The 57,671-nt window shown below is 39.3% G+C and carries 49 protein-coding genes and 1 pseudogene (2 of these 50 cut by a window edge); 17 read left to right on the plus strand and 33 right to left on the minus strand.

What is annotated here, in order from left to right:
* The 5 genes from ABDZ97_RS16260 to ABDZ97_RS16280 form a co-directional block, all read left to right on the plus strand.
* A protein-coding gene (locus ABDZ97_RS16260; RefSeq protein WP_343790286.1) for an HYR domain-containing protein crosses the window boundary here: on the plus strand, nucleotides 1–1,114 show its 3' portion. Its footprint begins 6,062 nt before the window's first position; 1,114 of the gene's 7,176 nt are visible here — the last part of the coding sequence; its start codon lies beyond the left edge, outside the window; it ends in the stop codon at nucleotides 1,112–1,114.
* A 23-nt stretch (nucleotides 1,115–1,137) separates the two neighbouring features.
* The gene (locus tag ABDZ97_RS16265; RefSeq protein ID WP_343790289.1) at nucleotides 1,138–2,064 is read left to right on the plus strand and encodes a PorP/SprF family type IX secretion system membrane protein; all 927 of its coding nucleotides are present in this window, start codon (nucleotides 1,138–1,140) and stop codon (nucleotides 2,062–2,064) included.
* A gap of 11 nt (nucleotides 2,065–2,075) precedes the next feature.
* Entirely contained in the window at nucleotides 2,076–3,965 is a 1,890-nt protein-coding gene (locus tag ABDZ97_RS16270) for an OmpA family protein (protein WP_343790292.1), read from the plus strand.
* Between the two features lie 130 nt (nucleotides 3,966–4,095).
* On the plus strand, nucleotides 4,096–4,917 hold the full coding sequence (locus ABDZ97_RS16275; RefSeq protein WP_343790296.1) for a PorV/PorQ family protein: 822 nt from the start codon (nucleotides 4,096–4,098) through the stop codon (nucleotides 4,915–4,917).
* A complete protein-coding gene (locus ABDZ97_RS16280; RefSeq protein WP_343790299.1) occupies nucleotides 4,914–7,004 on the plus strand; it encodes a ComEA family DNA-binding protein in 2,091 nt (696 codons plus the stop codon). Before ABDZ97_RS16275 ends, ABDZ97_RS16280 begins: the two co-directional genes overlap by 4 nt.
* Before the next feature lie 51 nt (nucleotides 7,005–7,055).
* Here the strand turns inward: ABDZ97_RS16280 and ABDZ97_RS16285 are convergent, their stop codons facing one another.
* A complete protein-coding gene (locus ABDZ97_RS16285) occupies nucleotides 7,056–7,490 on the minus strand; it encodes a hypothetical protein (protein WP_343790302.1) in 435 nt (144 codons plus the stop codon).
* Nucleotides 7,491–7,588: 98 nt separating this feature from the next.
* Here ABDZ97_RS16285 and lpcA point away from each other — a divergent pair, with 98 nt between their 5' ends.
* The 3 genes from lpcA (at nucleotide 7,589) to ABDZ97_RS16300 (ending at nucleotide 10,381) form a co-directional block, all read left to right on the plus strand.
* Nucleotides 7,589–8,161: a D-sedoheptulose 7-phosphate isomerase gene (gene lpcA, locus ABDZ97_RS16290; RefSeq protein WP_343790305.1), complete on the plus strand. Its 573-nt coding sequence runs from the start codon at nucleotides 7,589–7,591 to the stop codon at nucleotides 8,159–8,161.
* Between the two features lie 407 nt (nucleotides 8,162–8,568).
* Nucleotides 8,569–9,852 carry an AAA family ATPase gene (locus ABDZ97_RS16295; protein ID WP_343790308.1) on the plus strand — a complete coding sequence of 428 codons (1,284 nt, stop codon included), beginning with the start codon at nucleotides 8,569–8,571 and terminating at the stop codon, nucleotides 9,850–9,852.
* A 7-nt stretch (nucleotides 9,853–9,859) separates the two neighbouring features.
* A complete protein-coding gene (locus tag ABDZ97_RS16300; protein WP_343790311.1) occupies nucleotides 9,860–10,381 on the plus strand; it encodes a hypothetical protein in 522 nt (173 codons plus the stop codon).
* Nucleotides 10,382–10,426: 45 nt separating this feature from the next.
* Here ABDZ97_RS16300 and ABDZ97_RS16305 read toward each other — a convergent pair.
* Nucleotides 10,427–10,597 (minus strand): annotated as a pseudogene (locus ABDZ97_RS16305) (IS110 family transposase); the annotation flags it as partial.
* 91 nt (nucleotides 10,598–10,688) lie between these two features.
* Here ABDZ97_RS16305 and ABDZ97_RS16310 point away from each other — a divergent pair.
* Nucleotides 10,689–12,227 carry a YifB family Mg chelatase-like AAA ATPase gene (locus ABDZ97_RS16310; protein WP_343790314.1) on the plus strand — a complete coding sequence of 513 codons (1,539 nt, stop codon included), beginning with the start codon at nucleotides 10,689–10,691 and terminating at the stop codon, nucleotides 12,225–12,227.
* Nucleotides 12,228–12,276: 49 nt separating this feature from the next.
* Here ABDZ97_RS16310 and ABDZ97_RS16315 read toward each other — a convergent pair whose 3' ends face one another.
* Both ABDZ97_RS16315 and ABDZ97_RS16320 read right to left on the minus strand, forming a co-directional pair.
* Nucleotides 12,277–13,545: a T9SS type A sorting domain-containing protein gene (locus ABDZ97_RS16315; protein ID WP_343790317.1), complete on the minus strand. Its 1,269-nt coding sequence runs from the start codon at nucleotides 13,543–13,545 to the stop codon at nucleotides 12,277–12,279.
* Between the two features lie 123 nt (nucleotides 13,546–13,668).
* Complete coding sequence (locus tag ABDZ97_RS16320; RefSeq protein WP_343790320.1) at nucleotides 13,669–15,501, minus strand: ABC transporter ATP-binding protein; 1,833 nt, start codon at nucleotides 15,499–15,501, stop codon at nucleotides 13,669–13,671.
* A 95-nt stretch (nucleotides 15,502–15,596) separates the two neighbouring features.
* Here ABDZ97_RS16320 and rbfA point away from each other — a divergent pair, with 95 nt between their 5' ends.
* Entirely contained in the window at nucleotides 15,597–15,932 is a 336-nt protein-coding gene (rbfA, locus tag ABDZ97_RS16325) for a 30S ribosome-binding factor RbfA (RefSeq protein ID WP_343790323.1), read from the plus strand.
* 1 nt (nucleotide 15,933) lies between these two features.
* Nucleotides 15,934–17,148, plus strand: a complete 1,215-nt coding sequence (locus ABDZ97_RS16330; RefSeq protein ID WP_343790326.1) for an FtsX-like permease family protein — start codon at nucleotides 15,934–15,936, stop codon at nucleotides 17,146–17,148.
* Here ABDZ97_RS16330 and dusB read toward each other — a convergent pair.
* The 4 genes from dusB to ABDZ97_RS16350 form a co-directional block, all read right to left on the minus strand.
* Nucleotides 17,137–18,126: a tRNA dihydrouridine synthase DusB gene (gene dusB / locus ABDZ97_RS16335; protein ID WP_343790329.1), complete on the minus strand. Its 990-nt coding sequence runs from the start codon at nucleotides 18,124–18,126 to the stop codon at nucleotides 17,137–17,139. The genes ABDZ97_RS16330 and dusB overlap by 12 nt on opposite strands.
* A 43-nt stretch (nucleotides 18,127–18,169) precedes the next feature.
* Nucleotides 18,170–20,269 carry a PKD domain-containing protein gene (locus ABDZ97_RS16340; RefSeq protein ID WP_343790332.1) on the minus strand — a complete coding sequence of 700 codons (2,100 nt, stop codon included), beginning with the start codon at nucleotides 20,267–20,269 and terminating at the stop codon, nucleotides 18,170–18,172.
* A gap of 92 nt (nucleotides 20,270–20,361) precedes the next feature.
* Complete coding sequence (locus tag ABDZ97_RS16345) at nucleotides 20,362–21,057, minus strand: inorganic pyrophosphatase (protein ID WP_425542674.1); 696 nt, start codon at nucleotides 21,055–21,057, stop codon at nucleotides 20,362–20,364.
* A 38-nt stretch (nucleotides 21,058–21,095) separates the two neighbouring features.
* A complete protein-coding gene (locus ABDZ97_RS16350; RefSeq protein ID WP_343790335.1) occupies nucleotides 21,096–21,953 on the minus strand; it encodes a M23 family metallopeptidase in 858 nt (285 codons plus the stop codon).
* 156 nt (nucleotides 21,954–22,109) lie between these two features.
* Between ABDZ97_RS16350 and ABDZ97_RS16355 the strand changes: the two genes are divergently transcribed.
* Entirely contained in the window at nucleotides 22,110–24,569 is a 2,460-nt protein-coding gene (locus ABDZ97_RS16355; protein WP_343790338.1) for a choice-of-anchor L domain-containing protein, read from the plus strand.
* Between the two features lie 31 nt (nucleotides 24,570–24,600).
* Nucleotides 24,601–25,440: a class I SAM-dependent methyltransferase gene (locus ABDZ97_RS16360; RefSeq protein WP_343790341.1), complete on the plus strand. Its 840-nt coding sequence runs from the start codon at nucleotides 24,601–24,603 to the stop codon at nucleotides 25,438–25,440.
* 1 nt (nucleotide 25,441) lies between these two features.
* Here ABDZ97_RS16360 and ABDZ97_RS16365 read toward each other — a convergent pair whose 3' ends face one another.
* The 12 genes from ABDZ97_RS16365 to ABDZ97_RS16420 form a co-directional block, all read right to left on the minus strand.
* A complete protein-coding gene (locus ABDZ97_RS16365; protein ID WP_343790345.1) occupies nucleotides 25,442–27,340 on the minus strand; it encodes a T9SS type B sorting domain-containing protein in 1,899 nt (632 codons plus the stop codon).
* An 84-nt stretch (nucleotides 27,341–27,424) separates the two neighbouring features.
* Nucleotides 27,425–27,961 (minus strand): DUF420 domain-containing protein, encoded by a 537-nt coding sequence (locus ABDZ97_RS16370; protein WP_343790348.1) that lies wholly within the window; start codon nucleotides 27,959–27,961, stop codon nucleotides 27,425–27,427.
* A complete protein-coding gene (locus tag ABDZ97_RS16375; protein WP_343790351.1) occupies nucleotides 27,945–28,607 on the minus strand; it encodes an SCO family protein in 663 nt (220 codons plus the stop codon). Before ABDZ97_RS16375 ends, ABDZ97_RS16370 begins: the two co-directional genes overlap by 17 nt.
* Nucleotides 28,608–28,609: 2 nt before the next feature.
* Nucleotides 28,610–29,290 carry a hypothetical protein gene (locus ABDZ97_RS16380; RefSeq protein ID WP_343790354.1) on the minus strand — a complete coding sequence of 227 codons (681 nt, stop codon included), beginning with the start codon at nucleotides 29,288–29,290 and terminating at the stop codon, nucleotides 28,610–28,612.
* Between the two features lie 23 nt (nucleotides 29,291–29,313).
* Complete coding sequence (locus ABDZ97_RS16385; RefSeq protein WP_343790357.1) at nucleotides 29,314–29,679, minus strand: cytochrome C oxidase subunit IV family protein; 366 nt, start codon at nucleotides 29,677–29,679, stop codon at nucleotides 29,314–29,316.
* 18 nt (nucleotides 29,680–29,697) lie between these two features.
* Nucleotides 29,698–30,729 (minus strand): cytochrome c oxidase subunit 3, encoded by a 1,032-nt coding sequence (locus tag ABDZ97_RS16390; RefSeq protein ID WP_343790360.1) that lies wholly within the window; start codon nucleotides 30,727–30,729, stop codon nucleotides 29,698–29,700.
* Between the two features lie 22 nt (nucleotides 30,730–30,751).
* A complete protein-coding gene (locus ABDZ97_RS16395; protein ID WP_343790363.1) occupies nucleotides 30,752–31,807 on the minus strand; it encodes a hypothetical protein in 1,056 nt (351 codons plus the stop codon).
* A gap of 26 nt (nucleotides 31,808–31,833) precedes the next feature.
* Nucleotides 31,834–32,715, minus strand: coding sequence for a heme o synthase (gene cyoE, locus ABDZ97_RS16400; RefSeq protein ID WP_343790366.1), 882 nt, complete (start codon nucleotides 32,713–32,715; stop codon nucleotides 31,834–31,836).
* Nucleotides 32,716–32,874: 159 nt separating this feature from the next.
* Nucleotides 32,875–33,288, minus strand: a complete 414-nt coding sequence (locus ABDZ97_RS16405) for a hypothetical protein (RefSeq protein ID WP_343790369.1) — start codon at nucleotides 33,286–33,288, stop codon at nucleotides 32,875–32,877.
* Between the two features lie 4 nt (nucleotides 33,289–33,292).
* Complete coding sequence (locus ABDZ97_RS16410) at nucleotides 33,293–34,636, minus strand: tetratricopeptide repeat protein (protein WP_343790372.1); 1,344 nt, start codon at nucleotides 34,634–34,636, stop codon at nucleotides 33,293–33,295.
* Nucleotides 34,637–34,707: 71 nt separating this feature from the next.
* On the minus strand, nucleotides 34,708–35,406 hold the full coding sequence (locus ABDZ97_RS16415; protein ID WP_343790375.1) for a hypothetical protein: 699 nt from the start codon (nucleotides 35,404–35,406) through the stop codon (nucleotides 34,708–34,710).
* Entirely contained in the window at nucleotides 35,403–35,567 is a 165-nt protein-coding gene (locus ABDZ97_RS16420) for a hypothetical protein (protein ID WP_343790378.1), read from the minus strand. Before ABDZ97_RS16420 ends, ABDZ97_RS16415 begins: the two co-directional genes overlap by 4 nt.
* Before the next feature lie 235 nt (nucleotides 35,568–35,802).
* Between ABDZ97_RS16420 and tyrS the strand changes: the two genes are divergently transcribed.
* Entirely contained in the window at nucleotides 35,803–37,098 is a 1,296-nt protein-coding gene (tyrS, locus tag ABDZ97_RS16425; protein WP_343790381.1) for a tyrosine--tRNA ligase, read from the plus strand.
* Nucleotides 37,099–37,114: 16 nt separating this feature from the next.
* On the opposite strand, the gene ABDZ97_RS16430 is transcribed toward tyrS, so the two are convergent.
* Complete coding sequence (locus ABDZ97_RS16430) at nucleotides 37,115–39,037, minus strand: YgiQ family radical SAM protein (protein WP_343790385.1); 1,923 nt, start codon at nucleotides 39,035–39,037, stop codon at nucleotides 37,115–37,117.
* A 449-nt stretch (nucleotides 39,038–39,486) separates the two neighbouring features.
* Between ABDZ97_RS16430 and ABDZ97_RS16435 the strand changes: the two genes are divergently transcribed.
* Both ABDZ97_RS16435 and ABDZ97_RS16440 read left to right on the plus strand, forming a co-directional pair.
* The gene (locus ABDZ97_RS16435) at nucleotides 39,487–40,962 is read left to right on the plus strand and encodes a T9SS type A sorting domain-containing protein (protein WP_343790388.1); all 1,476 of its coding nucleotides are present in this window, start codon (nucleotides 39,487–39,489) and stop codon (nucleotides 40,960–40,962) included.
* A 156-nt stretch (nucleotides 40,963–41,118) separates the two neighbouring features.
* Entirely contained in the window at nucleotides 41,119–41,424 is a 306-nt protein-coding gene (locus ABDZ97_RS16440; RefSeq protein WP_343790391.1) for a hypothetical protein, read from the plus strand.
* Between the two features lie 46 nt (nucleotides 41,425–41,470).
* Here the strand turns inward: ABDZ97_RS16440 and ahcY are convergent, their stop codons facing one another.
* Nucleotides 41,471–42,781, minus strand: coding sequence for an adenosylhomocysteinase (ahcY, locus tag ABDZ97_RS16445; RefSeq protein ID WP_343790394.1), 1,311 nt, complete (start codon nucleotides 42,779–42,781; stop codon nucleotides 41,471–41,473).
* A gap of 121 nt (nucleotides 42,782–42,902) precedes the next feature.
* Nucleotides 42,903–44,582 (minus strand): DUF6909 family protein, encoded by a 1,680-nt coding sequence (locus ABDZ97_RS16450; RefSeq protein ID WP_343790397.1) that lies wholly within the window; start codon nucleotides 44,580–44,582, stop codon nucleotides 42,903–42,905.
* Between the two features lie 116 nt (nucleotides 44,583–44,698).
* On the opposite strand from ABDZ97_RS16450, the gene ABDZ97_RS16455 reads away from it, so the two are divergent.
* Nucleotides 44,699–45,358, plus strand: coding sequence for a peroxiredoxin (locus ABDZ97_RS16455; protein ID WP_343790400.1), 660 nt, complete (start codon nucleotides 44,699–44,701; stop codon nucleotides 45,356–45,358).
* 100 nt (nucleotides 45,359–45,458) lie between these two features.
* Here the strand turns inward: ABDZ97_RS16455 and ABDZ97_RS16460 are convergent, their stop codons facing one another.
* The 10 genes from ABDZ97_RS16460 to ABDZ97_RS16505 all read right to left on the minus strand — a co-directional run.
* On the minus strand, nucleotides 45,459–46,295 hold the full coding sequence (locus ABDZ97_RS16460; protein WP_343790403.1) for a universal stress protein: 837 nt from the start codon (nucleotides 46,293–46,295) through the stop codon (nucleotides 45,459–45,461).
* Nucleotides 46,296–46,457: 162 nt separating this feature from the next.
* The gene (locus ABDZ97_RS16465) at nucleotides 46,458–46,940 is read right to left on the minus strand and encodes a hypothetical protein (protein WP_343790406.1); all 483 of its coding nucleotides are present in this window, start codon (nucleotides 46,938–46,940) and stop codon (nucleotides 46,458–46,460) included.
* A 75-nt stretch (nucleotides 46,941–47,015) separates the two neighbouring features.
* Nucleotides 47,016–47,402, minus strand: a complete 387-nt coding sequence (locus ABDZ97_RS16470; protein WP_343790408.1) for a hypothetical protein — start codon at nucleotides 47,400–47,402, stop codon at nucleotides 47,016–47,018.
* Nucleotides 47,389–48,531 carry a mechanosensitive ion channel family protein gene (locus ABDZ97_RS16475; RefSeq protein ID WP_343790411.1) on the minus strand — a complete coding sequence of 381 codons (1,143 nt, stop codon included), beginning with the start codon at nucleotides 48,529–48,531 and terminating at the stop codon, nucleotides 47,389–47,391. Before ABDZ97_RS16475 ends, ABDZ97_RS16470 begins: the two co-directional genes overlap by 14 nt.
* A gap of 4 nt (nucleotides 48,532–48,535) precedes the next feature.
* A complete protein-coding gene (gene dnaG / locus ABDZ97_RS16480) occupies nucleotides 48,536–50,503 on the minus strand; it encodes a DNA primase (protein WP_343790414.1) in 1,968 nt (655 codons plus the stop codon).
* Nucleotides 50,503–50,919: a toxin-antitoxin system YwqK family antitoxin gene (locus tag ABDZ97_RS16485; protein ID WP_343790417.1), complete on the minus strand. Its 417-nt coding sequence runs from the start codon at nucleotides 50,917–50,919 to the stop codon at nucleotides 50,503–50,505. Before ABDZ97_RS16485 ends, dnaG begins: the two co-directional genes overlap by 1 nt.
* An 8-nt stretch (nucleotides 50,920–50,927) precedes the next feature.
* Nucleotides 50,928–51,899, minus strand: coding sequence for a polyprenyl synthetase family protein (locus ABDZ97_RS16490; RefSeq protein WP_343790420.1), 972 nt, complete (start codon nucleotides 51,897–51,899; stop codon nucleotides 50,928–50,930).
* A 64-nt stretch (nucleotides 51,900–51,963) separates the two neighbouring features.
* Entirely contained in the window at nucleotides 51,964–53,493 is a 1,530-nt protein-coding gene (locus ABDZ97_RS16495; RefSeq protein WP_343790423.1) for a carbon-nitrogen hydrolase family protein, read from the minus strand.
* Between the two features lie 150 nt (nucleotides 53,494–53,643).
* The gene (locus ABDZ97_RS16500; protein ID WP_343790426.1) at nucleotides 53,644–54,675 is read right to left on the minus strand and encodes a PorP/SprF family type IX secretion system membrane protein; all 1,032 of its coding nucleotides are present in this window, start codon (nucleotides 54,673–54,675) and stop codon (nucleotides 53,644–53,646) included.
* Nucleotides 54,676–54,697: 22 nt separating this feature from the next.
* Nucleotides 54,698–57,671: the 3' portion of a DUF7948 domain-containing protein gene (locus ABDZ97_RS16505; RefSeq protein ID WP_343790429.1), read on the minus strand. It continues 1,370 nt past the right edge of the window; only the last 2,974 of its 4,344 coding nucleotides appear in the window; its start codon lies off the right edge, out of view; it ends in the stop codon at nucleotides 54,698–54,700.

The following is a 57,671-nucleotide window of genomic DNA, read 5'->3' on the forward strand; positions in this document are numbered from 1 at the left end:
ATCCGGAGGTACTCTTCCCTACGCATTCCAATGGAGTAACGGAGCTACTTCCCAAAATGTGAACGATCTGAATGCCGGCATCTATAGTCTTTCTGTTACGGATGCAAACGGTTGTAGCCTTGAATTCACTGGCGAAGTAATCGAACCGACAGAATTAATCATTCAGAATCAGGTAACGAGTGCGACCTGTGAAGCCTCCAATGGTTTTATAGCCACTCAGGTAAGCGGAGGAGTAACACCCTATTCCTATGCATGGAGCAACGGAAGCTCTGAGATGAACCTTACAGATGTCCCTTCCGGCGAATATTCACTTACAGTTACAGATGCAAATGGTTGTCAAAGAACGATTAATCTTTCTATCTCTTCTGAAAGCAACCTATTAGCAAGTGTACAGGGAGAGCATGTAAATTGTAGTGGAAGGAACAACGGTTCAGCTACTGTAACGGTCTTGAACGGAAACGCTCCTTATTCTTACCTATGGTCTAACGGAGAAACAGAATCTACAATAGGAGGTTTATCGCCTGGAATTTATACGGTCTCCGTATCCGACGCTTATGGCTGTTCTGTTGATTTAAGCATTGTTATCTCAGAACCCGAAGCCCTGGAGCTCGAACTGGATCCTTCGCTTTACAATTCAGCTTTCAATGTGTTCCCTTATGGCAATGATAATGGATTTATTGATGCCTCTGTTTCCGGAGGTACTGCTCCCTATTATTACTCCTGGAGCACAGGAGACAGTTCCTCTTCGATAACCGGATTACAAGCCGGAGAGTACTCTCTGACAGTAACCGACATGAATGGATGCTCCAGATTTGCGTCTGTACTACTTATTCAACCGGACATTCTCGAAATGCCGAACGGCTACTCACCAAATGGTGATGGTAAGAATGATTTCTTTGTTATCCGGGGACTTGATAGTTATCCATCCAATGAATTTACCATCTACAACCGATGGGGAAACATTGTTTACCAACGCAGCAATTACGACAACACCTGGAATGGTGATAATAACCGGGGAGAAGCACTTCCTGATGCCACCTATTTTGTCATTCTTCATGTCGAAGGAGCTGATGGAACAATTACCCTCAAGGGGTATGTGGATTTAAGAAGATAAAAATTGACCAAAAATGAAATGTCATGAAAACTTTACTCATTATTATATTATTTATTGTGGGAGGGGCGGGATGCTCCTATGCACAACAGGACCCAATGGTCAGCCAGTATATGTTTAATGGTTTGTACCTGAACCCTGCTTACGCCGGTTCACACAAATACTGGACCTCAACGTTTAGTTTCAGAAAACAGTGGGTCGGATTTGAAGGCTCACCCCAAACGGTAATCGGTGCGATTGACGGACCTCTGGCTGGTCAGAAAATGGGGTTGGGACTCATTTACTTCAATGACCAAATAGGAGTCACCAAACAAAACTCTATTCTGGCCAATTATGCCTACAGGATCAGGGTAAGTGAAAACGGACGTCTTGCCCTCGGAATAAGTGCCGGAATATCGCAATTTAGTGCCGAGTTGACCTCCCTTACAATTTGGGATACAGATGATCAGGTTTTTATGAATAATGTCAGTAGTAAAATACTTCCCCGCTTTGGTTTCGGGATTTATTACACAGATAAAAACTGGTATGCCGGATTTTCCATTCCCACGCTAATTGCGTATGAAAAAGGACGTGATTTCTCCTTGAATTTGAATAAATCGTCTTTTTTGAATCGGCACTATCTGTTGACGGGAGGGTACATCTTCAAAGTATCCGAAAATGTGAAACTGAAACCCTCTGTCCTGTTAAAATATCTCCCCCATGCTCCATTGCAGGCAGATATAAATTTAGGAGTCCTTATTAAGGATATGTTCTGGATCGGTGGTTCTTTCCGATCAGGAGATGCCGGAGTAATCCTTCTTGAATATCAATCCAATAATTATTTCCGAATCGGGTATGCATACGATCTCACTTTTTCCGAATTGCGGAGACACTCATCCGGTTCACATGAAATCATGATAGGAATTGATTTCGGAAAAGACATGATCAAGACTAAAACACCCCGATACTTTTAAAATTTTGCCTTATGAAAAAGTTTATATCCATATTATCCTCTTTATTCCTCATTGGAATTCTGATAGGATGTAGTGGTCACCATATGAGAAAAGGAGACCGATATTTCGACAATTACGCATACGCGAATGCAGTCAAACACTACTCAAAAGCGTATGACAAAATGAATAACGAAAAAGCTGAAAGAAGTCTGGCTATTTCCTATATGAAAATGAGTAGTCCGGAAATCTCCGGATCTTATTTCAGTAAAGTAGTCAACAGGTCTTCCCCTGCGGCTATAGATTACCTGAATTATGCAAAAGTACTCATGGAAACCGGTAAATACGAAGAAGCTATTCCATGGATAGAAAAATACCTAGCATTCAACGAAAATGATCTATTAGCTCAGTTACTCCTGGCTTCCTGCAAATCAGTTGATGAGCGTTATATTGACACAACCCTGTTTGAGTTAACCCCGGTTCCTACAGATGACTTTTCGAACTCATTTGGAACCGTAACGTATAAAAACGGAACTGTATTTACAGCAGATAAAGAAGTCTTTTCAGGAAACAGGAAAAGCCAATGGACAGGAAAATCCTACCTGAATCTTTACTATATGGAAAAAGGAGAAAACGGAAACTGGCTTCCTCCGTCTGCACTTAAAGGCGATATCAACGGATCATTTCATGATGGACCGGCAACCTTCTCAAAGGATGGTAAAACAGTGTATTTTACTCGAAGCAATTACTACAAAAACAAACGAATAACAAACGATGAAAATATCTGTAATCTGAAAATATTTAAAGCCAGTTTGGTAGATGGCAAATGGAAAAACCTTGAAGAATATCCCTTTAATAGTGATGATTATTCTGTAGGACATCCAACTTTATCTGAGGACGGAAAAACACTTTACTTCGTCTCAGATATGCCCGGAGGTATTGGAGGAACAGACCTCTATAAATCCGAACTGAAAAACGGAAAATGGTCTGCCCCGGAAAATCTCGGAGAAACAATCAATACAAGAGGAAATGAGATGTTCCCTTATATCCACTGTGACGGCTCTCTGTATTTCTCCTCTGATTCTCACAACTCAATGGGAGGACTGGATGTTTTTATTACGTATTTTACAGGAGAAGAGTGGGCTACTCCGGAAAACTTAAATTATCCGCTTAACTCTTCCAAAGACGACTTTTCCTTTTCACTAAATGAAGATAACATCACCGGTTTTGTCTCTTCATCCCGTACTCAAGCTGACAAAATCTATGCCTTCACCAAAAAACCTCCGACTTTTAACCTATATGGGTTTACCAGAAAAAAAGGAACTCAGATTCCGGTGAGTAATGTAACTATTAAGATTACAGAAGCTACCAGCGGCAATGTTATTGAGATGCAAAGTGATGAGGAGGGAAAATTCAGTTTACAACTTGAGCCTGAATCCGAATACCTGTTACTCTGTACAAAAGAAGGATGTTTTACGCGAACAGATAACATTTCAACACTGGGTAAAAAATACTCGGAAGATTTTTATGCTGATTTTGAAGTAGAAGAGATAATCATTGACAAACCCATTGTTCTGGAAAACATCTACTATGATTTTGACAAATGGGATATTCGTCCTGATGCGGCAAAAGAGCTGGATCATCTTGTAAAACTACTTCAGGATAATCCTCAGATCGAAATTGAGTTAAGCTCCCACACAGATTCAAGAGGAGCGGACAACTACAACCTCGTTCTTTCAGACCGAAGAGCCAACTCGGCAGTTTCCTATCTGATTAGTAAAGGTATCAGCAAAAAACGGGTAAGTAGTAAAGGATATGGAGAAACGCAACTGGTCAATCAATGTTCTAACAAAACCCCTTGCTCAGAAGAAGAACACCAGGCGAATAGAAGAACTGAGTTTAAGGTAACAAAAATCAATAAATAAACACCTGAATACGAAGAACCGGGAGAAGCACTGATATTTCTCCCGGTTTTTTGCTTCCAATCCGAACCTCGTCGGTTTCAATAAATTTTAGTAAATTGCCTGTTACATACTCTGTTTCAACACAACCGGCATGAAAAATTACTACTCAATTCTATTACTGGTTTTTGTATTTTTTATTACTGAAACAACTGCTCAGGAACTCTATAAATTAGGTGCTCGTTCCGCTGCACTTGGACATACTTCAGTAACAATAAATGACATTTGGGCTTACCATCACAACCCCGGTATGTTAGGTTATCTCGAACAAGGAGGCGTGGGAGTCTATTATGAAAATCGTTTTTTTCTTCGCGAATTAAATTATCAGGGACTAACATTTGCCCAACCATTAAAAAAGGGAACGATATCAGCCGGAGCTCAATTCAGCGGGTTTGAAAATTATCGTTCTGCAAGAGCAGGGGCAGGATACTCTCTTCGTCTCACTGATTATATAGCAATGGGTGTACAGGTCAACTACCTGAATGTAAGTATTCCCGGAGGATATGGAACAAAACATGGAATCAGCGGAGAATTTGGGTTAGCTACCCGAATCGGTAAAAAATGGATGATTGGAGCGAGTATTTATAATATCACCCGAACCCGGTTTGCAAGCTATCAAAACGAACGATTTGCTTCTGTCATCCGTTTGGGAGCAAGTTATCTCATCAGCCAAAAACTAACGGCATCTGCAGAATTCGAAAAAAGTATTATTTCTCCTTTACAAATAAAGGGGGCACTAGAGTATCAACCCATTGAGAAGTTATTCCTGCGTGCCGGTGTTCATTCCTCACCATTGGAAATTAGTTTTGGCTTAGGTTATAATCTGAAAGGGTTACGTATTGATCTGGCATCAAGCTACAAGCAGATTATCGGTTTTACAACCGGAGTCTCCATTCATTATTGCTGGGGTACATGATCATCTACTATCGACATATCATCTTTATCCTTTTATTCTCTTTTCTTTCGTTCTACGCAAACGCACAATTTGAACAAAAAAACGAGATTATTCAGCAACGTATAGAATATCTGGCAGAAAATCTTGAATCCGAAAATGTGGTACTGGAACAAATTACTGAGGAACTTCACTTTTACTTTGACAACCCGATAAATCTCAATAAGACAGAAGGAGAAGATCTGAGAGCACTTGGATTACTGACAGAGGTACAAATTGTATCCTTAATCAACCACCGTAAAAAATTCGGCAAGCTAATTAGCATCTACGAAGTACAGGCTGTCCCCTATTGGGATCTGTTAACAATAGAAATGATACTCCCTTTTATACGGGTTGATGATAAATTTGACCAGTTACACGTTTCCCTCAAAGAAATGCTAAAGTTTGGAAAAGGTGAAGTTTTACTCCGCTATCAACGAAATATTGAACAGAAGAAAGGATACGAGGATGTTCCTGATTCGGTCTTTGAAAATTCAAACTCCTATTACCACGGAAATCCGGATCGCTATTATATGCGAACCCGTTTTACCTACCGCAACAATTTCAGTATTGGGGTAACCATGGAAAAAGATCCGGGAGAATCCTTCTTTCGGGACTCCAACCCCTATGGTTTTGATTTTTACTCCGCTCATGCTTTTTATCAGGGAGGCAAATATCTTCGCACTATTGCTTTAGGAGATTACCAATTACAAATTGGGCAGGGAGTTAATTTTTGGTCGGGCTATGCTTTCAACAAAACAGCTGATGTGGTCAATATAAAAAAGAATGCCCGCGGATTACGTCCTTATGCTTCAGTTGATGAAACCCGTTTTCTTCGTGGCGCAGCTGTTGAAGCCGGAGTAGGTAAGTTTAGTGTAACCGCCTTTGCATCTGTAAAAAAAGTGGATGCTACCTTACAAGAAACATTAGATACACTCAATCAGGAAGAACAATTTGCTTCGGCAATCAACATGACCGGGCTACACAGAACACATTCCGAGATTGCAAGAAAGAACGCCTTACAGGAACGCATTTTTGGTGGTTATGTTCAGTACAAAAGTACAAGTTTTACTAGTGGAATTGCTGTCATCCATCATAGCTATAACTCTTCTTTTGAAAGACCTCTCCAGCCCTATAATCAATTTGATTTTCGGGGAAAAAACCTACTAAACATCAGCGCAGATTACTCGTATGTCATTAAAAACACTAATGTATTTGGTGAAATAGTCCGCTCCGGTTCCGGAGCCATTGGGTTTTTACAAGGTGCAATGATCGCATTAGACACAAGAGTCGCTTTAAGCGCTCTCTACCGCCACTACCCTAAAGATTTTCACACATTTTATTCGCAGGGATTTCGTGAAGGATCCAGAAGTCAGAATGAGAGCGGTATGTTTCTGGGGTTATCATGGCGACTGTCCGGCAAATGGTTACTGAATTCCTATATCGACTTTTTTAAATTTCCCTGGTTAAGGTTTCAGGTAGATGCACCATCAACAGGAAGCGAGTTTTTAACTCAGATCACGTTTAAGCCCTCAAGACATTTCGAAGTTTATGCTCGTTTTCGGGAACAAAACAGAATGCGAAACAGTCGTTTTGAAGATGGAACTATTACGGAAATTGAGAATGTCAAGCAACGTAATTACAGACTCAACCTCTCGTTCCGGGCAAGTGAGTTTATCACGTTGAAATCGCGAATCGAATATGTCACCGTCACACGCCCCAGCAGTCCCGGACAAAAAGGAGTACTGCTTTATCAGGATATTGTTTACAAACCAAAGAACTTTCCTGTTGATATCAGTTTGAGATATGCTCTCTTTGACACCGATGGCTATGATTCGCGAATCTACGCTTTTGAAAATAATATGTTGAACGTTTTCTATATACCCGCCCATTCCGGAACGGGGATGCGAGCTTACGCCTTACTAAGGTGGACATTTGCCAGAAGATTTGACTTGTGGATTAAGTATGGTATTTTCCTGTATGAGAATGTTAAGGCAATTGGATCTGCCGGAGAAACAATAACAGGAAACAGGAAATCAGATATTGGCGTTCAATTGCGCATAAAGTTCTAACAATAAAAAAAGAGTCCTCCCGGACTCTCTCTTATTTAAACTATCTTTTGATTACAAATCATCAGGAATAACCGCCTGCTGAAATTGTTTCTTTTTCGGACGAAGCTGCTCGATAAAAACAACTTTCAATTTTTGTCCGTCAGCCGTATAAATCATTTCAGAAATACCGTTGGATATACCCGGGTTTTGCTTATTCTGATTGTAGAACTTTACATCCATTAATTCATAAGTAGCATCACTGTACTGAAGAAAAACCGAACTGATTTTTCCGTTTTCAACGCGCACTTTTCCATTCACACACATCACATCGTTATCCCCTTCGAAGAAAGAAATAATAACATTTCGGTGCATCTCATCTGCTATCGTGTAAGCTCCTCTTTCTTTAAAAGCTGCTTCCATCTTCTGGAAACAATTCGCTGGTTTCTTTTGTGCCAACACACTCAGGGACAGCGTTAATAGCATTAAAGTTAGTAGACTTTTTCTCATGTTTTACAGTTTTCGCATTTAAAGCTGTGTTTCAAATATAGCTTAATTTATGAAATTGAGTATCGAAATTTACTACATTTGAACAAATTCATTTTCGTATGAGTACTAAACAAATTGCATACCATTTTTTTGAAGCAGCTGAAATACTGGAAAAATTCAATAGTGATCCAACTAATTTTGAACAAATCAAAAAAGCAGGTGATCTGATGGTAAATGCAATCAAAAACGGAGGTAAAATTATGTCTTGTGGTAATGGCGGATCTATGTGTGATGCCATGCACTTTGCCGAAGAAATGACAGGAAGATATCGCGAGAACAGAAAACCTCTTCCGGCTATGAGTCTATCCGACTCCTCTCACATGTCGTGTGTATCAAATGACTATGGCTATGCCTTCATTTTTTCTCGATTTGTTGAATCATTAGGACAAAAAGGTGATGTTCTTTTAGCGATTTCAACGAGTGGTAACTCAGAAAATGTTCTAAATGCCATCGCAGCAGCGCAGGAAAAAGGAATAACAGTTATTGGATTAACAGGAAAAGACGGCGGAAAAATGGCTGAGCTTGTTGATGTTGAAATCAGAGCACCTTATAGTCAATATGCGGATCGGGCTCAAGAAATCCATATCAAAGTTATTCATTCGCTGATCGATTATATTGAGCATAATATCTAACTAAGGAATAGTTATTTTTCACTAGTGTCCGATAAAACTTTTTTAGAAAACCGGGAGGTCTGCGAAGGGTCTCCCGCTTTCGTTTAATTTGGTTTTGCAGCACTCAACCACCTAAAAAAAGCAGTTACTTTTTGGACGCTGATTTCTCTGATTTATTGACTGCACACACTACTACACTGTTCCGTACCACCATTCTTGGAAAGTGAAACAGACTTTCGTTATATTCAAACCCTTTTGGGACCCAGCAGTAGTAAAACAATAGAACTATACATAACTATCATATTTTCAGACATTCAAAGCATTCAATATCCATTTGATTCATTATCTTAGTTGCACAGTGACTATATAAGATATAACAACTATACTGTATATATACACTAGTTGTAGCACATTAGAAAAAAACCTATATGGAAAAAATATATTTAAAGAATTACAAAGGATTCAAACAACAATTTGTTGAATTAAAAGATGTTAATTTTTTAGTTGGCGAGAATAGTACAGGCAAAACTTCATTTTTAAAAATTATTAATCTTCTCTCAAGTCCTGAATTTTGGTATAACTATGAGTTCAATAACAATGAGGTTGAATTAGGATATTTTGAAGAAATAATAAATAAAAAAACTCAAGATAATCATTTTCAAATCGGAATTGAAAAACCAAATTTTGATGATGATGATGATAAAAAGAAAAAACAACAAACATTTAGAGTTATTTTTGAATTTACCGAAGAAAACTCTGTCCCAATAATCTCTCAAATTAAATTTCAAATCGAGAAATTTGATGTGTTAGTTAAGTTTACTAAAAAACAAATTACATATCGGATAAAACAGACAGAAGTTACAGACTTTGAAAAATGGGCTGTTGATTTTGAATTTCCTAAGCAGTACAAAAGAATAAATATTCCTCATAAACAATTACCTCTTTCTATTTTAATCAGATTTATTGAAAGAGAAATTATGAAAAACAATGATGAATTTAAATTTAGAACTTCTTTTGGTCAGGAAATGCTTTATCCAAGCTACAAATGGTTAGCTCCAATTAGAGCAAAAGCTAAAAGAACATATGAATCTTACAAAATAAAATTCTCTCCAGAAGGAGACCATATCCCTTCTATTCTTCGTCAAATTCTAGGAAACAAATCTAATTTAGAAAAGAACAAGATAATTACAATCTTGGAGTCTTTTGGAAAGGATAGTAATTTATTTGATAAAATAGAAATACGTGAATTAGGAAAAAAGAATAGTTCTCCTTTTGAAATTATTGTAAAGTATAAAGACATTGAAATTAAACTACCTAATGTCGGTTATGGAGTTTCTCAATCATTACCTATTATAATTGAGGTTTTATCTACAAAGAAAACTTGTTTTTCTATTCAACAACCTGAAGTGCATCTGCATCCAAAAGCTCAAGCTGCTTTCGGTAGTTTTCTTTACAACGCTGTAAAAAATGACCAAAATAAATTTATAATAGAAACTCATAGTGATTTTACTATTAACAGACTTAGACACAAATTACATAGTTCTAAAAAAGAAGTGAACTTTGACACCAAAGTACTATTTTTTGAAAGGAATATTGATGGAAACTCAATAACGAACATAGAAATTAAAAAAGATGGAGCTTTTGCAAAGAAAGTCCCAACAAGTTATCGAGACTTTTTTATTGATGAGGAACTTAAATTATTAGAATTATAATTTAAGTATGGCAATAATTATAGATGCAAATTGTGTGGCTAATGTATTTTCAAAATCATCTGCTAAACACTCAGATTTCAAGCCAGTACTTGATTGGATATTATTAGGTAAAGGAATAATGATATTTGGGGGTAGTCAATATCGAAAGGAAATAGCTAAAACTTCAAAATATCTACCAATTATTAGACTACTTAAAGATGTAGGGAAAGCTATAGAAGGCTGTCAAAACGATATTGATGAATACCAAAAGAAAGTTGAAGATTTGCGAGACAATGAAGACTTTGATGACCCACATTTACCTGCAATAGTGGTAATTACAAAGTGTAGATTAATTTGCTCCGAAGACACTCGATCAATTCCTTTTGTAACAGACAGAAAATACTATCCTAATAATTTTACATTACCTGCTTATTACACATCAGCTAAAAATAAAAATTTACTAACTGATAAATATGTTGACAATTCATTAAAACCATTATGTAAATTAAATAAAATGACTAGTGAAAGAATATCTAAACTGCTTAAATAACGTGGTACAACAATGAACCGTGGTAAAATCCAAGAAAAAATTCAACTATTTTTTCAACAATACAGGATTTACACTTCGGTAATTTTCATCATAAACCAACTTTGATTTGGCAATAGCAAAGGCTTCTTTGATTAATTTATTGGCCACAGCTATTAATGCTAGCTTTTTCGATTTCCCTTTCGCAATGATTCTTTGGTACAATTCTAGACAATTTTTGCTGGTTTTACAAACAAAAATACGATTATTTTTTCGTCAAAACTGGATTTTATTTGTATGTTTGTGTCACTAACCTATTAAATGACCTAACATGCTTTGCAAAACATTTGGCAGCGCCGTTTTCGGAGTTGATGCCACTACCATAACTATCGAAGTTAATATTACACGGGGAATTAATTATTATCTGGTCGGACTTCCTGATAACGCTGTAAAAGAAAGTCAGCAAAGAATAAAATCTGCTTTCAGTACGAATGACCTTAAATGGCCGGGAAAAGAAATCACAATCAATATGGCTCCGGCAGATATCCGAAAAGAAGGCTCCGTATTTGATCTTCCTATTGCTTGCGGGATCCTTGCTGCCACCGGACAAATACTTTCTCAGAAACTGGAGCAATATATCCTACTTGGTGAGCTTTCCCTCGATGGATATTTGAAACCGGTTAAAGGAATTCTACCTATTGCCCTTCGTGCTGCTAAAGAAGGCTTTAAAGGACTTATTATTCCGCAGGAAAACGCTTCTGAAGCTGCAGTAGTTGAAAATATGGAAGTTTATGGAATGAACCATCTAAACGATGTGATAGCATTCTTTAATGAATCCCAACCATTCGAAAAAGTTCAGATCAACCTCGAACAGTTATTTTATGATAAGATACACATAAACGAGGTTGATTTTAGTGACGTAAAAGGGCAGACAACCATCAAACGAGCCTTTGAAATTGCAGCAGCAGGAGGACATAATGTACTGCTCATTGGACCTCCTGGAGCAGGAAAATCCATGCTGGCAAAGCGACTACCTACAATACTCCCCCCCATGTCCCTCGCAGAATCATTGGAAACGACCAAAATACACAGTGTAGCCGGAAAAACGAATGCTGACAAAGGATTAATCACCACTCGCCCCTTCAGAAAGCCACATCACACAATCAGCGATGTAGCTCTGGTTGGAGGAGGTGGTTTCCCACAACCCGGAGAGATTTCACTGGCGCATAATGGTGTTTTGTTTTTGGATGAACTCCCTGAATACAAAAGAACCGTTCTAGAGGTCATGCGCCAACCTCTCGAAGATCGACAGGTCACAATAGCCCGTGCCAAATTTACAGTAGAATATCCGGCAGGTTTTATGTTGGTTGCTGCTATGAATCCCTGCCCCTGTGGCTATTATAATCATCCTGAAAAAGATTGTGTTTGCGCTCCGGGAATTGTACAAAAATACCTAAACAGAATTTCAGGTCCCTTATTAGATCGTATTGACCTTCATGTTGAAGTCACACCTGTCGGATTTGACGAATTGTCCGGTAAACAAAAATCAGAAACCAGTAGTACGATAAGAGATCGGGTTATAGCCGCCCGATCTATTCAGGAGAAACGTTTCAAAACAAAAAACGGAATCCACGCCAACTCTCAAATGGAAAACACAGATCTGCAAACGTATTGTAAGATCGATTCAACAGCCTCCGATTTACTAAAAACAGCCATGGAAAAACTCGGATTATCTGCAAGAGCCTATGACCGGATTCTCAAGGTGTCTCGAACGATTGCCGATCTTGATGATAGCGCAACGATTCAGGTGCAACATCTGGCTGAAGCTATCAATTTTCGAAGTCTTGACCGGGATAATTGGGCAGGATAAAAAAAGCCCGATCCAAATGGATCGGGCTTAAAATATTACGTGTATTCAATTATTTTTTCACGAAAGATTTTCTAACAATGTTTCCCTTCTCAGTAGCAACTTCGTAAAAGTATACTCCAGAATTCAATGAAGAAACATTAATGGTAGCCTCAGTTCCATTCACATCCTGAGTAGCAACAACTTTTCCATCCATGCTAATTACAGAAACAGAAGAAGCGTTTTCAGACATAGAAACAGTTAGCATATCTGCCGCTGGGTTTGGATAAGCCGTAACAGAAATAACATTGTCATTAATTCCTCCTGTACCTGGACTTGTAAGTGTGATTTCATTAGAAGAAGCAAATACACCTACATGACCGTTAGCACCCTCAGTGTAAATGTAGACAGTAAACGAAACATCTTCTACGATAGGATTAGGAACGAAGCTGTTCCCTACAATAGTAAGGTAAATATCACTTGCTGTAAAGTTCACAGTTTGATTCGATCCGTTCGGTGTTATTTCCGTAGTAATATTAGCGTTAGTCATCAAAGCAGCTGGATCAGCAGCCATTCCAGGTGAAGCAACTCCAGTCTCAAAAACAACAGCATAATACGCAGTAATATTACTCTCATCAGCCGGAACATCAAAAGTCACTTGCAAATCTGTTCCATCTCCGTTGTTAGAAATATCTGAAGCAACAACATTAGAAACGTTTGGCGCTTCAAGAAGCACATTCCCAAGTTGAATATTATCTACTCCAATCCAAGACCCAGGTGCAGTAGTAGAAGGGAAATTACTAAACAATTCCTTTTCACTACTAGAAATTGCTATAAAATAGCTAGCAACATCACCTGTATAAGACATAGGAACTGTAACGGTTGTAAAGTTAGATTCCGAACCTCCAACGCGAATAAATCCTTGTCCAACAACATCATCATTTGCATCTACTGCCTCTACATATAGGATGGCAGTATCAGAAGTCTGAATATCATAAGTAACATCAAATGAAAAGTCTTCATACTTATCAGTAGAAGGAAAACTTTGAAATACGACTGATCCATAATCTCCATTTGGAGCCTGTTGTGTATTTGAAGAATTAGCCAAATTAAAAGATGTAGCCTTCAGAAAGCTTGAACCTTCAGTCGCTCCAGTAGTTTCCTCAGCAGCTGGAATAACCGGATTTGCTCCATCTGTAACATCACCGATTGTAGTAACAACATTTAAGGTTGTCCAACCATCTGGATTACCGTTCGTCCAACTCTCAAACCCAAAATTGGTCTGAGCAAACACCCCGGCACTCATCAATAAAGACGCTGCCAAAAAGTAAATTTTTTTCATAATTCTAAATTTTATTTTGCGATTACGCTGCCGAATATACAGCTATTTCAAAAACCGTCAAAAAAACTTGATACAAAATTGATGAACGGTTAATATTAAAACTTAATCGGAAAAATTCGTGATTTAACTCAATCCCTGTAAACTACAAAGGCGTTGATACAGCCCCTTTTTTGCAATTAATTCATCATGATTTCCTCTTTCGACAACCTCCCCTTTCTGCAGGACTATGATTTCATCCGCATGACGGACAGTACTTAATCTGTGTGCGATAACAATTGATGTTCTGTTACTCATTAATTTTTCTAGGGCATCCTGCACCAATTTCTCGGATTCAGTATCCAAAGCAGACGTCGCTTCATCCAAAATCAGGATCTGAGGATCCTTAAGAATTGCACGGGCAATACTGATACGCTGTTTTTGTCCGCCACTTAATTTATTTCCTCTGTCCCCAATAATCGTCTCATAACCTTGTTCCTGCTGTTCAATAAACTCATGTGCATTCGCAATACGGGCAGCAGCTTGAATTTGTTCCAGAGAAGCATCCGGGTTACCAAAAGCAATATTATTGCGAATAGTATCATTGAAAAGTATCGACTCCTGGGAAACAATACCTATTTCTTTTCGCAAATCTTCCACCCTAAATCGGCGAATATCCACACCATCAATACAAACACTTCCCGACGAAACATCATAAAAACGGGGTAACAAATCCGACAAAGTCGATTTTCCACTCCCTGATTCACCCACCAAAGCAACGGTCCTCCCACGAGGAACAGAGAAGCTAACATGGTTAATTACTTGCTGGTCTCCGTATGAGAAACAAATATCATTATACACGACAGCCTCTTTTATTCCATTAAAATCAAGCGGATCTATCGGATCATGTATTACCTCATCCGTATCAATTACCTGATTAATTCTGTCAAGACTTACTTTGGCTTTTTGTAAGTTCCCTATATTCTGAGCTATACTCTGAATGGGACGCAACAGCTGAGAGAAAACGATAATGAATCCCAAAAACTGAGAACCTGTTAATTGGTTTCCTTCTCCACTCAGAACAATTTTCCCTCCGAAATAAACAATAACAAGCATAACAAAAGCCCCTAAAAACTCATTTAAAGGGCTTGACAAATCTCTCTTTCTAAAAGTCGAAGTGATGAGTTTCTGATGTCGCAGGTTTGCCTTTGCAAACTTTCCGCGAACCATCTCTGAAGCATTGAATGCTTTTATGATACGGATTCCTCCCAGCGTCTCCTCTATAATAGAAAAGACCCTTCCCATCTGGTCCTGTCCTTCCCTTGCAGTCCGTTTGAGACTTTTTCCAATTCTCGAAATGACAAAAGCGGAAAGAGGCAATACAACAAAAGACACCAAGGTTAGTTCAGGACTCCAATAGAGCAAAAGAGAAACCGTTAACAAAACATCAATAGGATCCCGGAATATCAATTGCAAAACAGCAACCACAGCAATTTCTATTTCATTAACATCTGTACTCATCCGAGACATAAGGTCTCCCTTTTTCTCTTCCGAGTAAAACGACATTGGTAACCGAAGTGTTTTCGAAAAAATAGTATCTCTTATATCTCTCACAACAGCCATTCGCAATTGCGACTGGTGATAGATAGCCAGGTATCTGAAAAGATTCTTCAGAAAAAAAGCAGAAAGGACGCTTATACAAATAAACAACAGTGCTTTCTCCTGCCCGTTCACGAACAGGTAGTTCTCCATGTAGTAGGTATAATAGTCTGAACTGTAATCAAAAAAGTTTCCATCCCAGACAGGGGCAACAGGAGCTGTTTCCGGAAAATCATTGCTAAAGATCAATTCAAGAAAGGGAACAAATAATGCTAAAGAAACCAGATTGAAAATGACAAACAAAAAGTTGTAAAATATGGTCAGGATTGCCTGTACCTTATAGTGGAATGTGTAACGGTATATTTCTCGTATTGTTTTCATCAGCAAAACCTCACTTACTCTATTGTGTAACCGCACAAAGATACGTTTTTCAACTCGTTCTCTCACTTTGAACAAACAATTCGTAACTTTGTCGCATGGGTTCAGTTAGACAAAACAAAGTTGAAACAGCAATGCTACGCGAATTGTCTGTTTTTTTTCAGCGCAACGCACGGGAGTACACCTTAGGAAACATGGTGACGGTTACGAAAGTTAGTATTTCAGCAGATCTATCATTCGCAAGAGTTTATCTGAGTATTTTTGGTTCTGCCGAAACAGAAGATGTATTGAAACATATTAATGATAACAAGTCTAAAATCAGAGGCGTTATTGCCACGGCTCTAAAAAACCTACGTAAAGTCCCCGAGTTTGTATTCGTAATCGACGATTCCCTCGATTATGCGATGAAAATTGATGATTTATTAAAAAAGTAGAGTGAACTTTTCCTTTTTTGTTGCTAAACGGTATTATTTTTCAAAACAATCGAAAAGTATTATCAATATCATTACCCGAATTGCCATTCTGGGTCTAATGGTAAGTACGGCAGCAATGGTAATTGTTCTATCAGCATTTAACGGAATCGAATCTTTGGTTCATGATCTCTACTCTGATTTTGATCCACACATCACCATAACATCCAAGAAAGGAAAAACAGTAAACGCAGACTTTGTTCCTGTAGATGAAATTCAAAAAATTGATGGTGTTTCTCATATCTCTAAACAGATAGAAGAAGTTGTCATTATCAAACATGGAAACAAGTGGGTAAACGGAACATTATTAGGTGTAGAACCCGTGTTTTACGAGATGATCAGACTCAAAGAGCACTTAGTTCAAGGGCATACACTTAGTAAAGATTACAAAAAAAGCTCTTATATCGGGATTGGTCTACTCAACAAACTGGATGGCATTATTTTCGAAAGCAACCCGGAAAGAATTCTTGTCTACGCTCCTTCCCGGGACGCAAAAATTATGCGTTCATCAAACCCGTTTAAATCAGATGCTTTTCTTATTGATGCTTCAGTAAATTATAACAGGGAGGTTAACAGCTCTTTTCTTATCGTCCCTTTAGAAACTGCTTCCGATCTTCTTGGTTATGAAAAAGATATAACTCGACTGGCTGTAAATGTTAATGACTTAGGGAATCTGGAAAAAATCCGGGAAGAGATAGCTTTGTTACTGGGAAGTGATTTTGAGATTAAAACACACCTTGAAAAAAATGAATTGATCTATAAAACATCCAAAATTGAAAAGATTATTGTCTTCTGTATTCTCATTTTTATTTTTGCGCTAGCAACATTTAATATGGTTGCTTCTCTTACCATGTTATTTATAGAAAAGACTCCTAATCTGAAAACTTTAAAAGCAATTGGTCTGACTGAGAAAGGCGTCTTCTCTATCTTTTTCAAACAAGGATTATTAATCTCCGGATCAGGGATTTTATTAGGACTGTTATTCGGTTACGGAATTGTTTCTGTTCAGTTCTTTGGAGCCTTCTTAACACTCCCTAATTCAGGAGGAGAAGCTTTTCCGGTGGTGATGTCCGTTACGGATAGTCTGTTAATTCTTGGAGTCACTGGTATAATTGGAATACTGAGTAGCTGGCTACCTGTATCTTACCTTGTCAGAAAGTCAAGAAAATCATTCAACTAACTCTGTAAATTTCAACTCAATTTCATCCAGCGTATCACGAACTTCCTGTAAATCAAAAGAGGTAACCAGTTTAGTTCTGTATTCCTTGAAATGTGGAATCCCTTTAAAATAGTTTGTGTAATGTCTCTTCATCTCTATTACACCTAAAGTTTCCCCCTTCCATTTCACAGACATTTCTAAATGTCTTCGGGTAACATCCAGTCTTTCCTTAAACGTGGGTCCGTCCAAGTGTTCTTTTGTTTCAATATAATGTTTAATCTCTCTGAAAATCCACGGGTAACCAATACTTGCCCGTCCAATCATGACACCATCAACACCATACTTATTTTTATACTCCACTGCTTTTTCCGGAGTATCAATATCACCATTACCAAAGATAGGTATATGCATTCGGGGATTGTTCTTGACATCGCCTATCAACGTCCAGTCTGCCTCTCCCTTGTACATTTGTTTCCGCGTTCTTCCGTGAATAGACAGTGCCTCTATTCCAACATCCTGAAGTCGCTCTGCTACTTCATATATGTGCTTACTGTTGTCATCCCAACCCAATCGGGTTTTGACAGTAACAGGTAAAGAAGTAGACTTCACAATTTCTTCCGTTAGCCGGATCATCTTGGGAATATCCTGCAATATTCCGGCTCCGGCACCTTTACAAGCAACTTTTTTTACGGGACATCCGTAGTTGATGTCTATAATATCAGGATTGGTCTTCTCAATAATACGGGCAGCCTCTTTCATGGACTCAATCTCAGAACCGAAAATCTGAATCCCTATGGGGCGCTCATATTCATAAATATCCAGCTTCGCAACACTTTTGGCTGCATCCCGAATCAAGCCTTCGGAAGAAATAAATTCGGTATACATCAGATCAGCACCACTCTCCTTACATAAAGCACGAAAAGGAGGATCGCTTACATCCTCCATAGGAGCAAGTAACAAAGGGAATTCACCCAACTCTATATTGCGAATTTTCACCATAGACGGGTGCAAAGTTACGACCTAAAAGATCAATTGACAAGCGTTACTTTCTGAAGAGTGAAATATTTCCATGTTCCACACCCGTTTCATCAAAATAGTTCTCGTAATTTACTCTGAAGAAATAAACTCCTTCTGTTGCTTCCATTCCATCCACTGTCCCATCCCAAACCTGGATATACTGCGCATTAGGCTCCATATTTTGCTTACCTCTTGCCATCACCAATCCCCATCGGTCAAAAACAGTCCATTCGAGACTTTTTGTTCCTTCCACATAGACAGTAAATAGATCATTTGCTCCATCATTATTAGGAGTAAAGACATTTGGAATAGTAAGAACAAACTGGTTAAACATAAAAATACTCTGTGTCATTGTATCCGCACACCCCTGATCTGTATAGGCAACAAGAGAGACTGAATAATAACCACCCTCTGCTCCTTCAAAAGAATAATTGAGATCCGTGTCGGTTGATGTACCTCCATCTCCGAACGTCCACAAAAATCCATCTGCACCCACTGATAAGTTTTCCCCTGTCAAAATTGGAGAAGCAGCATCAAGCGAGTCCTGATCCATACTAAAATCAGCTATCGGAGTAGGATATGCACAAATGAAATTGGGTTCCTGCACCGATACCGAACAAAAACCATTATTAGTAACTGTCAGGTCAACCGTATAACATCCTTCCGCAGTAAAACTAACCACCGGATTTTCATCAGAAGCTACGGTACCGTTTCCAAATGCCCAGTCGAATATAAAACCATCATTTTCCTGCGTACCGGGATCAAATGTAATGACGTCCGGAAAACAAATATTCGTATCAGAAGATGAAATCTGAGGTTGCGGAGTTTCAAGAATTGTAATCGTATGATAACTCGTATCAGCTTCACACCCCCCAATAGCAGGTACTACGTAAATAAACTCATAAACTCCTTCTCCGATTCCGGACAGACCTAATTCAGATGTTGTTGCATTAAAGCTTCCGGAAGCATTTGCACTTACTTCCTCCCATGCTCCATTATTATCATGGACTCCCATATTATCAGAAAGAGTAAGAGTTGTTGTTGCAGATGGCAAACAAATCAAGTCTGCAAAATCATCACCCGCATCAGGAGCGTCATGAATCGTAATCGAAAAACTAATTTCTGCATTACAAACAGAAGAGTTCTGGTCTTCATCATAAACAAATAATGTTACATCGGAAGTAATAACATCTCCTGCCATATACTGGGTTCCTCCCCCCCCGGATTGCGTATAATATGCTTCATTCCCGGACAAATCAGTTCCCTGAATCACTTCCAGTTCATATCCTCCACAAATATCTACATTACTTACGGGGTCCAGTTGAGGTGTCACTCCCACTACAACCTGAAAAACAGAGGTTGTATCCGGACAAAGAGGAGCTCCCTGTGTCGTATAGGTATAATCCCCAGATAGATTAACAGCCGGATCAAAAGTCCCTTCAACTCCATTTGTCAGAACACTGGGACCATTCCATACTCCAGAAACACTGGGTTGTACAAAATAATCTGCTAAATCAACTGCAGCATCATCCGTACACAATGCAATTTCTGACCCGTTATCATCTATATAACTATAGGTTGGATTATTCTGATACAGTCTAAGATCATCAAAAACCAGATCATTCCCAAATGAAGCTCCGGGGATCTCAGTGTACAGTTTAAAAAATATACTCGATGTTGCAGGATTAAATACTGTCGTTTGATAGGTTTGCCAATTGGTGAGGTTTGCCCAATCATCCTGAAATAATATTGTACCCAGAGCATCTTCAACCACAACACGAACATGTGGCTTAATAAATGAACCATTATTATTCTCGGCCAGGTAACAATTTCCCATTTGCCAGGTGAAGTAATAATCTGAACCGGGACATATCTCTATCTCTTTATTTAGAGCTAACCCTGTGTAATCATTTCTGAAATTACATAACAATGCTCGTTGTCCTTCCGGAACACATTGATCATTCTGCGGATATTCATTCCAATCATTCAGTGACATCGGCACCACGTACGAAACCGGAACCTGGTATTCAAAATCATCATGATCAACTAAAACAAAGTTATCTGTCTGTGCAACAGACACCGTTAGAAACATCATTGAAAACAGAGATAGTAGTACTTTGTTCATTTTGAGTTTTTTGGGTTCTTAAATCAGGACGAAAAAAGTAGTGAAAAGGTTGTAAAAAAAGCCTGAACGATAGGTTCAGGCTTTTACTAATCTTATGCTTTAACTGTAAAAAAACGCTCCAGAGCCGCCTTTAGCTGCTCGTTTGCATCTCCAAACTTCGATACGTAATCTTCATTACTCCTCTTTATCACTTCCAGCGCTTCATCTTTACCATAAACATGTGTTATTTCAACATTTTTTGAGGTACCTTCCAAATCTTTATAAGTCAGGAAGAAATGTTTCACACGGTCAATTACCATTTTCGGCATTTGTGAGATATCCGACATCTCTCCGTAAGCCTGATCGCCTTTCAGTACAGCTATTATTTTATCATCAGCCTCGCCTCCGTCTATCATTCGGAAACCTCCAATAACTTTAGCTTCTGCAAGAATCCCTCCTCTGCTTACATTCCTTTCACTCAAAACACAAATATCCAAAGGATCATGATCTCCGACGATGTCTTCTCTTCCTGTCTTTTCCGCACAAAATTCTGCAACTTTTGTATCACAATAGGTTTGCGGAACAAACCCGTACATACATGGCATATGATTAGAAAACTTTTGCGGACGATCAACCATTATATATCCGGAATCCTTATCTACTTCGTACTTTATTGCATCTTCCGGTATGATCTCGATAAATGCATTCACGATTTCGGGAGATTTATCTCCAATAGAAATACCATGCCATGGGTGGGCTGTAAAACGATTGTTCAAAGCTCCTATAAGGGATTCAATTTCTTCTTTCATATTTGCGATTTTATATAAGCGGTGCAAAAATAGCCAAATTATTTGAAGCTTATGTAATTTAGCGGGTTAACATATTTCCCATTAAATATTAACTCAAAATGAAGGTGCGGACCTGTCGTATTTTCTCCTGAATTACCTACAATAGCAACCGGATCTCCTCCCCGGACACGATCTCCGGCTTTCTTTAACAACACACTGGCATGCATGTACACTGAGATGTATCCGTTACCATGCGTAACAATTACTGTCCTACCACCTCTATTTGTCCAATCTGAAAAAATGACGGTTCCGTCCAGTACAGACTTAATCGTTGCTTTTTCTTCGGTAACGACATCCACCCCCAGATGTCCGTTCTCCATCTTAGCCGACAAAACTCCATTTACAGGAGGAAAGAAATACAACCCTTCTAGTTTTTCATGACCTTCCTCAAACCCCTGATCCTCTTTTATCTCATCGCGAACTTTTTCAGCAAGGTTCCTTTCCGAAGCAGAAAAATCAGTTGATACATCTTCCAGATTCTGAGCCGTATTCTCCCCCAAAGTATCTTCCGGGATATCTTCACCCAACGGCTCACCCAGAATAATCTTCTTCACATCAGAGATATACTTTTCCTGCATCTCCAAACGCGACATAAGTGAATCAATTTTCAAATATTGCTGTTCAAGCGTCACCCTGTCTGTATTACGAACCGAATCCGGGAGAAGCCCCTTAGCAGGTGTGTAACTCACGATCAGAATACTCAAGCCAAAAAATAAAAGAAAAAATAAGAAAAGGACAGATAGCAGAACCAGGCGACTTACTTCAACCCCCCATAAGGGCTGATAAGAATCAGGATTTAACCCGTTAATTTTTATTCGTTTAAGGAAAAAAAGACGTAATTTTGAAATAAAATTCACGTTTACCGTTTTTAAAGTTTGGAACGAAATTTGCTATTTGTCAATTATGCTAATTTAGTTTAATTTCTTCGCTCAACTCTCTTAAAAAATGTGAATTTTTTGAAAATGAGACGATAACTAACAACGTTTTTCTATTTTAAACGTTATATATGAAATATGAAGTTACTGTTACACATAGTTTTCTTTTACCTTGCCTTTTTACCTTTTAGTGTAAAGTCGCAATTAGTAACTTCCGGTAATCAAAGTCCTCAGGCTCTTGTTCAAAATGTCTTGGTGGGTAGTGGGGTTACCGTCAGCAATGTAAATTACACCGGATCCGCTCAGGCAATAGGTCAGTTTAACAGCACCAATGCCAATGTTGGTATTCAGGAAGGGCTGATCATGACAACCGGAACAATTCACAATACACAAACTGCTGGAGAACGTCACGGACCTCATGGACCAAATGACAGAGTAAATGCAGGAATTGACAACAACAGACCCGGATACAGTTTGCTTAACAGCCTTTCAAACGGCGGAGGAACTTTTAATGCGGCTGTTTTAGAATTTGATTTTGTACCCTATTCGGACTATGTTGAATTCCGCTATGTTTTTGCCTCCGAGGAATATCCCGAATATGTCTGTACAGATTTCAATGACGTATTTGCTTTCTTTATTTCCGGTCCCGGTATTCCCGGCAGACAAAACATAGCTTTAATTCCCGGAACCAATGCACCCGTAGCAATTAATACTGTTAACTCGGGATCTGTCGGTTCCGCCTCAGGAGCCAATTCCTCTAACTGTGATGCTGCCTATGGTAACTGGCGAAATAATAACATCTATTATAGAAATAACGGAACAGGAAATTCTTCTCCTCAGAATAGCAACCCTCAGTTTATTCAGTACGACGGTATGACGACCGTTTTAACAGCCTCATCAAATGTTATTTGTGGAGAAACTTATCATATTATTATCGCTATTGCGGATGTCGGAGACGGAATCTATGATTCAGGAATATTCCTTGAGGCAAATTCCTTTTCCAGTCCGGTAACGGTTGATGTAAGCTACCAGCTCTCTTCATTATCGTTTGACAACGACTACACAATGGCTGAAGGATGTACGGATGCTACAGTAACTCTTACCCGTTATGGTGAAGACTTATCATCTCCTATGACTGTACCTATTTCCGTAACAGGTTCTGCTACTCCGGGAACAGATTATACTGATAACATACCGAGCTCCGTAACTTTTGCCAGCGGACAATCACAGGTTTCGTTTACTATATCAGCCTTAGCTGACGGAATAGCCGAAGGACTGGAAGATATTATTATAGAATTTGGAATTCCCGACCCCTGTGGAGGAAATGAAAATTATACTATAACCCTGGCAATAGATGATGTTGCTCCGGTTCTGGTCACGTTAGATGATGAAGAACTGGAATGTCCGGGTAATGAAATAACACTTACACCAACTGTCAGTGGTGGTGGATCAGGATATAATTATCAATGGAGTACGGGAGAAACAACAGAATCAATTTCTGTACAGCCATCTGTAACGACAAGTTATACTGTAACTGTAACTGATAACTGTCTGAATCAATCCGCTTCAGCATCCAATACTGTTATTGTACCTAATCCTCCTCCTATTCAGTTAAATGTTTCGGATGATGTTGTTGATCCATGTCCGTATATAGAGTATACATTTTCTGTAGAGGCAATTGGCGGATCAGGTGATTACACTTACCGTTGGTCTGATAATTTTGGAGAGGAGTATGGCACATCCAATACGCAGGTTGTTAAACCAGGAGTTTCTACCAAATATTACATTTTGGTAGAAGATAAATGCGGTGAACAGGCACTGGATAGTGTATCCGTGACCATCACAAGTCCTCCACTTGTTCCTTATGTATTAGGAGACACAACTATTTGTCTGGGTGATTCGGCTCTTCTTACCGCAGGAGCAACCGGAGGGTTCGGAGACTATTATTACTATTGGCCTCATAGTGGTGAAACAACTAATCAGGTGTGGGTATCTCCCAGACAAACCGGTCTGATTCAGGTCATAGTCAGTGATGATTGTCAAACATTCACAGTTAATGATTTTGCAGAAGTAGAAGTAGTTCAACCCGTTGCTAACTTTGTCATCAGTTCAGGAACGTTGTTTGAAGACCTCCCTATTCAGTTCCAGAACACAACAATTGGCGGATCGGTTTACTTCTGGGAATTTGGTGATGGTCAAACATCAACACAAGTACACGGAAGTAATACGTATGACGAACCCGGTAACTATCTCATCACATTGTATGCAGAAAATGATCTGGGCTGTCGTGACTCAATTACCAAACCGATAACAATCACTCCGGAATTCTATATTTATGTTCCAAATACAATAACTCCAAACGGTAGTGGAAGAAATGACTACTTTGCCGCTTCGACGATAAATGTAGTGAGTCTAAAAGTCCGTATTTTCAACCGTTGGGGAGAAGAGTTATTCTACAGTGATGACAAACGATTCCAATGGGATGGCACCTACAACGGCCAACCCGTTCCGGATGGTGTATACGTCTATAAACTGGAATACACTTCTATTAATGGTGATAATGAGATGATCTACGGTCATGTTAATGTACTTCGTTAAATTTTCCGGATAGTTTTTTCATCTTTGCAGTATGGAATTGAAAAAGTGGTTTACTTCTCCCTTCGAGGATTACGAGCTTATTGATGCAGGCGGAGGAAAGAAACTGGAAAGATGGGGAGCTATTTATACCATTCGTCCTGAAGTTCAGGCCTACTTCAAATCAGGAATGTCATTTGCTTCCTGGGAGAATTATAATCCTCTTCACTTTGAAGAGAAAGGTAAGCAATCCGGATTCTGGTCAAAAAACCAACCTGCCTGGAATATTTACTTCGGATCACTTCAGTTCCTACTGGAAACTACGAAATTCAAGCATCTGGGACTTTTTCCGGAACAGGAGATCAATTGGCAATACATTCAGAATCATTTGCAAGCCGGAGATAAATTTCTGAACATGTTTGCTTATACAGGAGCCGCCAGCATTGTTGCCAGAGAAAGAGAAGCTATCGTAACACATGTTGATAGCGTAAAACAGCTTATTTCCTGGGCAAAAAATAACATGGAAGTAAATCATCTGCAAGATATAAAATGGGTACATGAGGACGCTTTGAAATTTGCCGAACGCGAAGTTAAACGAGGCAATACTTACAAAGGTGTACTGATGGACCCTCCTGCATGGGGAATCGGAGCGAAAGGCGAAAAATGGAAAATTGAAAATAAACTGGAATCTCTACTTGAAACCGCATACAACCTGTTGGATGAAGGAGGGTTTCTTATTCTCAATACCTATTCACCCAGAGTTTCACTGGAAGATATGACACAATTTGCTTCCCGTTATTTTTCGCCTTCTGGTCTGGAAGCCGGTGAATTGTGGGCCAAGACAACGACAGGAAAAGAACTATTCTACGGGCACCTTTTAAGAGCGACAAAATAGCTTACTTAACCAGACCTGTGAGCTGGAAGTTTCCGTGAAATTCCTCTACATCTCCATTCATGGGAGTTATCGTTACTCTATAGAAATAAACACCTTCTCCCGCTGTAGAACCATTACTCATTGTACCATCCCAAATGGGTTCAAAAACATCTGGTACGGACTCGTACTCTCGTACTACAATTGAATTCCCCCATCGATTAAACAGACGAATATCTACTGTTACCGCTGCTGAAGTAGTAATACCAAAATAATCATTTAACCCATCCCCATTTGGGGTGAATACGTTTGGAATATGTGTTTCGTTGTTTTCATAGCCCATAATTGTCACCGTGTAGGAATCAGTACACCCATAAACGGTGTTAGTCGCCGTAAGAACTACTTCGTATACTCCCGGCATGTCAACAGGTAAAGTAATAACTTCTTCATTCTGATGGGCAACCGTGCCATCAACAGACCAGCTCAACATATCATAGTCCGTAGACTGATTTTCCAGTATCGCGTCAAAGGGAATTATCCCCTCATTGGGAGTAGCAGTAAAAAATGCTGTTGTTTCAACAACGCTTATTTCAATACTGTCTCTGCACACTCCGCAGTCTTCCGTAACTGTAAAATAGTACCAACCCGCTTCTGTTACAGCAATTGAAGAAGTCGTTTCACCAGTTGACCAACTGACATTTGAAGAAGCCGAATTACCAATCAAATTCACTGACTCTCCTGAGCATATAACATTTGACGGACCATTTGTTATACTACAACTCGGAACCGTCCCAAAATTAACTGTAATGGAAGCCTGATCTGCACCACAACTATTAGACCCGGTAACGGTATAGGTTCCTGAAGTTGTAGGTGTAATTGTTGTCGTTGTTTCTCCTGTACTCCAAAGGTACATATCTGCACCCGAAACAGTCAGTTGGATTTCTCCCGGTTCACATGCATCCGTAGCATTCGCATTTATCGTAACATCAGGCAGATCATCAAACGTGATCAATAAAGAATCTATTTCCGGCTCATTACAATTATTCTCAGCCGAGAAGTAGATGTAATGACTCGTTGTAACACCTCCATTTGGCGTATAGCTTGTCTGAAGGTTTGTCGGATTTGCAAAACTTCCCTGAGAGCTACTCCAACTCATCTGAGAGGCATTTCCATTCACAAGAGCTGATATATCAACGGATCCTCCCGGACAAATTGTCCCATCTCCATTTACAAAGTTGGCAGCAACAGATACAGGCACATACGGGATTGTACACCCGTCATTTGCATAGGTTGCTGTTCCCGCCGCATCAAAGTCAACACGCGCACCATCCCGCAAAGCAGAACTTCCTCCAACTTCTCCATTCTGGTTTACTAAAAGACACCTGTCGTAGGTTACACTTTCCATACACGTAGCTCCAAAAGTAATCGAAAGTGTACGTGTTGAACAGCTTGAATTATAATTTGCAAAATGCCCGGCTGTATTTCCGCTGCATTGGAAAATAACAATGATCGTATCCTGCATCCCCGAATAGTCGTGCGTAGAAGGGTCAAAATCCGTACTGGTAATAATCAACACTTCAGAGTTAGCAGGTAACACTCCTCCAACGGGCTCCACAAAGTAACCACAGGATAAAATGGTAGCATTCATCTGAGCAACCTTGTTAGCAGTTGCTGTATTCTGACAAATACCTCTGTAGGGATTATTAGGCCAGGTAATATTAATATCAGAGGTACTTAAATCGTTTGCTCCTATCCGGATGCGAACCATTTCATTGGTTCCTTCGTTCGAACCACAAGCATCCACAAGAACACTTTCTATTTGAAAACAGCTTGATTGAGAATAACTTGCTCCCACTACTCCCATCAAAACGACTAACGTCAGAATAATTCTCTTCAAATCTTTCAATACTTTTTTGCTATGCATTCACTGCAAATGTACGGCAGGAATGTTAAGAAATTCTCAACAGGTGGTTAATTCTGTTAACAACAACGTGAAAACTATCAACAATTATGCTCCGTAATACGGACTAATCATCAGAAAAACAATAACACCGGTAACAGCAACATACAGCCATATCGGAAAGGTAAAACGTGCTAGCTTTTTATGCTTATCAAACTGTCCCAGGTACGCATACAAATAAGTCACCAAAACAAGAGGGATTACGGTAACACTAAGAATAATATGCGAAACTAACAATAGAACATATACCAGATACATTGTGCTTTCTTTATCCCCATAAGGCGTTGGATCGCTTGTCATGTGATAAATTACATATCCGACAAGGAATAAAAGAGAGCACAAAATGGAAATTTTCATCAGACGTTCGTGTAGTTTCAATTTCCTGTTTTTAACGGCAATTAAAGCAGCGACCAATAACACAGCTGTTATTCCGTTTATCGTCGCATAAATAGGAGGAAGAAAACTTGTATCATATCCTTCGATTTTTACACCGAATAAGACTGCTACAACAACCGGAATAACAATTGACAATATCCAGATAAGAACTTTTAAGTTCTTAAGTTTCTTCTCAGAAATCTGCTCCATACTCTTCTCTTAATAATCTACGAATATCTTTATTCAAACGATCAACATCTTCCGTACTGGTACCGTCATAAATACCTCTGATCAAACCTTCTCTGTCTACCAAAACCAATGATGGCGAATGGGCAAAACCACCCGGGGCATCTTCATCTGAATCAGCATGCACCAAAAATCCTTTTACCCCAAGCTCATGTGTTGCTTCTTCATCACCAGTCAGGAAGTCCCAATTATCTTGCGAAACACCATATTCTTCAATATATCGCCGTAAAACTTCAGGCTGATCCTTCTCCGGGTCAATCGAAAATGATAGAAAATGAATTTCGGGAATGTCCTTTGTAAGCACCTGGAGTCGTTTCAATTGCGACGTCATCTTAGGACAAATAGTAGGGCATGTAGTAAAGAAAAAGTCGGCTACGTAAACCTTTCCTTTCACTTTATCCTGATCTATCCAAACGGAATCCTGATTCATATACCGAAAATCAGGAACCACATGGTATACCGTATCCATTACCATCTCTCCATCAACACTCTTTTGATCAAGCTCTCTTTCGCCGTATATCGGCAACGCTCTTTGCTTTTTATCTTCAGTACATGATCCAAGAATCAAAGACAATACTACAACTATCAAAAAAGCCGGATTACTTCTCATAACTACTTTTCCTTATTTCTACGCTTTTCCTCAAATTCCTTTTCCAACAAAGTGAAACCATCATGGAAATCACGCACCATACTCTCACTCTTTCCAAAACGTACGAATCTCAAATTCCCTTCATCATCAATTAAAAGTAATGTCTCCAGAAAAAGTCTGTCACCGAGGTATTTTTCTCCTCTTTCTTCGTATAGATTGATACCGTTGTGTTCGATGTCATAGATTTGTTTGGGATCACCTTCAGCTATTTTCCAAAATCTGGGATCATAATCCTTTACAACCTCTTTCAGATTAAACATTAACATGTCATCAACCGGAGCCGGATTACCGTCCGTATCAGTAACAATAGAGACAATGCGTACATGCTTCAGTTTCTTTGCATTCGTATAAATACGTTTAAACAAATGCTCTTTTACAAACCAGAAATCAATCCCGCACGAATCAGGGCAGGTATTCTGAACCGTAGTAAAAATGGTAATATGCCCTTCTAAATCGTTTTGAGTAAGAACCGTTCCATCACTTAACTTCAACTCAAAGTCTCCAATATTCCCGTAGTTATCCAGCGTTTTAAAATGGTTTGTACATCCTCTGGAAAAGACAATAATTATTAAAGCCGGCCCGAACAGTAGCATGAATAATATCCATACAGACGAACGACCGGCTTTTTTTTCTTTTTTAGCCACGCTATATTTTTTTGTGCTAATTACTAATTCATCCAGGTATCATGCACTGCATTACCTTCAGTAAGTGCAATAAAGATCAGGTAGGACATAAAGATAAGATAAGGCACAAGTATGATATTACGCAATACTTTTCTCTCATCTTTAAGGTGCATAAACACCATAACAATAAACCACGCTTTCAGGATGGTCATCAAAATAAATGCCCACTTTACTGTAAACCATACCCAAGATTCAGGGTCTTGTTTAATAAAGGCTCCCAAAACTACCTCTACAGCTGTAACTGCAGTTAACAGAATAGTTACAAAATAAATCTTCTTACGAATAAGCTTACCCTGCGCTTCGTCGTGGTGCGTATCTAACGAGTACTCATAAACATCATCTCTTTCCATAATTTCCTGTTTTTCTGATTAAATAAGGTAAAAGAATGTAAATACGAAAACCCAGACTAAATCGACAAAGTGCCAGTATAGACCTGCTTTTTCAACCATTTCGTAGTGTCCTCTTCTGTGGTAGGTTCCTCTTAATACCCCGAAGAAAATCAAAATATTAATAATAACACCCGAGAAGACGTGGAATCCGTGGAATCCTGTAATAAAGAAGAAGAACTGAGCATACTGCTTAGGTCCATACTCATTCTGCTGCATATTCGCTCCATAAACAACACGGTTTGCTTCCCCGGATGTAACAGCTTCCATATACAGACGTTCTGCCTCTTCTCCTGTTATCTTATCATTTAAAGCATATTCTGCTCCCGCTTCTCTGATTAAAAGCTCATCGATGTGAGCAGCCTCTTTCACATTTACTTTAGCAACCGACCCATCGTGTAACACAATAGAACCATCTGACATGACTTTACCAGTCGCTACCGCATGGCTGTATTCGTGAGCAAGATCATCTTTCACAACATCCCCAACGTGGTGGTGTGAACCTGCTTTAATCACTTCAAAACTTTCAAAAGTAGCAGCATGACCGTGTACATAAGCTAACGAACCGTCATTCAACTGAACACGACCTAACTGTGAACCATGAATAAAGTGAGACCACTCCCATGCCTGAGAACCCAAAAAGAAGAAACCACCGATAATAGTAGCTAACATCCATTTTGTAACTCCTTTTCTGTCCATTCGGTGACCAGCCTCAACTGCCAACACCATGGTTACAGATGAAATAATAAGCAGGAATGTCATTAACGCCACATAAACCAGAGGATATCCATGTCCCAGGAAAGGAAGCGAATTAAAAACCTCTTCTCCAATTGGCCATTTCCCGGTGTACGCATGACGGATAAAACCATATCCTACCAAAAGCCCACCAAAAGTAAGTGCATCGGAGATCAAGAAAAACCACATCATGAGTTTTCCGTAACTGGTTCTGAAAGGAGAAACCTTACCCTTCCAGGAAACAGTTGTATCGATTTCGTGCGTAGTATGTCCTGCCATTACAACTTTTTTTTTTGCAATTTTAATGAATAAAAAGTAAAAACAGCAACAAATATAACCATAAAGCACCTAAAAAATGCCAAAAAATTGCTGTCGCCCTCATTCCCAAGGTATTTTCTGCATTAAACTCTCCCCTGAAAGTCCTTCTGGTAAAGAGAATCATGTATAGAAGCATAATCAAGACGTGCGCCAAATGAAGGGCACTTATAATGAAGAGGTAAGAGGTAGCATTGTCACGTGAATCAATTAGTTTAATCTCAAGCGGAGCCGAAATTCTCTTTCCCTGATCATACAACTCACGATTCTGGTACTCGATTTCTCTTCCATGATAGTACAGTGAAAAATCTTCACCAATCTTACCTTTTAGAAAAAAATCTCCTCTACCATCCGCCACATGTGTCATCATCTCATTCAACCGGATCCAATCTATTCGCGACAATTCCTCTCCGTTGGAGCGAATCAGTTTTCCGTTCACAATAGCCAACGGCTCAGCCCGGTATAACAGGTTAAACTTTTTACCATATTCAGGAATAGAAAGCACCGCCGCAGAATCCGATTGAGTAAAATTAGCGGCGAATTTTTTAAGCTCACTCATTTCAATCCCATTCAAGACTTCGCCCTTCTTTTTGTAATCATTTCCATCAACTACAAGAAGTGCCCCATCCATTTTTATCTCATAATAATCTCCATATCGCCCATTAGACACCATGATGTTACTGACCACATGCGCTCCTTTACTGAACATTTGCTGATAACCTACAATCTGAGACACACTAAAAATCACACCAGAAAGCGTCGTTATCAGAACCAGAGATTTCGAAAGCTTCTCCTTCCCCTGTTTCATCGCGCGAATCGCCAGATAAAAAGTAAGACTTCCTGCTAAAATAACTACTGTACTTACCCAGAATGCCGGAGGAAGCGGAAACTTAATCCAAAACGAATCCCCCATTGAGACAATATAGGCTGAAGTGAGTCCGGCAAAGACCATGACAATACCAATCATACCAACATACACGAGGTTCTTGGTCATTTTCTCCCTTACCTCGGGTTCTAATTCGGCATTCATATCCTTTTTCATAATTACATCAAATTTTCTTCAACATCTTATACCTTATCGAGCACGTATAAAAACTGGATAAGTGGCAGATAGGCAAAAGAAGCAAACATTAAGTTACGTGCATCTTTCGTATCACATGTAAGATATAGTCTATACGCAAAAAGGAAGAATAACAAACCAAGGAAACTTCCTAAATAAAAAGTAAGCGGACCAACCATATCAAGCACCCACGGCAATAAACTAAAAGGAACCAGTAATAACGTGTAGACCAAAATCGGAAATGCAGATGTCTTCGTCTTTCCGTTTTTAGAAGGAAGAAGGTGAAAACCTCCATGCTTATAATCATCGTAGCTTACCCAGGCAATTGCCCAGAAGTGTGGAAACTGCCACATAAACTGAACCATGAACAAAATACCCGGAATCAGTGTGTATTCATCCAAATAGGCAATAGCCCCTAAAAATGGAGGAAAAGCCCCGGGAAAAGCCCCGATAAACACAGACCAGGAAGTTTTTGGTTTTAAAGGGGTATATACAAAAGCATATAACACAAAAGAAACGAATCCCCAAAGGGCCGTTTTAAAGTTAATCAGAGATAAAAGAGCAATACCCGTGATAATACAAACAACAACGATAACATACCCTTGTGAAACTGTCATTCGACCAGCTGGTATCGGGCGGTTCTTTGTTCTTGACATCAGCTTATCAAGATCCCGCTCAATAATCTGGTTCATACCGTTCGAAGCTCCGGTTACTAAAATCCCCCCGATCACTAACAGAAAAAGATCCTGATCCCATCCTCCTCCTGCAAACCAGTACCCCGCTATAGCAGAAAGAATAACAAGGCTAGCCAGTCTCATCTTTGTAAAAACCATCCAATCCTTGAAAACCGAAGGCTGCTTCGTATCGATATCACTGTTCTTCCGAGCCACTCAATGAATTTTGAAAGGCAAATTTAAGCATTAATTAACCAATAGCTACCTTAAAAAAAGAAAATCGTAAATTTCCATTTCTCCTCTACTGTTTTCATTACAGACTGCTTCTCTCAGCACACTATCAATCAATGTTTTCCTCCGGATTAAAAATAGTTGTTAGCGTATCGCATCTTTAATAGATTTTTTCAAGTCTTCTATTCCCTTTACCATTTCTACACGCAGTTTTATCACTCCTAAAATCCATATAACTATCGCAGCCCAAAACACAACCGGACTTTCTGTAATCCAGTAAATCCCTATTGTAAAAAACACCACACAAAGAATCCAGGCGATTAATTGTTTTACAGCAATCAGATCAATTTCCAGAATAAGAATTTTTGGTGTCTCAATGAATCGCATTCTATAATCAAATTTCACCACTGACGGATATACTGATTTAGAATAGCCTGGACGTGTTACAACTCCCATATAAACGAGTTGACCTTTTACATCCCTTTCCTCTGCTACTCTAGCCAGATAATTCTTAATCAGTTCCTTTTTCTCAGGATAGATTTTTACAGATTCAATCATCGTATTACCTTCTGTCGTGCTGAGATTCGTTTTTCGTTATCTCACTCATCTGTTTTATGGCTTCCTGCTCACCTTTTTTAACAGCTTCTTCCAGATACTCCATTCCTTTTTTTGTCTCTCCCTGATGAATAAGAAAATTGGCATAATGAAATTCAAGGAGATCGACCGGAATTGTTTTATAATCAAATGCTAATCGAAAATTATGTTCTGCTTTTTCCGGTTCATTTTTTGCGCTATAATACAATGCCAGATTCCGATAAGAATAGGCCGCATCATTATTACCGGTCTCCAATGCTCTGTCCAATTGTCGCTTTCCTTCTTCAACTTGTCCGGTCAATAAGAAAGCATAACCTAAATTATCATGTGCAAACCCAAAATCCGGGTCTAATTGAAGAGCCTTCTGAAAATTCGGAATACTCTTTTCGTACTCTCCAATTCGTAACTGATAGTACCCTATGTTGTTATACACATCTGCTTTCATCTGCTTGTCACCTGTTAAATACACTATCTTTTGCAATGTGCCAATAGCCGATTCAAAATCCCCGTTTTTGGATTCGTTGAATGATTGGTCAAATAAATCATTTGCCTCCAGCTCATTCCGATTATAAATAGTAGGCGGTGAATCATTCAAAAAGGCAATCGCGTGTTCAAATTCAGACCTGATCTCAGAAGGAAATTCTTTTTTCCATTCCGGGTTATTCTGATCTATCAACTTCGCATACATTGCCAAACCAAATGCCATCACCTCAACAGGCATCTCTGACACATTCTCCCACTTTGTTTGCCAAAAACCATCATTATCCCTTCCTATATCACGTATATTTTGTGAAAGCAGGATTCCAAAACCAAAATAGATTCCAGCCAGAAATAAAAACAGCCCCGTATCTCCTCCTGAATCAAATTGAAGTTTACTTTCTGCTAAACGAATCCTAATACATTCGTAAACAAGATTATACACAAGCCTACCAGGTCGTTTGAGTAGGCTTTGAGCAACACCTATGGTATACCCTTCTTCTTTCATTTCAGTTTCCACTTCAAAGGGCATATGCACTTCAAGGGGCATAGCATAAACATCCCGAAGATCACTATGCAATTCAACGTTGATTTTGGCTGAATCCAAACTCAATAGGTTACACAAATCTTCAATCAGGTTTCGAATATCCAGATCACTGGTTGAGAATGTTTTTGGGAAAAATTTTTCTGAAAGAACAATCTGCTCATTTCCCCTGACAGGATAACCATAATGTGTTATCAGCCATTTAAAATTATCCTCGACCCACTCCCTATCGGGTTTAGTTATCCTAGGTTTTATCTCTTTTGATTTCTTATTAAATCCAAATAATTTCATTCCTGCCGATTAATCAAAACAACTAAATTCAATACCTTTATCTTCTTCCAATATGCAAAAGCATACTAATACTACTTCAATTCAAATTGAATCTCCAATTGGAGTTGTTCAATTTTTTGCTTCACCTCCGTATAATATTGCAGAATAAAGTTTCTGTTGATCTGAATTTTCATCAAATAAATCAAAACTATATTCTCTTTGTCTGACTCTAACTTTAAAGGGGTAGTAATGCCAATCAGCATTTTATCCTGATTGAATTCAAAATTCTGAGCAATCAACGAGTTAATTTCTTTAAAGTAGTTCTCCTGGAATTGCAACTCATAATATTCCTCCTCCAATTTTCGTAGTGTATTGTAATCATATTCGTACAACGAAACAATTTTCGTTCTCAGGGAATCATTTCGAATCAACTCAAGTCCTTTTGACTTCAGTGTCTCATATCCTGAAATATTTTGCGCGGAAACAAAATCTCTGGTTAAATTAAAATAATGAAACATCATTGAATCCTTTGAAGCGGGTTTATCGGCCAGTATATTTCTGAAATAATTCACTGCGTCTATTCCCATCTTATGCCCCAATTCATTTAAGCGCATGTCTTCAATATCTTTAGCAAGCCCGTTCTTGATCTCCGTAAGAATTTTATTCTCTGCGTTTCGGTCATTTCTGTTATCGTTCCAGTTATTTAGGGCAAAAGCAGAAATGACTGCTACAAAAATTGACAGAAATTCAAACGTATATTTTTTCCAGTTTTTGATTTGTATTTTTCTCATTTATCCTTTTTCATTTTATCCTGTCGGAAACTAGTATTCAAAGCCCAACAATCAGTATCACTTTCTTCGTGTTGAAGAATGAACTCATAAACTTCAAGAATAGCAGAATTAGCAGACTCTGTCTTACATCTCTCTCCATATTTTACTTGTAGTTCTGACACTTTTTTTTCAATTCCCGGCTACATAACTATAGTCCCATTAAAGAAATCAAATGTAGGAAAATACTAAAAACAGATCGAAAACCCACCTCATTTAGAACATTCTCGTACCACAAGACGTGGTTCTCTCTTCCTGTTTTTCATTCAACATTTTACGAAGTTCTATCCCATCAACCACACTTGAATTTCAATCATTAACCAATTAAGTTTATTATTTTTGCCAAAAAACTTTTGAATTATGCCCACAAATTTTGTTGAAGAACTACGTTGGAGAGGAATGATCCATGATATTATGCCCGGAGCAGAAGAGCACCTTATGGAGAAAATGCGTGCGGCTTATGTAGGGATAGATCCGACAGCAGACTCTCTTCATATTGGTCACCTTGTGGGCGTCATGATGCTTCGTCATTTCCAGAAAGCCGGACATAAACCCTTCGCTCTTATTGGTGGAGCAACCGGAATGATCGGAGACCCTTCTGGAAAATCGCAGGAAAGAAATCTGCTGGACGAAGAAACACTCGCTCATAATCAAAAGTGTCTGAAAGAGCAGCTTTCACGTTTTCTGGATTTCGAAACAGAAGATGCCAATGCAGCTGTTCTTGTGAACAACTACGATTGGATGAAAGAATTTTCCTTTCTTGATTTCATCAGGGATGTAGGAAAGCACATTACTGTTAACTACATGATGGCAAAAGATTCGGTTAAGAAACGCATTGCCGGAGACGATAATGAAGGAATGTCATTCACTGAATTTTCCTACCAGTTGGTTCAGGGGTATGATTTTCTTCATTTATACAAACAACATGAATGTACCCTTCAGATGGGTGGATCTGATCAATGGGGTAATATTACAACAGGAACCGAACTAATCCGAAGAATCGGCGGAGGAAAAGCATTTGCTTTGACCTGTCCGCTTATTACAAAAGCTGACGGAACAAAGTTTGGTAAAACCGAAGGTGGTAACGTATGGTTAGATGCGGAAAAAACTTCTGCCTACAAATTTTATCAGTATTGGTTAAATACGTCTGATGAGGATGCAGAAAAATATATCAAGATTTTTACTTTTCTATCGAAAGAAGAGATAGAAGCATTAATCATCACCCACAAAGAAGCTCCACATTTACGGAGTCTTCAAAGAAAACTTGCCGAAGAACTTACGATAATGGTTCATTCACGGGAAGATCTTGAGAATGCCATTACCGCTTCCTCTATTCTTTTTGGCAAATCTACCGGAGACGATTTACGCAAGCTATCCGAAAAACAGTTCATGGAAATCTTTGAAGGAGTTCAGCAAGCCGTTGTTTCCCGGGAAGAATTTACGAATGGACTTACGATTATAGATGCATTGGTAGGAAAGACCAGTTTCCTTTCTTCTAATGGAGAGGCAAGACGTGAACTAAAAGCGAACGCAATTTCAGTAAACAAAACTAAAGTACAGGAAGACTTCACGTTCTCAGACAAAGATCTGATCAATGGACGCTATGCTCTTATTGGAAAGGGAAAGAAAACGAATTTCATTCTTATCGTAGAATAACACCTTCGTTTCGTTATTACCGTTTTCTTTTTTTGCTGCGCTCATTCTTTCTTCGTTCCTCTAACCATTTTGGCTTGGAACGCGCAACAGTTGTATCCGGGTTACTTTCCGATCCAAGAAGTTTATCCAGTAACTCAGGACGCTTGGCTTGAGTCAGTCGGTTTCTGATCCATCCGTGGTTTTCCTTTTTATACCAAAAGAAAAAACGATGTTGATTCTGTTTCTCTTCCTTCGTTTTGGGAGTAAACACTGGTTTTAATGTGTACGGGTGCACCCCTGAATAATAAATTACCGTAGCAACGGTCATAGGAGTTGGGGTGAAATCCTGTACCTGCTCTAACCTGAACCCCATATCTTTTGTTTCTGCCGCAAGATTTGCCATATCCTGCTCCTCACAACCAGGGTGAGATGAGATAAAATAAGGGATCAATTGTTGACTCAGTCCGTTCTTTGCCGAAATCTCATCATACTTCTCTTTGAACTTGTGAAAATACCTGAACGAAGGTTTTCGCATTACCCGCAAGGTTGCATCTGATGTATGTTCAGGAGCGACTTTCAATCTCCCTGATACATGTCGTGTCACAACCTGTTCAATATATTCATCGTGGTTTCCGTCTTCGTTATTTTTATTGAAGTCATCTACCAGCAAATCATAACGAATTCCTGAACCGATAAATGCCTTTTTCACTTTAGGATGAGCATCCACCTTGCGATATAATTCCGTCATGGACGAGTGTGATGTATCCAAATTATTACAAATTACAGGGTGGATACAACTAGGACTGGAGCATCTCTCACAAATAGACTCATCTTTCCCTTTCATTCCATACATGTTGGCAGAAGGACCTCCGAGATCGGAGATATATCCTTTGAACGTCGGATCATTTACAACCTGTTCAACTTCCTTTAAAATCGATTTTTGACTTCGAGAAGAGATAAACTTCCCCTGATGCGCCGATATGGTACAGAAACTACATCCACCAAAACATCCTCTATGCATATTAATAGAGAACTTAATCATTTCATAAGCAGGGATCGCTCCTCTTTTCTTATACTTAGGATGAGGGAACCGTGTGTACGGCAAATCAAACGACTGATCCATTTCCTTCTCAGTCATCGTCTTATACGGAGGATTTATTACTAAACGTTCATTCCCTATATCTTGTGTGATTCGTCGTGCGTTCAGTTTATTAGACTCAACTTCAACAATCTTAAAATTCGCTGCATATTTCAGTTTATCTGCCAGACACTCCTCATGAGAAGCTAACGCAATTGTATCCCAGTTTTTATTTTTAGGCAGCTCTTCCTCAACCGATTGCAAAAAGGCTGTTTGAGGAATCGTTTTTAACGACGAGAAAGGCACTCCTTTACGCACCAATTTCAACATATCGCGCAGGGGTTGCTCTCCCATACCATATACCAATATGTCAGCTCCCGAATCTTTGAGTATTCCGGGCATTAGTTTATCTTTCCAATAATCGTAATGTGTTACACGTCGTAAAGAGGCTTCAATACCACCTATCAGAACCGGGACATCCGGATATAGTTCTTTCAGAATCTTCGTATAAGTTATAGTAGCATAGTCCGGACGAAAACCGGACTGTCCTCCCGGAGTATACGCATCCGTTGAACGCAATCTACGGTTTGCTGTATAATGATTCACCATTGAATCCATACACCCTGCCGTTACACCAAAGAAATAATTTGGTTTCCCGAATTTTTTGAAATCACGTAGATCATCTTTCCAGTTAGGCTGTGCAACGACAGCCACCCGAAATCCTTCGGACTCAATGATACGACCTATCACAGCTGTACCAAAAGCCGGATGATCCACATACGCATCCCCTGAAACGATAACAACATCAACGCTGTCCCATCCCCTCTTCTCCACTTCCTTCATTGTTAACGGGAGCCAATCTGTTATCGGTCGTTCATTCATACGACAAAATTAGTTCAATTCTGAGGAATAATAAAAAATGTTGTGAATTTCAGTTGAAAATAGAGAAAAGAGAAGCCTGAAAAGAGTTCTATAAATTTTTGTTGTTGACTCCATACCATGAGGTAGAAACTCTTTTCAGGCTATCTGCAAGGAAAATAAAAACCAAATAAACCGTCAACTTTTTGACCATTTGTATTCTATAGACGGATGTTTTTGTCATAGGGTTGTGCAGTAACCAAAATTTTTCTTTTCAGATGGTATTTTCCGGGGAAATATACAGACTGTGACAGTCCAGACCCGTCCCTATCTGATTATCAGAAAGTTTGCCTTTAAAACACCTCAACCCCCTGTATTTACTGGTGTTATTTAATTGTTAATAAGACGAAAAATCACGCTTAATAACCTTAAACTTGTATAACAAACATGATTATTAATTCAATTTTTGTAGTATGAGAAAATTTACATTATTGGGTGGTTTATTAACCTTTTGTGGGGCAGCATTCTCACAATACACAACACCCGACACAGGAGTAACCTGGGGATTACAGGACTTAGTAACTGAAGCTCCGGCAACTGTTACTTTTGAGAATGGGGAATACGTGATCGCAAACGACCTTACTGTTTCACTAACTGACCAGTTACTAATTGAAGAAGATGCTGTTGTAAAAATTGCAGCAGATGTTGAGATCAATGTACTTGGAGGTTTCCGTGTAGACGCTCCCGATAACATTCTTTTTACAGCTGTAGATAATACACAAAACTTCAAAGGTTTTCGTTTTGAAGAAGGTTCTGTTGTTTATTTTAAAAATGCAACCATAACATACGGAGGAGGACTTCGCGTATTGACTGAAACTTTTGAAATGTATGACAGTGAAGTATCCTATCAGGGATCAGGTTCTGCTACGAGTGCGATTACTTTTTCACGAGGGAACCCTATTGTAAAAGACTCTCGTTTCATTGACAACTATCAATCGGCTTTTGGATCTGGTGCCAATCAAATGGTTTCTGCGACACTTATAGGAAATTACCTGGAAGGAAACGGAACTGCCAACACAAACCGTCCACAGATCAATATGGGACCTGGTGGTACTGATTCTACAAAAGTAATTGGTAATACTGTTATCGGTAACCGTGCAAACACAAAAGTTGGAGGAATTTCCGTTTCTTCACTCTTAGGTCTGGATAATTACTGCGTTATTGAAGATAATATAATCCGTGACAATCGATACGGAATTTCAGTTGCAGGAGCTAATTCTTTTGGTCGTATCTCAGGAAACATTATTGAGAACAATGATTCGGAAAATTCACCAAATGTAGGTGGAAGTGGAATTTCTATTCAAACAGGAGGAGATTCTTCTTATATATACATTACAGCGAATGAAATTCGCAACAACCTTTGGGGAGTAACTGTAATCGGAGGAGCACGTGTTAACCTTGGAAGTACTGATGAGAACTATCCGAATCCGGGAGGAAATATTTTCTCGAATAATGGTAACGGAGGAGAAACGTACGCATTGTATAACAATACGGCATTTCCTATTGAAGCCATGAACAATTGTTGGATTGAAGGTGCTGAAGAGCTAACTGAAGCTGATGTAGAAGGTGTTATTACACACGAAACAGATAACTCAAGCCTCGGATTAGTAAATTATGCAGAATTCGGATGTGGGAGCAGCTTGTCAACAGACAAAGGACTAACTGCATTTGAGTTTGAGATGTACCCAAATCCTTCTACAGGCACATTCACATTACAAACAGAAAAAGAAGCTTCTTTCGAAATCGTTAATCACCTTGGTCAGGTAGTTCAAAAAGGAAATTTGAGTGCCGGTGCAAACAAAGTATCTACCACACTACAATCAGGTGTTTACTATGTAGTAGTTAACTCCGGAAAAGCAGTTGCGAATCAAAAAATTGTAATCAGATAATCAATTCTGTTTAAATCTTGAAAAGGGCTTTCGGAAACGGAAGCCTTTTTTTGTAGTTATCCGTTTTAACATTACTTAATTCAGTTCACTTGGAATGGAGTGAATTAATTCTTATTTTTATAGAAAGAGGTATATTACAAAGTAAAGTCAAAAGCTATGAAACGAACACATCAATATGGAACCATAACGGAAGCAATTAACGCATATCGTCAGAAGGGCTTTGTCGTTGATTTTAACCTGGAGGAGAACTGCATCATTTGTGGTAACGATAAATACAATGTAGATGATTTCGAGATTATAGAAGTTTATCACTATGAAGGGATGACGGATCCCGCAGATGAAGCAACCGTGTACGCTATTGCTTCAAATAAGGGGGTAAAAGGCATTTTAGTTACCGGCTACGGCCCTAATATAGAGCCTATGTCTGCAGCTTTACTTCAAAAATTAAACTTCCAAAAATAAAAATGCCGGGGTTTTCCCGGCATTTCTTTTATACGATATACTCTTTTTAGTATCTGTAATGTTCTGGTTTGTAGGGACCTTCTACGGTTACTCCAATATAGTTCGCCTGATCTACAGTAAGTGTTTCAAGTTCCACCCCGATCTTCGCAAGGTGTAACTTCGCTACCTTCTCATCAAGATGTTTTGGCAACATATACACATCATTTTCATACTTGTCACTGTTATTCCACAATTCAAGCTGAGCTAATGTCTGGTTTGTAAATGAGTTCGACATTACAAAAGATGGGTGTCCGGTTGCACAACCAAGATTTACTAGGCGCCCTTCAGCCAAAAGAATGATTTCTTTTCCGTCCAGTTCGTATAAATCAACCTGTGGTTTGATTTCTGTTTTGCTTGCTGAATTTTTATTCAACCACGCTACGTCAATCTCGTTATCAAAATGTCCGATATTACATACGATTGTTTTATCTTTCATTTTCTTAAAGTGACGATCCACAACGATGTCTTTATTTCCTGTAGTGGTAACCACGATATCCACATTATCCACCACTGAATCCAGTTTTTTCACTTCAAATCCATCCATTGCAGCCTGTAGAGCACAGATAGGGTCAATTTCAGTAACGATCACACGTGCTCCTGCACCACGCAAAGAAGCAGCAGACCCTTTACCTACATCACCATAACCGCATACTACAGCTACTTTACCTGCCATCATAACATCTGTAGCACGACGAATAGAATCTACAAGTGATTCTTTACACCCATACTTGTTATCGAATTTCGATTTCGTTACAGAGTCATTAACGTTAATTGCCGGCATTACCAACGTACCGTTTTTCTTACGGTCGTAAAGACGGTGAACTCCTGTTGTTGTTTCTTCAGAAAGTCCTTTGATATCTTTTGTTAATTCAGGATAACGGTCAAATACCATATTTGTAAGGTCACCACCATCATCAAGAATCATGTTTAATGGTTGTCCTCCTTCGAATGCAAAAAGTGTTTGCTCTATACACCAGTCGAACTCCTCTTCATTCATTCCTTTCCAGGCAAAAACAGGAATTCCCGCTGCTGCAATTGCTGCTGCTGCATGATCCTGTGTAGAGAAGATATTACAAGATGACCAGGTAACATCTGCACCCAACTCCACCAATGTTTCAATTAAAACAGCTGTCTGGATAGTCATGTGAAGACACCCTGCAATTCTTGCTCCTTTCAATGGCTTTGATGCACCATATTCCTCACGCAACGCCATCAGACCAGGCATCTCTGCCTCTGCCAATTTAATTTCTTTTCTTCCCCAGTCTGCCAGACTGATGTCCTTAACCTTATAGGCCAATTTTTCTTGTGTATTACTCATTGAGCTAAATTTTCATTTTTAAAATGCCATACAAAAATAAGCAATTAAGTCCTCATAATCAAAAAAGAGCAAATGAGAAGCTAAACTTTTAACCTCTTTGACACCTCAGACACTGAAGTTTCTAGTCTACAAGTATCTGCGCCAATATTTTCCGGGTGATCAGATAGGTTGGTTTCACACCTGTCAATCCTAATCCTCCTGATGCCAGCGTACTACCTGTTTCCAACGGGTTATCCGAGGCGTAATACGCATACCTGACTTTCACGTTATCATCAATGTTTTTACGTATCCGAGAGGCGGCCTGAATAGCTTTTTGATAGTGGGCTCCTTCCATTTCCAATCCAACGACTCTCCACGAAGACTTTTTAAAATAAGTCAGCATTTCTTTGTTTTGAAGCGAAGTTCCCAGTACCGTTATCATAGTTCCCTGAACGACCGGAATTCCCGAATCAGCAAAGTCATCAACTGTCAATTCATTTGTAAAGGGGTAATTATCAGCTGTTCCTTCGAAAATATGTGCATCGGGAATCATAATATCTCCTTTGTCTCCGGTTAATATCCCTGCTTTCCCCATAACAGAAACTGAAGCTATATTCATTTTCAGATCATCTTGTCCGGGCACTTTATAAGGTTTCAACAATTCATCCATTGTTTCAAAAGCCTGTTCACCAAAAGCGTAATCCATTACCAGCAAAATGCCGTCCTGCTTACAACAAATCGTTTCTTCCTCATTCAAAAAAGAATTTTCCAGATTAATAGCTGACAAATCAAAAAGCTGTACATCAATGTTCGTCCCCGACTGGTCTTTACAGAAAATCATCCCGTTTTTTCGGGCGTATGCTTCAATTTTTGTTCGCAAACTCTCGTTTTCGGGTTGACTGAGTAGCGAATAAACATCATAAGCAGGCATCCCCTCTATTTTCTTTCCAAGCGCCTGTTTTGCATACAGACTATTCATTACACTGTGTAAGTTCGCTGAAATAATATGCAACGGTCTACCTCCCAGTTTCTTCTCGTGTAATGCCTTTTTAAGGTTGTTTGCCCAAATCTCTCCGTGAATATGATGTCCAATCCTTTCCCTGAGTACCGGGCTGAATGTGATTGTTCGTTTTTCATCCTTAACTACCTCTGCGATCGCTTTTCTTCCCAACCAGTATATTGTCTTTAAAAAGCGATTAGGTTGTTCGTCTGTCGCTAATTTTTGGTGAATATCCCTTACCTCGTCAAATGTTCTCCCAATAATTGCTGCTGCATAAACAAAAGTGATCTCCAGTTCCTTTTGTGAAAGGTTTTCCGACAAAGCCGCCTGTTCCAGTTTCAACCAGTCTCTTGATACGCCTCCCGACTCCTTCAAGGCTCCATTAGCAATTTTAGCCGACTCAATAAAAAGAAAGGTAAGATGTGTCAGAATATCATAAATATCCGATCGCCCCCGTGTTATTTCAACATTCATTTGTTCGCTATCGATCCGGTAACAATTTCTTCTCCTCTTAGAAGGGATAATAGGGACAAAGTTTGAGTTTGCGTAGCCTTCACTTGAAGTGAGATTAATAACACTGCATTCTTCAATTCCTTCCGGTAACCGATCTAAGACATAAACAAGACCGTTCAATTCCACCTTTTCTTCTGCTATCGAACCATAGATCTCCGGTTTCAGTTGCAACAACCCTTCTCTGAGGGTTGTTCCTGAAACTCCCATCGGTTTATAAAACCCCCTGTTGAAAAGGTGGCGCATCGTAATATATATTCTCTCAATTGCCTGTGTTGCTTCCTGTGCCGGCGTACGTTTTGTTTTGTACATACAGTTTGTTTTCGTGTCTCGTAAAGTTAAACATAAATCGTGACAAATGTCACTGTACAGGAGAACCCTCAGGGTTACCTTTGTATAAAATGATAATCACTAATAATCAAACAAATATGGAAAATACAGATAACAAAGAAATGTATAGCATGCCCCGAATCGGTGATGTAGCTCCCGATTTTGAAGCGGTAACTACAAAAGGAAAAATTCGATTTTCAGAGTTCGCAAAAGATAAATGGACGGTTTTGTTTTCGCACCCTGCAGACTTTACTCCGGTGTGTACAACTGAAATGAGTGGTTTTGCTCTCCGTAAAGAAGAATTTGATGCGCTTAACACTGAATTGATCGGTCTGAGTATTGACAGTATCCATTCGCATCTTGCCTGGGTGAATAACGTTGACGAGAAAACGGGAGTTTACTTTGACTTTCCGATTATTGCCGATTTGGACATGAAGGTATCTAAACTGTATGGGATGCTTCAACCAAATGAAAGTGAAACAGCAGCTGTGCGGGCAGTTTTCTTTATTGACCCGGACAAAAAAATCCGTCTGATCATGTACTATCCGCTAAATGTCGGGCGAAATATGGACGAAATCATCCGGGTTCTTGAGGCATTACAGTTCTCTGACAAGCATAAAGTAGCCATTCCTCTGAATTGGAAAAAAGGCGATAAAGTAATTGTTCCACCACCTAAGACACTGGATGAAATGAAGGCTCGAAAAGCAGATGATTCTCTTGAAAAAGTAGATTTTTATCTGGCCAAAAAAAGCATCTAGTCATAATTTACACAAAAAATACCGCTACAGTTTGTAGCGGTATTTTTATTTCCTCAAGACAACCGGGAAAGTATCCCGATTGGAAAGAATACACGTACACTTATTTTACTTTGACCGTTAATACCGGACGGTGTACTTTATTTACAATATCCGTAGTTACTGATCCATTAAACAGTAACGCCAAACCTCTTCTTCCCGATGTGACAGTACAAATCAGATCAACATCATGCATGGAAGCAAACTCATTGATTCCGGTTTGAACCGATTCAGCATTAAAGACATGACACTCATATTTTTTCAAGCCCTGAGACTCAGCAAACTCATTCATTCGTTTTGTCAATGGACCTGTATAAAAGAACTCTCCTTTCGTTACAACATGAAGCAATTCAAGTTTGGCATCAAATAATTCGGCAAACTCTTTTATCGGAGCAAATGATTGGTCAATCTTCTCTGAAAAATCTCCGGCGAACAGAATGTGCTCAAATGTATTGTTCTCCACCTCATCTTTGATAGCTATAACAGGAACTTCTGACATTCTCACCACTTTATCTGTATTACTTCCGATAAAGTAATCACTCACAAAACCTGACGTTCCGTGTGTTCCCATAACGATAAGATCTATTCCATGTTTCTTTGCCTGATCTGTGATTGACTCATACACACCATCAAAACTTACAGCTTCTATACATTTGACTCCCTTTAAAAAGTCCATTGCAAATAAATCTGCAAAATGCTTTTTAATCATTTTAAGGATATGTATTCCCTCTGCCATGTCCTGCTGCGTCTGAAAAGGTAAAATACCACTTTCATACGTAGGCATTGTCGCCACGTGCAGGAAGTATACTTCTGCTTCTGTTTTTTTGGCTATGGATGCTGCCAGCTTGCAGGCATTTAGTGCGAATTCAGAAAAATCAGTTGGAACGAGAATCTTTTTCATCTTATTTCATTTATGCGTGTTCAACAAAATTAGGGTTTCACATCAATCAAATTCTGACATTAGTCATATTCGACTCCTGAAATTAAGCATTTTCTGTCAAAAAAGATAAAATACAGGCTGATTTACGTAAATACATATTTACCAGCCTGTTTTTTTTCTTCTTTAGTTACGCTTTACAATTTCCCGAAGTTTCTTTTCCCATTTCTCGGCGATTTCAATTTCCTGTTCTATAAGCGGAGTTTCTTCCGCATCGAAAATCAAAATCTTACCGGAAGATTTTCCTCTGCCAGCAACTGTATCAAGAACAATTTCAATTCGCTCAATCACTGAGCGCGACTCACCATGTTCATGTACACGATAACTGGTTTTCACCTGATTCACTGAGCGGTACTCCTTCAGATCAAAATACTGAACGTTTTTCCCGGCATCATTGGCAAAAAGAATATTTCGGTTTGTATCCAGTCCTATCACTGACTCTCTCCAGATTTCATACTCAGTGATTACACAATTTACTTTATTTGCCTCAATGTTTAATTCATTTACCAATCGTTTCTTTCTTTTGTTTTTAGCGCGAACGATTAAGATAAAGGGTAACGCACAGATTCCTATCATCAGTGCTGATACCACTGCTACTTCTATATCCATTTAACTATTTATTTAATCCAAAAAATCAGACTCTTTCATTAGAGTCTTTACAACTTCCACAATAAGTTGCCGGGATTAAAAAAAGAAATGAAACGGAAAGGCTATATCCGTAGATGTGAATTGAAGATCCGGTTGATCACTTAAATTGGTACGGCAGTATTGCCGGTTACTTATAAAAACCGTAACAGAACTAATCAATCCGGAACAAACCGGAGTATTATCGCAATCCGGTTCAGTTTCAAACTGAGAAGTTCTCAGTGGCGTATTTAACAATACTGCCCCCTGTAGTATTTCATCTATTGATTGATGACCGTTATCAATAGATGAAGAAATATCAAGAGCAAATTCTTTTTGATTTTGTCCGATCTCCTTACCACTCCAGGCTAAAGTACTAAGGAGAAAAAAGTACGTTGCGACCAATCCACTAAGGAACAAAAGACCTGTATTTCTATTGCTTCTCATTATCTAAAGAATTTTCAAAATCAGAACTCTTGTGTAACACACGTTGCGGAAGCGGAATACGTATTCCATGTTCGCGAAAAAGCCGGTCAATCTCGAAACGAATTTCCGACTTGTAAATTTCTATTCGCCAGCTTTGATCTGCCCAAAAAACCAAATCCATCTTTAGTCCGTTATCTCCGAATTCAAGCAGTCGAACAAATACATTTCTGTTTTTTTTCACCTTCGGATGACTCATAGCTGCCTGACATAACAGACGCTTTACAAGTTCTGTATCCGCGCCGTACTGAATCGTTATCGGAATAGAGAATCGGGTAAGTGGCGTGCCGAAATTCCAGTTTTCGACGTACTCCTGAGTCAATTTCGCGTTCGGAATGATATAGGTGTTTCCTTCACGGGTCTCGATCTTCGTCGTACGCATATTTATCTTCAACACTTTTGCGACTAACGGCTCGCTTGAACCTTCATTAATTTCGATAATATCCCCCACTTTTATTGAGCCTTCGAGAAGAAGAATAAATCCCGAAACCATATCTCTGAACAGGTCCTGAAGTCCCAGACCAACCCCGAGTAAAAGTCCTGTTGCAGAACCGACAAGAATTATCAGATTAACGCCTAAGCTTTGAATACTAAAAAGGATGACAAACGTATAAATGATGTATTTGGCAACCTGAAAATAAACATACTGTGTTCCCGAATCTATTTCCGGATTTTCCTTTGCTTTTCTTTCCAGGAACAGCTTAACAACATTCAGAAGAATTTTAGCTCCAAAGAACAGTCCGAAAATCAGAAAGATGTGGTAAATAGCAAAATTGAATCCTTCTATATCATCAACAATGCGATGCGTGAGAAATTCAGAAACTGTCACCTGCGGGTTATTAATTTTAAACGAATTAACCGCTATAATTATGGTGATAACGTAAATGAGTTGTTTTACAATTTTATGTCCTGTGAAGTTTCTTCCTTCAATTTCCAGAGAAGCTCTCTTCAGCGTCGATCTCAGGTTGCGCTCAATAAACTTGCGAACAATAAAAGCTACGAGAAAAATAAGTACAATTACAATGACGTTAATCAGCGCCACATCTACAGCACCTAACCGAAACAGCTTTGTATATAAGAAACTTTCTTCCATCCTCTCAAATACGTCCAAGCTCCATACTCAATGATCGTTTAGCCCGATCACAGCGAATTTGCTCATTCAAAAGTACTAAAATTTCATCCGCATTACCACTTGTGTCCAGTTCTTTTATCTGTTTCCTGATTTCTGACAATTGTAATTCGATTACCATCAATTTAAACAGGTAAACAGCTCCCATCACCGCTTTCTCCAGTTTATCTTCTTCGGATTTGGTGTCAATCTGGTGTTTCAAAAACCAATTGTTACTAAGCGAGTATTCCGAAGACTCAATATCTGCCACTAACCGAACGATCTCCAGATCATCACTGTTCAAAAATGTCTTAGGACCGTAAAGGATATTCTCTTTTACTCCCTCTGCCATTTTATCATACACTTTCCGATAAAGGGGCGTTACTATTTCCAGCTCATCCTTCTCCAGTTCGTGAACGATCAACTGAATTACGCTGGTTTCAATAATTTCTTTTTCACCTTCTTCATTGATGTGCGGTACTTCAATTGCATAGATCCCCATTTTCAGCATAACGCGAATAAGTTCCAGTTCGGCATCTTTTAAAAGTCGCTTTGCATCCGGTTCTTTCTCTGCTGTGTTTTCCTGTACCGGAGACACTCTTTCCGTTGGCAATTGAGAAACAGGTTGACCGGTTGCTTTTGCCAGTTGACCTTTCCGGATTTTATTCAATTCCACCACGAGTGTGGCTTCTTCCATATCAAAGATTCCCGCACATTCTTTGATATATACCGACCGTGTAATCGCATCGGGAATAAGTGCGATAGAAGAAACAATCGCTTTGATGAGTTCCGCCCGTTTAATGGGATCATCAGCCCCATCTTTTAGTAGTACGTCCGCTTTGAAGGAGATAAAGTCCTGTTTGTTATCACGGATGTAAGTCTGTAACTCTTCCGTTGATACTTTTCGGGAATATGAATCCGGATCATCTCCGTCCGGGAATAGAATCACATTCACATTCATCCCTTCTTCAAGGATCAGGTCGATTCCCCGAAAGGATGCTTTTATACCTGCAGCATCCCCATCATAAAGGATCGTAATTGTTTGGGTATACCGCTTGATTAATTTGATCTGTTCTTTCGTCAGAGAGGTTCCGGAAGAAGCGACTACATTCTCTACCCCGCTCTGGTGTAAACTGATCACATCAGTATATCCTTCTACCAATAAACATTCATCCTGTTTGATGATAGCGCCTTTAGCGAAATAAAGACCATAAAGAATCCGGCTTTTGTTATAGATTTGACTTTCAGGAGAATTGAAATACTTCGCAATTCCTTTATCCGCCTTCAATGTTCTTCCTCCAAATCCAAGCACACGACCGGAGATACTATGAATCGGGAACATTACTCTTCCTCTGAAAAAATCAAAGCGTCTGTTCTCTTTTACTTTCGTAAGTCCTACTTTGACAAGATAATCCTGTTTGTATCCTTTTTTTATGGCTGTTTCTGTCAGATCTGATCCGTTATCCAGACAGTATCCCAATTGAAACTTCCTGATAATGTCCTCCCGGAAGCCCCGTTCAATGAAATAAGACTTGCCAATCGCTTTTCCCTCATCTGTTTCGAACATATTTGAGGAGAAATGTTTTTGGGCAAACTCATTAATGATGTACAGACTATCCCGCTCATTTGCCTGTGCTATTTCTTCGGGTGTTTGCTCTCTCTCTTCTGGGATTTCAATGTTATACTTGGTAGCCAGCCATTTTAACGCTTCGGGATAACTAAAATGTTCTAATTCCATCAGAAAGGAAACAACATTCCCTCCTTTTCCCGTACTAAAACATTTAAAAATCTGTTTCGCTGGCGAAACCATGAAAGAAGGGGTTTTCTCTTCTGTAAAAGGGCTCATCCCTTTCAGGTTAGAACCTGCACGTTTTAACTGAACAAACTCCCCGATTACTTCCTCAATACGGGCAGTCTGAATAATATCATCAATAATATTTGATGGTATTCTTGCCATCACTTAAACTCCTTTTCCGAAATAAGGTTCCCATCCGGATCATAGGTTCTCCACACCCCTATTTTTTTATCGTTTTTATATTCTCCAACATAGCTGGTATTTCCGTTTGGGTGATAGACAATCGAATATCCTTCTTTGATTCCGTGTAAATAATACGTTGCGCTGATTTTCTGACCACTCTCGTTGTAAAATTCCCAGACACCGTGACGACGTCCCTCATCATCTACCGTACCAATAATTTTTATCTGCTTTTTCCCGGGATAGTACTCTCTGTACCATTCACGGGTTTGCTCTATTAATTGTTCTTTTGGTTGCTCCTGAGCAGTCTTATTTTCTCTTTTCTTCACCGGATCAGGCGTATTTTTACAGGCCATCATCACCCCTGCCACAACCAAAAACATATACCAACTTCTCATATCTATTCTTATTTCTCCCTCGTTGTTGTGTATTCAACCAAACCTATGAGTGATCTTTTTGCCGGTGAGTCCGGAACATCTTCAATCAATTCAAGAGCTTGCTGTTTTATTTCCATCATTCGCTGATGCGCATATTTAACACCTCCTGATTCAACAACAATACGAATTGCCTGTTTCACTTTTGCAGGCTCTTCGTTATAACGTTTCACAATATTAATTAGTGTCTGCTTTTGTTTTTCACTCCCCTTATTCAGCGCATATATCAAGGGAAGCGTAATTTTTCGTTCGCGGATATCATTTCCTGTCGGCTTCCCGATTTTCTCATCCGTCCCGTAATCAAAAATATCATCTTTGATCTGGAAGGCTAATCCCACCAATTCTCCAAAACGATACATTTTCGCTGCAATATCTTCCCGATCTACAGAAACTGCTGCCGCTTCACAACAAGCAGCTATTAAAGACGCTGTTTTCTGACGGATCACTTCAAAATAGACCTCTTCCGTAATATCCAGTTTTCGTGCCTTTTCGATTTGAAGTAATTCTCCCTCGCTCATTGCTTTAACCGCCTTTGCGACAATCTCCAGAGAACGAAAATCTTTATTATCAATGCTAAGTAAAAGACTTCTTGAAAGCAGGTAGTCTCCAACTAATACTGCTATTTTATTCTTCCAAAGTGCATTAACGCTAAAAAAACCTCTCCGTTCATTTGCATCATCCACGACATCATCGTGTACTAGTGTTGCTGTATGCAGCAGTTCCATAAGTGAAGCCGCGTTATAACTTCTTTCGTTTACCTCTCCCAACATTCTGGAAACCAGAAAAACAAACATCGGACGCATTTGTTTTCCTTTTCGTTTTACAATGTAATGGGTAATTTTATCCAGAAGAGCGACATTAGATTGCATAGACTGTCTGAATTTCTCTTCAAACAATATAAGTTCTTCGGCAATCGGCTCTTTTATTTCTTTTACTGACAACATACTGATGCAAATATAGGCATACGGTTGTTACCCAAATACAAAATATCTGTTAAAACGGGCGGACTTACTCTCCTTTATACTTCAGTTGGAAAACGTCCGTTCTTCTGTCTTTCAGGTTTCTTACGGCTCCATTTTCATGTAATTCTTTCAGGAGATCCAAATCCACATCTGAAATCAGAATCATCTCGGTATTGGGTGTTGCTTCCGCCTTTACACCATTAGTAGGAAAGGAGAAATCACAAGGGGTAAATACTACAGATTGTGCAAACTGAATATCCATGTTGTGTACCTTGGGCAAATTCCCTACTGATCCGGCAATAGCAACATAGCATTCATTTTCTATCGCTCTTGCCTGTGCACAATTTCGCACTCTGGAGTAACCATTCTGGGTATCGGTAAGAAACGGAACGAATAAAATATTCATGCCCATATCTGCCTGAATTCTATTCAGCTCAGGAAACTCTACATCATAACAAATCAGTACACCTATCTTCCCACAATCTGTGTCAAATACACGCACTTTGTCTCCTCCTGACATACCCCACACTTTTTCCTCGTCAGGAGTAACATGAATTTTAATGTAGTCTTCTATCTCACCGTTCCGCTTACACAAGTATCCCACATTATACAACTTATCTTCTTTTATAAGTGGCATACTTCCGGTAATGATGTTAATGTTGTAGGAAATAGCCAATGCAGAAAAACGATCCCGAATCTCTTCAGTATAGGATGCCAACTTTCGAATGGAATCCGGTTCGGACAAGTGATTGTATGCTGCCATTAAAGGTGCATTAAAAAACTCAGGAAACAACACAAAATCTGACCGATAGTCTGACACCGCATCAATAAAATATTCTGCCTGCTCCATCAAATCATCCAGATGTTTATAGGGACGCATTTGCCATTGCACCAACCCCAAACGAACTACGGACTTCCCGGGAACTACTTCTTTCGAATCCGGTTGGTTTTCGTAATAGATATTGTTCCACTCCAGAAGTGCTGCATATTCCTGTGATTCTTTATCTCCACTGAGGTAATTTCTCAAAATTTTCTTTACGTGAAAATCATTCGATAGCTGGAAATTCAAAACCGGATCATGAATTTCTTTCATCCGCACCTTGTTAATGTATTCTTTCGGGGTAAGTTCTTCTGCATATTTGTGATAATTCGGCAAACGTCCGCCAAAGACAATCCCTCTCAGGTTAATTCGCTCACATAGGTCTTTCCGATAATCATACAACCTTCTTCCAAGACGCATCCCTCTGAAATCAGGGTCTATAAACACATCTATACCATATAACGTATCGCCGTTTTTTTTGTGGGTAGAGAAAGTATAATTTCCCGTAATCTGGGCATAACTATGATACTTTTCAACATCTTTATAATCTACTATCAAAGCCAATGCACAAGCCACCAGTTTGCCATCAACTGTTATTCCAACCTGTCCTTCGGGGAATAACTTAACCAGTTTTTCTACCTGGTGTTTTTGCCAGGCGGAATTAGGCATAGAGCTATATACCCTTTCCATAATGGCTTTTAATTCATCAAAATCGTCCAGGTTAATCAGTCGAAGGTCTATTTTGTCAATACTCATTCTGAATTTTAATTTATTAGTCCTCGAAAAGTTAACTAAAAAAAGCGCCGGATACACATCCGACGCTTTTAAATAATGTTAATTATGTCTCCCGATTCCGGATTTTCGGAACAGGATCGTATAACATTTAACTTATGAAAAAAACAACCACTATATCCTTGCTCTTGTTGTAGCTAAAGGGCTTGGCATTACCCAACGCACAAAAAACTCTATGCCCCCTCTTGCTCTTGATGCTGCTGTAAGTGATGACAGGTTAACATCGTAGGCAGCGCCAATTTCTAACCCTGACCATTGAAAAAGTGCCTTTATGATAAGCGCATCCTGATTCCGATAAAATGCACCTAATGCAAAGCTTGTTCTTTCAAGGTTTGTTGTCCTTCTTGAACCTTCCTGAAGTATATACCTGGCATAGGTACCGAATAGTATTTCCCGGGCTTTTCCCTGCTGATGATAATAAACCCCCGGTTCAATAATAAGATTTGAATTACCAATTCCAAATGCACCATTCACAAAACCGGAAAACCGCATATACATTTTCTCGTCTGTCTGATTTATAAACGAAAAGGAAGGACGATTAAGATGATACACTCCAAAACCTGCGTTCACTTTTGTCGAGTTATTGGCAGACATATACATTTCTTCTGCACTAAACGTATATACAATTCCGGCTCCGGCATCAAACATATGAAATGAAGCCGAATTAAAGCTCTCTCCACTCGACAAGTTTCCATTGTATGCCATACCATCATACTGACTTCCCCACTTCCCTGCAGCCGGATTGAACGATCGTTGTGCCCATCCGACATAAGCTCCTCCTCCGAATGTATGCCCATCACTTAATAAAACGTGATAAGCAACGTTCAGATTGACATTATTAGTAGTAACTCTCGCTGCACCTGCCCTGTCATTGAAAAAATTCAGTCCTAAGGCAAGATGTCCTTTTTTACCTCTTTTGTTTGGGTTTACACGCATATCAAAAGAAGCGGCCATTGTCTGAAATGGTTCCGCAACACTGTTCCACTGTGTTCTGTAATTTACAATTGCCTGCAGATCATGATTAGCACCTGTCAATCCCGGGTTTAATGTTAACGGAGAATAAGACATCTGCGAAAAGTGCACATCTTGTGAAAGCACACTGTTCATAGATAGTAATGCACATACAAGTATTAAAATTCGTTTCATAGGTTCTCTGTTATGATTACTGCTATCTGACTACATTTATATTCCCGGAGTCAATGACCTCTGTTCCATCCACCAAACGGATCCTCAACTTATAGACATAAACACCCGTCTGAACAGGTTTCCCTCTGAAAATTCCATCCCAACAGTTCGCCTGGTTGTCAGAAATAAAGACTCTTTCTCCCCATCGGTTGTAGATCGACAACTCAAACTCCTGTACACAATCCCCCATTACGCAATGCTCATCATTATTCCCATCATCATTCGGAGAGAAAATGGTAGGAACAAAAATTTCTCCACATACATTTTCAACAAAGATGACTACCGTAGTGTCTCCGGCACATCCGTTTTCATCAATAGACGTAACAACATAAGTAGTTGTAACCATTGGTGAAGCAATCGGATCCGGACAGTCTGTACAACTCAACCCTTCTTCAGGTGTCCACGTATAGGTATAGCCACCTGACGCTTCCAATTGTACCGATTCTCCCGCATCAATTGTTGCTACCGGAGGAACTACTGTGACAAATAGTTCTCCTATCACACCAACTGTTATTGTTTCAGTAGTTGAACAACCGGTATCATCTGTAACAATCACTTCATACTCTCCGGTTGATACACCGGAAATATCCTGAGTAACCTCACCTGACGACCATACATAGGTGTAGTTTCCACTTCCACCAGAAACCGAAAGGTCTATTGCCCCGTTTGCAACGCCACAGTCTTCATCTGTAACAGAAGCTGTTACTGTTATTACCGACCCTGCACCTATCGTTACATTAATCGATGTTATACATCCAGAATCGTCTGTAACAGTGACTGTGTAAGTTCCCGTAGCTAATCCCGTAGCTGTAGCTGAGGTTCCTCCTGAAGGTGACCATGCATATGTATAATTACCTGAACCTCCGGTTGCGGATACTGTTGCGGATCCGTTTGCCGCACCCAGACATGTCTCGTCAGATACTGAAGTAATCGTGGCTGTTGGTGCATTTTGATTGTTTACATTGATTGTTTCTGTTAGCTGGCAACCATTGGCATCAGTTACAACTACTGAGTAGACTCCCGCTGACAATCCGGAAACACTTGCTGTCGTTCCTACATTTGGCGTCCAGACATAACTATATGGTCCCGTGCCTCCTGAAACATTAACTGTTGCCTGTCCATCATTAATTCCACAGGAAGCATCGACAGACGAAGTAATAACGGTCATAACGGTCGATTCTGTAATAACAACCTGAATAGTACCTGTGCAACCATCAGTATCTTCAGCTACAATTGTATACGTCTGAGGGGAAAGTCCTGTCTGACTTCCTCCGGTCATACCTCCCGGATTCCATGTATAGGAATAAGGTGCATTTCCTCCTGATGCAACAACCGTTGCTGCTCCGTCATTAGCTCCATTACAACTTACATCCGTATGACTTGATTCTGTCACAGTGATTGTAGGACATCCGGTACAGGAAACAGTGACTGTTTGTTGAACCGTACATGAATTAGCGTCGGTTACTGTTACTGTATATCCACCTGGTGCAAGATTTGAAATCGAAGATGTCGTTTCACCTGTTGACCAACTATAGGTATAAGATCCTGTTCCTCCTGAGGGTGAAGCCGAAGCCGTTCCTGTGTTATCACAGGCATCGGTTGCCACAGCATTTGCTGAAAGCGCAGATGGTTCTGCAATAGTAACCTGCACAGACCCCGGACAGTTATTAGCATCTTCAACAGAGACCGTGTACGTCTGTGGAGACAATCCTGTTTGAGTTGCACCTGTTATATTCCCCGGCGTCCATGTATAAGTATAGGGTCCGGAGCCTCCTGTTGCAGATACAGTTGCTGCTCCGTCATTAGCTCCATTACAGCTTACATCAGACTGGTTACTGATAGCTACATTAATCTGCGGACAAGGAGGATCTGTTGAACAAGGTGATAAATCAGCCAATGAACTGATGACAGTAAATACACCATTACCATCGGTAACCATCAAAGGAAACGTTGTAGGGGTATAGGAAGTTCCAACTCCGACAGAAGTCCAAACTGTATCAATATCACTACAAGTATTGGAACTACATCCATCATAGAAACCAAAAATAGGAATGTATTGAGGAGTTGTAGAAGGACAATCAATACATTCCTGTTCAGAATTTATTGGGTAAGTAACCGGAGTTTCTACACCAGTTTCCCAGTTGTAGTTCCCATCACCACCAGATGCAACCAAATCTCCATTTTGGTCAATACATATATTTAACTCAGGACACTCGTCCACAACAATATCAATCGATTCAGAACCACATGGTAATGTATAAGTTATCGTATGTGTCCCCACTCCTGCAACCGCAGGATCAAACACACCTGCTGCATCAACACCTGTTCCACTCCAAGTTCCTCCAGAAGAACTAATTGATGTCAGTGTAACAGGTGAATCTGTAATACAAAGCGGATCAACAGGACATACTGCTACATCACAACATTCAATCGACTTTGGCGCACAAGCAGTTGCTGCAAAAGACTGGATCGTTCCTGTTCTTGAATTACTGGAAGATGTACCCGTAGAGCCACAAGCTATGACATCTCCATTTAGTGATACATGTACATCATATACGTTATAAGTAGTAGGAAAAGAAGCTATTTGATTAAGATTCTGATCAAACTTATACACTCCATTAGCCGAGCCGACATAAATATTTCCGCAATCGTCAATATCTATTCCACTATTTCCAACCTGGGAAGAAGTTCCAAGAAAAGGCACTGTTGTTGTATTATATATTCCCCCAGGAATCGCAACAGTACTTACTATATTACTTGTATAAAAATCTCGCTTCTGAAGTTGATTTCCTCTGTTAACATATATAAACCCATCATAATGTGCCAAAGCCATAATTCCAGAATTATCATAGCGATAATTTTCACATTTATAACTCAACGTTGAACCATTATCAAAAAGAACAGACGACGCTCCTGCTGCTCCACATGCATTCAAATCATTATGAACGTATCCAATT

The organism is Wandonia haliotis (assembly GCF_039523435.1).
Classification (GTDB): Bacteria; Bacteroidota; Bacteroidia; order Flavobacteriales_D; family Crocinitomicaceae; genus Wandonia; species Wandonia haliotis.

Excerpts from the sequence above, each read along its gene's own strand:
- ABDZ97_RS16265 (WP_343790289.1), top strand. The coding sequence starts at position 1,138 with ATGAAAACTTTACTCATTATTATATTATTTATTGTGGGAGGGGCGGGA.
- ABDZ97_RS16270 (WP_343790292.1), top strand. The coding sequence starts at position 2,076 with ATGAAAAAGTTTATATCCATATTATCCTCTTTATTCCTCATTGGAATT.
- ABDZ97_RS16275 (WP_343790296.1), top strand. The coding sequence starts at position 4,096 with ATGAAAAATTACTACTCAATTCTATTACTGGTTTTTGTATTTTTTATT.
- ABDZ97_RS16280 (WP_343790299.1), top strand. The coding sequence starts at position 4,914 with ATGATCATCTACTATCGACATATCATCTTTATCCTTTTATTCTCTTTT.
- ABDZ97_RS16285 (WP_343790302.1), bottom strand. The coding sequence starts at position 7,490 with ATGAGAAAAAGTCTACTAACTTTAATGCTATTAACGCTGTCCCTGAGT.
- lpcA (WP_343790305.1), top strand. The coding sequence starts at position 7,589 with ATGAGTACTAAACAAATTGCATACCATTTTTTTGAAGCAGCTGAAATA.
- ABDZ97_RS16295 (WP_343790308.1), top strand. The coding sequence starts at position 8,569 with ATGGAAAAAATATATTTAAAGAATTACAAAGGATTCAAACAACAATTT.
- ABDZ97_RS16300 (WP_343790311.1), top strand. The coding sequence starts at position 9,860 with ATGGCAATAATTATAGATGCAAATTGTGTGGCTAATGTATTTTCAAAA.
- ABDZ97_RS16310 (WP_343790314.1), top strand. The coding sequence starts at position 10,689 with ATGCTTTGCAAAACATTTGGCAGCGCCGTTTTCGGAGTTGATGCCACT.
- ABDZ97_RS16315 (WP_343790317.1), bottom strand. The coding sequence starts at position 13,545 with ATGAAAAAAATTTACTTTTTGGCAGCGTCTTTATTGATGAGTGCCGGG.
- ABDZ97_RS16320 (WP_343790320.1), bottom strand. The coding sequence starts at position 15,501 with ATGAAAACAATACGAGAAATATACCGTTACACATTCCACTATAAGGTA.
- rbfA (WP_343790323.1), top strand. The coding sequence starts at position 15,597 with ATGGGTTCAGTTAGACAAAACAAAGTTGAAACAGCAATGCTACGCGAA.
- dusB (WP_343790329.1), bottom strand. The coding sequence starts at position 18,126 with ATGGTGAAAATTCGCAATATAGAGTTGGGTGAATTCCCTTTGTTACTT.
- ABDZ97_RS16340 (WP_343790332.1), bottom strand. The coding sequence starts at position 20,269 with ATGAACAAAGTACTACTATCTCTGTTTTCAATGATGTTTCTAACGGTG.
- ABDZ97_RS16345 (WP_425542674.1), bottom strand. The coding sequence starts at position 21,057 with ATGAAAGAAGAAATTGAATCCCTTATAGGAGCTTTGAACAATCGTTTT.
- ABDZ97_RS16355 (WP_343790338.1), top strand. The coding sequence starts at position 22,110 with ATGAAGTTACTGTTACACATAGTTTTCTTTTACCTTGCCTTTTTACCT.
- ABDZ97_RS16360 (WP_343790341.1), top strand. The coding sequence starts at position 24,601 with ATGGAATTGAAAAAGTGGTTTACTTCTCCCTTCGAGGATTACGAGCTT.
- ABDZ97_RS16365 (WP_343790345.1), bottom strand. The coding sequence starts at position 27,340 with ATGCATAGCAAAAAAGTATTGAAAGATTTGAAGAGAATTATTCTGACG.
- ABDZ97_RS16370 (WP_343790348.1), bottom strand. The coding sequence starts at position 27,961 with ATGGAGCAGATTTCTGAGAAGAAACTTAAGAACTTAAAAGTTCTTATC.
- ABDZ97_RS16375 (WP_343790351.1), bottom strand. The coding sequence starts at position 28,607 with ATGAGAAGTAATCCGGCTTTTTTGATAGTTGTAGTATTGTCTTTGATT.
- ABDZ97_RS16385 (WP_343790357.1), bottom strand. The coding sequence starts at position 29,679 with ATGGAAAGAGATGATGTTTATGAGTACTCGTTAGATACGCACCACGAC.
- ABDZ97_RS16390 (WP_343790360.1), bottom strand. The coding sequence starts at position 30,729 with ATGGCAGGACATACTACGCACGAAATCGATACAACTGTTTCCTGGAAG.
- ABDZ97_RS16395 (WP_343790363.1), bottom strand. The coding sequence starts at position 31,807 with ATGAAAAAGGATATGAATGCCGAATTAGAACCCGAGGTAAGGGAGAAA.
- ABDZ97_RS16405 (WP_343790369.1), bottom strand. The coding sequence starts at position 33,288 with ATGATTGAATCTGTAAAAATCTATCCTGAGAAAAAGGAACTGATTAAG.
- ABDZ97_RS16410 (WP_343790372.1), bottom strand. The coding sequence starts at position 34,636 with ATGAAATTATTTGGATTTAATAAGAAATCAAAAGAGATAAAACCTAGG.
- ABDZ97_RS16415 (WP_343790375.1), bottom strand. The coding sequence starts at position 35,406 with ATGAGAAAAATACAAATCAAAAACTGGAAAAAATATACGTTTGAATTT.
- tyrS (WP_343790381.1), top strand. The coding sequence starts at position 35,803 with ATGCCCACAAATTTTGTTGAAGAACTACGTTGGAGAGGAATGATCCAT.
- ABDZ97_RS16430 (WP_343790385.1), bottom strand. The coding sequence starts at position 39,037 with ATGAATGAACGACCGATAACAGATTGGCTCCCGTTAACAATGAAGGAA.
- ABDZ97_RS16435 (WP_343790388.1), top strand. The coding sequence starts at position 39,487 with ATGAGAAAATTTACATTATTGGGTGGTTTATTAACCTTTTGTGGGGCA.
- ABDZ97_RS16440 (WP_343790391.1), top strand. The coding sequence starts at position 41,119 with ATGAAACGAACACATCAATATGGAACCATAACGGAAGCAATTAACGCA.
- ahcY (WP_343790394.1), bottom strand. The coding sequence starts at position 42,781 with ATGAGTAATACACAAGAAAAATTGGCCTATAAGGTTAAGGACATCAGT.
- ABDZ97_RS16450 (WP_343790397.1), bottom strand. The coding sequence starts at position 44,582 with ATGTACAAAACAAAACGTACGCCGGCACAGGAAGCAACACAGGCAATT.
- ABDZ97_RS16455 (WP_343790400.1), top strand. The coding sequence starts at position 44,699 with ATGGAAAATACAGATAACAAAGAAATGTATAGCATGCCCCGAATCGGT.
- ABDZ97_RS16460 (WP_343790403.1), bottom strand. The coding sequence starts at position 46,295 with ATGAAAAAGATTCTCGTTCCAACTGATTTTTCTGAATTCGCACTAAAT.
- ABDZ97_RS16465 (WP_343790406.1), bottom strand. The coding sequence starts at position 46,940 with ATGGATATAGAAGTAGCAGTGGTATCAGCACTGATGATAGGAATCTGT.
- ABDZ97_RS16470 (WP_343790408.1), bottom strand. The coding sequence starts at position 47,402 with ATGAGAAGCAATAGAAATACAGGTCTTTTGTTCCTTAGTGGATTGGTC.
- ABDZ97_RS16475 (WP_343790411.1), bottom strand. The coding sequence starts at position 48,531 with ATGGAAGAAAGTTTCTTATATACAAAGCTGTTTCGGTTAGGTGCTGTA.
- dnaG (WP_343790414.1), bottom strand. The coding sequence starts at position 50,503 with ATGGCAAGAATACCATCAAATATTATTGATGATATTATTCAGACTGCC.
- ABDZ97_RS16485 (WP_343790417.1), bottom strand. The coding sequence starts at position 50,919 with ATGAGAAGTTGGTATATGTTTTTGGTTGTGGCAGGGGTGATGATGGCC.
- ABDZ97_RS16490 (WP_343790420.1), bottom strand. The coding sequence starts at position 51,899 with ATGTTGTCAGTAAAAGAAATAAAAGAGCCGATTGCCGAAGAACTTATA.
- ABDZ97_RS16495 (WP_343790423.1), bottom strand. The coding sequence starts at position 53,493 with ATGAGTATTGACAAAATAGACCTTCGACTGATTAACCTGGACGATTTT.
- ABDZ97_RS16500 (WP_343790426.1), bottom strand. The coding sequence starts at position 54,675 with ATGAAACGAATTTTAATACTTGTATGTGCATTACTATCTATGAACAGT.